Here is a 57,671-nt window from a genome sequence, read left to right as displayed (position 1 = left end):
TACCAAGTACATCGACACGGTAAAACTTCCCAAAACAGGAAAGCGTCTCCTCTTCCGTTAACTTGTGAAGCAAACCAAAGGCAAAAATTTTACATGAACCATTATTTTCTCCAGCTTCATTTCTTAAGTCACCGTTAGTAAATGAAGTAGGAACAAAGTCATAATTTGCATCAATGACATCCATGACCTGCTCAAATTTTATTTCCTTAGGACTATTTAATAAATCAAACAAAAAACCTTTTACTTCCATAATATATCCATATCCTCATGTACTTAATGTTAAATTTTATGCCAAATATGTGAAGAAACAAAGCACCATGAAATGCAACAACAACTATTTTGGTCATATAATGTAAATAGACAAAATACCATACTAAGGACGCCAATGAGCCATCGTGATACATGCTTATCAAATTCAGATCAAAAAATTATCGATCTTCAAAAATGGCAGCATACGGTTGATCTCATGTCTGAACTGTTTGGGGCTACCTGTGGGACCATCGTTCAATTGAGAGAAAATGAGTTCAATGTTGTGGTCGCGAGCCACAACAAAGAAAATTTCTTAAAAACAGACGTTTCTTGGCCGTGGGAAATGAAAAGTTTCTGTCGCACGATTATGGAAACCAAGCAGAACCTGTATGTAAATAATGCAAAGCAAGATGATTATTGGAAAGATGCTCCTCCGGTTACACACGGCCCCGTAGAATCCTACTGTGGGCTTCCTATCTATTGGCCAAATGGCGAACTATTTGGAACCATTTGTGTTATAGATACGAAACCAACCTCCTACCCGACAAAACTACTCAACTTACTTGAGCAATTCAGTAATTTGATCATGTCTGACTTAAAAGTTTATTGTCACTATCAAGAGCTACAAGATCTTGCCCTGACGGATGAATTAACAGGCCTGAACAATCGCAGAGGTTTGCATTTACTTGGTGAACAGCGAGTTAAAGATGCTAAACGGGCAAGACAAACCATTGGTGTAATTTACTTAGATATCGATAAGCTAAAACAAGTCAACGACCAACATGGACATTGTGTTGGTGACGAATGCATTAAAACTGTGGCAAAAGTATTATCCGAAAACTGCCGGGAAAGTGACATTGTGGTGCGAATGGGGGGAGATGAATTTGTCATTATGAGCTTATTTAACGATGAAGATGGATTCAATCATGATGAGCAACTTGAAGCACTCTGCCAACGTTTAATTAAAAACTACCACGTCCAAATCGAAGCTCAACCACAATTCGATATGACATCTCTTAGCTACGGTCAAAAAACGTTCAATCACAACAGAGAACTTACAATCGAAGAGATGATCGAGCAAACGGATCACCTGATGTATCAAAATAAAAACAAAAAATGAGCCACAATAATAAGTAGAATAATCAAGGGATGATAATGAGCCGCACTCCACAGTTCGAGAACAGCAAGCAAAGCCCTATATCGAGCCATATCGGACGACGAATCATCCTAATCTTAATTCTGATAAGCAGTGCGGTAACCCTAATTACAACGCTGATACAAACCTATTGGGATTATAATCGTGAGTTGAGTGCCGTAGAAAGCCGCCACTATGAAATTGAGAAAATTCATATCGATTTACTCGCCCCATCACTATGGCGGTTTGACTTAGAGCTTTTACAACAACGAATAGAAGGTCTCGTCAATTTACCTAAAGTCGATTACCTAGAAGTCGAAGCCGATAACTACATATTTAGAGCTGGAACCCCAGTAGAAAAGCAAATCATTTCTAGCCGCTATCCTATCAAATTTTCAATTTCAGAAAACGAGCCAAAAGAGGTCATTGGTAGCTTGTATGTAGAGTCTGACGCCAACACTATCTACAGCTATCTCTTAAAGCAATTCCTTATCACTCTTGGAATTAACGCGCTTAAAACCGCTATTGTCTGCTATCTGATTTTAATGATATTTCACCAGAGCGTTAACCGACGACTGTTCTCCATCGCGCAATATTTGCGAAAATTCAACCCTCGCAACCCAAGTAAACCACTTACACTCCAATACACGCCTTGGATTATGGAAAAAGAAGACGAACTCAAATGGCTTGGAGATGAAACCAATAAAATCACGTCGAGTGTGTCCTCTCTTTATCGCGATATTAAATATCAACAAGAGCGTTTTGCTGACTTTGCCGATGTCTCTTCTGATTGGCTATGGGAGACTAATGAATCAGGGGTATTAATTTATGCTTCAGATGAAATGGTAAAAAATTTAAACCTCAACGGCTGCGAATCAGTTCCCCTATTTAACATCCCAACATTCAACAAGACTCACTCTTTACTCGCCCATATTAACGCAAAATTAAATTTCTCATTATGTGAAGAAAAATTGATAATCGAGGGCCAAGAGCGATTTTTACTCTTTCAAGGAACAGCAAAATATCAAGATGATACCTTTACTGGGTTTCGTGGGACGGCATTGGATATCTCAGCCTTAACTCAAGCTAAGGTAAAGCTAGAGGAGCTCAACCATACTCTTGAGAATAAAGTAAAAGAACGAACTCAAGAACTAGAAAATAATATGGTCACTCTACAAAAGACCCAAGATCAGTTGGTCGAATCTGAAAAGTTAGCCGCATTAGGTGGGCTCGTTGCTGGAGTCGCTCATGAAGTAAACACACCATTAGGAATATCCGTGACCGCCGCGTCTATCATCAAAGAAATCACACAAGAACTTAACCAAGCATTTGCTGATCAGACATTATCCAGCGTTCAGTTTGCAGACTTGATGGAGCGCATGAGTGAGAGCACAATTATGCTGGAGGATAACTTAAATCGAGGTTCTAAACTGATACGTGACTTTAAACAAACTGCCGTCAACCAAGTGTCAGAATGCCGGAGCAATTTTGTTATCCATCAAGTATTAGATGCATTAATTACCAGCTTGCACCCTGAGACTCGCAAAATCCCCGTGACCCCAATCATTTCAGGCAGCGACACTCTTTCAATGAGCAGTTTACCTGGAGTACTCACGCAAGTGATCACCAATCTCATTATGAATAGTATCAATCATGCCTTTGCGGATTCATCTGAACCCGCAAAAATTAGCATTTCTTTCTATGAACAAAACAACGAGATTATCTTCGAATATATCGATAATGGTTCTGGAATTGAAGAAGCATTGCATCAAAAGATATTTGAACCTTTTTACACCAGTAAACGCGGAAATGGCGGCTCGGGACTTGGGCTCAACTTAGTGTTCAACCTTATACACCAGAAGCTAGCGGGAAGCTTAAATTTTGAGTCATCCATTAATCAAGGCGTCCATTTTACATTCAGAACGCCGAAAGAGTTGCCGATATCACCAGAACAAAGCTCATAGCATTGTTCACCCTTCACAATTTATTGAGTATTAGTCAGGAAATCTGTCACGGATCTCAGTAAACGTATCCCAGTTATCCAGCATTAAATCGACTAACACGGGTTCAAAATGCTTTCCTTTCTGAGACAAGATTTCCTTTCTAATCTTCTCATCAGGCCACGGTTTCTTATAACTTCGCTTAGCGCCAAGGGCATCAAACACATCTGCAATTGCCGTAATTCGCCCACTGATTGGAATATCTTCACCGCTCAATTGATTGGGGTACCCTGTACCATCCCATTTCTCATGGTGGTAAGCCGCGATCTCTTTGGCGACTAAAATCAATTTTCGCTTTGAACGACTTAAAATATCAACACCATATTCAACATGCTTTTGCATAATATACCACTCATCTTCAGTGAGCTTTCCAGGTTTATGTAATATGCTGTCTGGGATCGCCACCTTACCCACATCATGCAAAGGCGACGCTTGTTTAATCATAAAAGTATCATATTCCGAAAGACCATATAAAATCGCTAGCTGTTCCGATACCAGAGACACGCGTTGCACGTGCGCCCCCGTCTCTTTGCTCCTTGCTTCCACTGCGTTGGCTAAATTATAAACCAACTCTTTTGAGGTCTCTTTTAAATCCACAAGCAGACTAAGGTTCTCAAACGTCAACCCTATGTTATGCATATAGATTTCAAGTAACTGCTTATCTAACTCTGAAAGTGCAGTATTAATATTGATATAAAGCAGGTTGTTCACGCCACGCTCATCAGCCATAAAAAATACGTAGGCATCCTCGTAGCTCTGACTTTGCTTTTTCTTGGCCGCGTCATGGCAACGTTTAGAGACAATATCCGGCAAACGGTCATATGCACATTCAGAGTAGGCATTCACATCCCCTCCCGTAGCCGCGAGTGTTAATGCGCTCGACTCCTCCCCTTCAGGCGTAGGCTGAACAACGCCATAAAAAGCAGAAACGTCCAATTTCAATAATGACGTCGCCTGCAACAAAGACGCCGCGGCATAAGCTTTCATCGTCGTGGTATTTTGCACATTAGCAGATGCTTGAATGACTAACCTCAGACCTTCTCTTTGCTTATCAATGGTACAAAGGTCTCGATATGCTCTTAGCATTGAATACAGCAATGTTCGTAGCTTCTGGGTAGTTAACTCGGTTTTTTCCTTGTAATCATCAATTTCGTACTCTTGAATAACGATATCTTCAGGTGCCTGTCCTGCTTGTCCCGTTCGAAGTACCAAACGAATAAGCTTGTTATTTAATCCTCCGCGAATATGCCGAACCAGATCCAAGCCAGCATGTTCCGTTTCCATCACGACATCAACAAGAGCAATAGCAATATCATCGGCTGAATCTAAGATCTGCTTCGCTTCTTCACCCGACAGCGCTGAAATCAGCTCTAATTTACGATCCTGAAATGTAAATCCACTCAAGGCTAATTTTGTGATTTGATGAACCTGATCATCATCATCTACAATTAATACGCGCCACGGTTTCAGAAGTTTATGGACTTTACTGGCTGATGGTTCAGTTTGTATTTCATTCCGATAATCAGAAAATAACTCCATCAGTAACCTCAATATTTACACAGACTCTTATAGGTTTAGCACACCAACGCCTATCTTGATCACTAATCAATTAATAAAAGGCTCAAGAATGCAATTCAACACTAAACTACGCCATCAGCATGTTGCGATAATGTTAACAAAACAGTAAGATAGGAATTTAAACGATTGTTTGATTTTTGAGGCCATGTGTGGAAAACCTACTAAAAGAGTACTCTGTTATTACTGAAATTCCTGTCGCCTGGGGAGAGATGGACGCACTCAATCACGTCAACAACGCGGTCTATTTTCGTTATTTTGAAACCGCTCGCATTGCCCATTTTAATAAAGTGGAATTGATGGAAGAGATGGCCATGACCAAAGTTGGGCCAGTACTTGGAGAAACTCAGTGTCGCTACAAACTCCCAGTTACCTACCCTGACACGCTTTTGATTGGCTCCAAAGTCACCGATATACAATCGGATAGGTTCACGATGCAATATGAAATTGTGAGCAAAAAACTTGGAAAAATCACAACGATTGGCAGCGCAACGATTGTTATGTTCGATTTCAAAACCAATCAAAAGGCTGAGTTATCGGAACGCCTTACTCTCGCCATTAAAGCGCTGGATAAAGAGCTAGCGTAAGCAGGTATGCTGTCACTTCACTCAATGTTAAGATAAATATCAATTCCACACTCTGACACTGATGGTAGTTAATGACTCGTTACGAACAGCTTGCTCAAGATATTAAGCGGCAGATTAGCCAAAAGGTTTGGCGATCTGGTGAAAAGATCCCTTCGGTACGAGTAAGCTGTAAAAGTACGGGTTATAGCATCGCCACCGTTTTACAAGCATATCAGTTACTTGAGAGCCAAGGTTGGGTCACTGCAAAACCGCAATCAGGCTATTTCGTCGCACCACAGATTGAAAACCTACTTAGCCCTCAAGCATCATCAAGCCCTACGAAGCCAAAACAGATTAATATCAACGATCAACTGTTTGATGTGTTACAGCGCAATAAACAACAAGACATGGTGCCCTTAGGCTCTGCCTTTCCCGATCCATCCCTCTTTCCCCAACAAGCACTTGCTCGAAACTTGGCTAGCGCGAGTCGCAAAATGCCTGAAAATAGCGCCATAATAAATATGCCTCCAGGGAGTGAAAGCCTACGCCGCAATATTGCCCAACGCTACGCTCAGCAAGGTTTATCAGTCTCACCCGATGATATAGTGATCACCTCTGGGGCAATGGAAGCGCTAAGTTTAAGTTTGCAAGCCGTAACAAAGCCTGGAGACTTGGTGGTGATTGAAAGCCCAACATTCTATGGCGCTTTACAGACGATTGAACGGCTTAATTTGCGAGCCGTCGAGATCCCAACCCACCCTCTTGAAGGGATTGATTTAATCGCGCTTGAAAAGGCATTAACTGAACTCCCAATCAAAGCATGCTGGCTAATGACTAACTTCCAAAACCCACTTGGATTTTGCATGTCAGATCACGCTAAGCAGTCTCTTGTTGATCTACTTCATCACCATCAAACGCCTCTGATCGAAGACGATGTTTATGCCGAGCTGTTTTTTAGCCCAGATAAACCCAAACCAGCGAAAGCATTTGATCAACACGACGACGTTTTGCTCTGTGGTTCATTTTCAAAATGTTTATCTCCGGGTTTTCGTATTGGCTGGGTTGTCGCCGGACAGCGAAGCGAAACAATCCAGCGTTTCCAATTGATGTCGACTCTTTCAAGTAGCGTTCCAATTCAACTAGGGATCAGCCACTATCTTCAATTTGGCTCATTTGATGCACATTTAAGAAAGCTAAGACGCAAACTTGAACAGCATAAACACCAAATGCTTGCAGCAATACGAACTTACTTCCCTGACTCCATCAGCGTCACGGACCCAAGTGGTGGCTATTTCATTTGGATTGAATTCGGCGGTCACTTCGACTGTTCCCACTTCTATGAACAAGCACTCCAGTCTCAAATAGCCGTGGCTCCTGGAACACTCTTTAGTAGTGATAACCAAGGTTCTAAGCACATTCGGATCAACTACTCCTACCCATGCGAAGGCAGGATCTTAAACGCCATCATAGAGTTAGGTAGGCTCGCGCATTTAACCCTCAATAAACCCGAGTGATGTCACTAAACCAACTGTTCTATGTTTTTTCATTATAGCTGTTCTATCTCTAACAGTTAGCATCGTGGTTCAATGTCTGTTCACATACCTACCTTGAGTCAATAGTATGAAAACGACGGCCACAAAACATGAAATTAGATTGATCATCGTCGCCATTATCGGTGCACTTTTATTAATTTTCGGCCATTTAATTTTAGCGAAAAGTTTCTCTCATTTCCCTTGGGCTGAAATCACGGCAGCGCTGATCCCATTTCTTATGTTTGCCTTATGTGTCGGCTCCATTCATTACGCCGTGAATGCCGATGACAGCGACCACGGCAATAATAGCAACAGCAACAGCAACAGCAACAGCAACGATGATGAATGATTGTGACGCTCGGTTGTCTACACCTACGAAAAAAGCACTTAAGCCACGAGAGGGAGCGACTTAAGTGCTTGGTATATCTATTTTGAATGGCCTTTAAACCGTAGCAAAATTAGTCATATTTGAATTGAGCCATCTCCTTATTTAGCTCTTGAGCTTGATCAGTCAATGCTCCTAGCACCTCATCCACATCATTTACTTGGGTAGAAACAGAAGATGAAGCATCGGCAATCGAGGTGATGCTGCCACTGATTTCATCGGTCACAGCTTTCTGCTCTTCAGTCGCGGCGGCAATTTGAATATTCATATCATTAATTTCAGTGAGCATTGAGACGATTTGCTCAAGCATTTCTGTATTTCGTTCACAACTTTCAACGCCTTTTATCACGGATGTATTCGCCTCCTCAATTCCGGTAGACACCGACGCGGTCTCTTTCTGAAGGGATTCAATTTTGGATCGTATCTCTTCCGTCGAAGCTTGTGTACGACTGGCAAGAGAGCGTACTTCATCTGCAACGACAGCAAAACCTCGTCCCTGCTCTCCTGCCCTTGCGGCTTCTATCGCTGCATTTAACGCAAGTAAATTAGTCTGCTCTGCAATGCCTTGAATGACATCCAACACTTCTGCTATCGAGTTGCTTTCACTGTGCAAACGACCAATCGCTTCCACTGCCGTGCGCATTTGAGCATTCAGTTCCGTCATTTCATTGCCTAAGACTAACCCGACTTGAACACTCTCACTTCCCGTATCATTAGCATTTTTTACAAAATCGGCGGCTCGGTTCGCAAACTGTGCCACTTCAGCAATCGACGCGCTCATTTCATTAACAGCGGTAGCTACAGACTCTGTTCGATGCGACTGCTCATTCACAGCTTCTCTTGTACTGCTCATATTCCCAGACATCGTTCGCGTGTTTCTATCGAGCTCATTAGTGGCGCTCGCAAACTCTTTGATCATATTTTGAAGTTGAGAGAAAAGTTTATTCAGCGATACTGCGAGATCAGACATTTCATCTTTACCACGTTCATCCAACCGCTCTGTCAGGTCATTCCCTTTGCTGATTTTTTGAATTTGTAGTGAAGCAATCCTGATTGGGCGAGATATACCGTTTCCGACAAGATAAGAGATCCCAATTGAGATCAGTACAATCACGACAATACTGATGATCACCGTAGTTTGCACCGCTGAATTAAGGGCAGTAACATCCTTAAACGCTTCCGATTCATCTATCTCGGTTAATATCCCCCAAGAAAGTCCAGCGGCATTGATAGGAGCGTACGCAGAGAGAACCGAGATACCACGATAATCTTGCACTAACTCATACCCACTCTGTCCGCTTAATGCTCGCTTTGCCGTCTCAGATTCAACAGGTTGCAGCCCGATTGCTGAGTTTTTACCTTTAATATTTTTGACTACACTGGCAGAAACGCCAGCCATTGAAAGAGCCGATAAATACTGACTTGGGTCTTCAATTAGAAAGCGAGGTTGGCTTCGTAGTAGCCCATCTTGCCCAATTAAATAGGTTTCTCCGCTCGCTCCTAACCCTGCCGCACTCCAGTTTTGATTAAACGTCATGATTGAATTAATGGCATCAACAGGCATTTGAAAAATGAGGGCTCCGATCCGTTGACCACCTGAAAAAACGGGCGTGCCTATAAATGATGCAGCAGACTCATAAGAGGGATAATAAGGAGAGAAGTCTTCAATATAGAAGTATCTATTGGATGCATTTTTTACCTGATTGTATGTTTTGGCTAGACCAGACTGGCGGTAAGGACCAGTAAGTAGATTGGTGGCAAAATCCAGCTCTTTATAAACGGAATACACCACGTTACCTTGGTTGTCGACCATAAAAATATCGTAATAGCCAAATGAGGTGAGAAAATGACGCAGCGAATCATGATACCGCTCGTGAACTTGATCATATCCTGTGTTTAATGGATCGGAATCTAATAAATGCTTTTCACCTACTTGATTAGAGTTTACACCGATGTATCGAGCTTGCAGTGCTTGCCCCGCAACGGACAGTTGGCTCAGGCGGCTTAATTCATTCGCTGATTTTTGATCATTTTTATCACGATATAGAGCACCAAATTGAGAGGTATAGTAATTGCGCAAGGCTGAGTAATCTAGCTCTGATACTTGCTCAATGGGATAACGTTCAAACTCTCGACTAAATGCAGTCAATGCATCTTGAATCGCCACATCGCTGGCTAACGTCTCTAGTTGGAAATGAATTTGATCGAAATATCGCTCAATTTCACCCTTTTTGATCTCTCTTACCGACAGTAGTTGACTTGATGCTCGCTCATGCAGTGCTTGTTTCGATAAAGAGGACGCTTTCCAGCCTACAAATCCCCCACTGACCACAACCCCAATCGCACAAAGTACAGTACAAGCTAAAATAATTTTAGTTGCAATTCTCATCCCAAAACCTCACAGCTAGATTGCTGAAATAATTCATGTATATCCCGAATCGATGTCGAGATCAGACGCACCTAGCCGTAGGTAAGTACCAACTTTATAATATGAATTTGTCTTGATACTCAGACGAAAGTTTAGATGTGAAAATCGGTTTTATCGAATTTATTAATAGTTTTATTACTAACCCAGAAAGATTCATTGCTAATCACTATCAAAGGGGAAGATAGCCTGATGACTCACCGAGAAGGGGATGGTGAGCCACCAAGCTAAATGGTGGTTAATTGTGGTTATCGCCGCTTAAGTTCATTTCACCGGCATGATCTTAACCAGCATTCAATAGGTCACATTTGGATGCACAGATAAAATCATTTCTATGTAAACCTTTAATTGAGTGACTCCACCATGTCACCGTCACCTTGCCCCACTCTAGCAATGTTGCTGGGTGATGAAATTCTTCTTCTGCGAGTTGCGCGATTTTATTGGAAAACGCCCAAGCTAATTTATAGTTTTTAAAAGTATAGACTTTCTCAAGCTGGGGGATCTCATCTCGTTCCACAATTGCCCAGCCATTAAGTTCAGCTAAAAGCTCTTGCTGTTCAAATTTCGTTAGTGATACAGAATCAATGCTGCAAGCTTCGCAGCGTAGTTCGTTAAGCATGGTTCATTTCCTTAGATTTTGCTTTCGGTTCAAACAAAGGCGATAACATTTCTGCTTTCATCGCTTTGTGTACTTGGTCCATCAAGTCCTGCTGACTCAAACGATATAACGCCGCAATATCATCCAGTTCGTAATACAACGGCTGCATAATATCAATTCGATAGGGTGTATTCAGTACAGTTTGGATATCAAATGGTTGACGTTTCGCTTCAGTACTATCCAGCGAATACACCGTTTCACCTGGGGAAGACAAAATTCCGCCACCATAGATTTTGCTTTTCCCGTTCTCTTTCACCAAGCCAAACTCGACGGTAAACCAGTACAATCGGGCAAGATAAACGCGCTCTGCTGGGGTTGCCGCTTTTCCAAGCACACCATAGGCATGGGTAAATGCAGCAAAATCTTGATGCGTTAACATTGCACAATGGCCAAAGATTTCATGGAAAAAATCTGGTTCTTGTAAATAGTCAAAGTCCTCTCTGGTTCGAAGAAACGTTGCCACCGGAAATTTGCGTTCTGCTAACAGCGAAAAGAACCGATCAAAATTAATTAATGCCGCAACAGGCTCGACTTGCCAACCCGTTTCTTGCAGTAAAATTTTATTGATATCATTTAATTGTGGAACACGATCGTGTGTTAATTGAAGCATGTCTAGTCCATCTAGATATGGACGACATGCCCTATCACCTATGACGCTTTGCTGACGAGTAACAAGTTCCGACCATATTTGATCTTCTTCTGCACTCCACTCAACTTTCCCTGCACCGTTTACCGGCTTGGAATGATATTGCACCATCACCCCTCTCCTTTACATTGTGGTTACATAAAGCCTATCTCTCGACGCCGTTCATCGCCAACCCTCTTTCAAAATCAACCAGTTAATCGATGTAACATATTGTTTACAACTTTGTGTTTTTTTCTTATTTTTCATACTTATATTTCTTGTGGGAATGTTTGACTTTGGCTCAATTGAAGTCAAAACTTGTTCGATAATTGATCAAAAATCGACAATGAGGGAACAATGTCAGATTCAGAACCGGTATGGATACCAACTCAACAGCGAGTAAGCTCTTCACTTCTGCATGGATTTATTGAACGTCTTAATGCGCAAGGCATGGATCTTGATGGCTATCAACCACTCCACCAATGGTCGATAACAGAACCAAGATCGTTTTGGAAAGAAGCCTGGGAGTATTGCGGTGTCATCGGCTCTCAAGGAGAATGCATCATTGATACAGGAAGAGCCAAATGGGGCGATTATAGCCCCCCTAGAGATTCCATTTGGTTCCCACAAGCTCAGTTAAACTATGCAGAAAACCTTTTATGTTACGCCCACAAAAACCCAAATGAGATTGCGGTTTGGTTTAAAAACGAACGAGGGCATCAGCACAAGGTTTCTTGGCTGGAGTTATATGAACAAGTATCCGTTACTCAACAATGGCTGAAAAATAATGGCGTAGGCAAGGGAGATGTCGTCGCTGGTTACCTCCCATATTTACCTCAAACTCTCGTGGCAATGCTTGCGACCACAAGCTTAGGCGCTATTTGGACATCGACTTCACCCGATTTCGGTGCAAGCAGCGTTATTGAGCGTTTTGAACAAGTTAAACCGAAAGTTTTATTCTGTTGTAATGGTTATACCTTTAATGGCAAGACTCATCTTATGGGCGAGAAAAACAACGCCATCTCCAATGCCATATCGAGTATTACCCATGTTTGTGAAATTGAATATCTAGCACCCTCCGCAGGTTTTCCTTCTAATCAATCAGAGAACTCAGCATTGACACATTGGGATGATTTACTCTCATGCTTCTCTACGTGTGAAGTGCAATTCGAGCGTGTTGCTTTTAATGATCCCCTCTTCGTTCTTTATTCCTCAGGCACAACGGGAAAACCCAAATGCATCACTCATTCTGTTGGGGGAACAACGCTCAATCACTTGAAAGAACATCAGCTGCACTGCGATATTAATCCTAGCGACCGCGTTTTTTACTACACAACTTGCGGCTGGATGATGTGGAACTGGCATGTTTCGACATTAGCAAGTGGAGCTACCTTAGTGATTTATGACGGCAGTCCAATGTACCCAACAGCAGAGACGTTATGGGAACTCGCGGAGCATGCTGAAGTCAGTCTTTTTGGTACTTCAGCGAAGTATCTGGAAGCGTTACAAAAACAGAATATCAGCCCCCAATCGACTTATAATTTACACGCATTACGAACTCTCTGCTCAACAGGATCCGCCTTGTATCCTGAACAATTTGATTTCGTTTATTCTCATATCAAACAGGATATTCATTTAGCCTCCATTTCGGGAGGAACGGATATTTGTGGCTGCTTTGTATTAGGTAACCCAATATCTCCTGTTTATCGTGGAGAATGCCAAAATTCAGCGCTTGGCATGGACGTAAGAGTGTTTTCAGATACTGGATTAGGCATTGAACAACAACGCGGTGAATTAGTGTGTTTGAACAGTTTCCCAAATCAGCCGATTGGCTTTTGGGGAGATGACGGTGAGCGCTACCACCAAGCGTATTGGGATAAATTTCCAAATATCTGGCACCATGGTGACGATGTAGTGCAAACCTCGACGCATGGCATGATTTTCTATGGGCGCAGTGACACTACCTTAAATCCAGGAGGCGTGAGAATTGGCAGTGCTGAAATATATCAACAGGTCAATCAGCTTGATGCAATAGAGGATTCCATTGCCATTGGAGAACAGTTTCAAGGCGATGAGCGAATCGTACTTTTTGTAAAACTGTGTGATGGATTCAGTCTGAATGATGATTTAAAACAGTTAATCGCTCAAACATTAAGAACCAAATGCTCCCCGCGCCATGTTCCTGCTATCGTTCACTCGATCAGCGACATTCCTAAAACCAAATCTGGGAAGCTGGTGGAATCAGCAGTTAAAAATATTGTGCATGGCATTCAGGTTAAAAATCTCAGCGCCATCGCCAACCCTGACGTTCTCGATGAAATTGCGGAACTGTATCCATCCACTTAACTCTTTCGCTGTATCGCTATAGCCGTATCGCTATAAATAACGTCATTATCTTGAGATTCATTTTATGATGCTCAATGATGACGTTATACTCCCCGAGTTCCCCCCTCTCCTATGAGAAAAATTGATGGATTACGTACACCTATCTCGGATTAGCTTGAAACACTTAACGGCATTACACATTATGCTCAATAGCCATAGTGTAACTCTCACTGCAGAACAACTATGTGTCAGCCCATCAAGCATCAGTAAAACACTTTCTCAGCTACGAACACTCCTCAACGACGAGCTTTTCTATCGAGATGGGACTCAATTGATCCCAACACCGTTTGCTTTAAAAATTGGTCCTACCGTACATTCTATCTTAGCGAGCATGAACGGTTTGCTTCACCAAGAGCAGTTCAACCCCGCGACGTATAATGGTTCGTTTTGCCTCTCGATGCGTGAGAGCGCTTTCGAAATTTTCGCTCCGACGCTTGCTCAAATTGCAGCCAAAGATGCACCTCTTGCCCGTTTCAATATCCATTCGAAAGAGCACTTGGGGTTTGATGCATTACTCAGTGGGCAAGTTGATTTTATTATTCTTCCGCATGATATTAGTCAACCTCCGACCAATGATAAAGATCTGGTGTGGGAAAGAATATTGGATGATGAGATGGTTTGCATCATGCACCCAAACCACCCGCTGAGTGACCAAACGCTCACGATTGAGTCCTATCTTGCGAATAAGCATATTGGGATTTTAGATAAGGAACTCTCGATTCCCTACTTTGAGCAAAACCTTACACAGCAACATCACTCAAGAGAGATTGCAATATCGGTGGCTGATTTTGGCTCAGCAGCCGTACTGTGCCACCACACTGATTTCCTATTTACCAGTTCAAAGTGTTGGGCTGAAAAGGCATTACAAGCCCGAGGTCTAGTGCAAAAATCATTGCCGTTTGATTACGGAAAAGTAGCTTATAGCTTGGTCTGGAATAAGCCCAACATGAACGATCAAGCCATGACTTGGCTGCGCACGCAATTACGTCAGTTTGCGGTGTGAGTATAAAAAAGCGCGACCTTGATGGCCGCGCTTTAACTGTATTTAAGCTATATTTGAACTAGATTTAGCTGTATTTAAACTGCATTTATCTACATTTAACTTACGTTTACAACGATGACATTATGCCTCAGCTAACTCGTTTTCTTCTTTATTTACCGTAGGTTCAACCGGAGCTTCAACTTCTTGTAGTCGAGCAGTGAAGTGGCGCAGAACCGCAGGCTCATAAATAAAATCTAACCCTTTTACATTCTTCGCATTCGCTTTCACTTTCTCAAACGCTTCAATAACAAAGTCCATGTGGGTTTGAGTGTATGTCGCACGAGGAATGGTCAAACGTAACAATTCAGCAGGACACGGATGCTGCTTACCTGTCGCAGGATCACGACCCAATAGCAACGACCCAATCTCAACGGCGCGAATACCAGCCACTTTGTATAACTCACACGCAAGGGCATGGGCAGGGAATTGCTCAGCAGGAATATGAGGTAGAAGTTTACCCGCATCCACAAATGCAGCGTGACCACCAGCTTGCTGACACACAATGCCTAGCGCTTCTAACCCATCGACCAAATATTGCACCTGACCAATGCGGTACTCTAACCAATCTTGGCGCATACCGTCATAAAGACCAACTGCAAGACGCTCCATAGCTCCGCCTTCAAGTCCACCGTATGTTGGGAAACCTTCTTGAACCACACATAGAGTTCGACATTCAGTGTACACATCCATCAATGATTCATCTTTAAAGCAAAGCAAACCACCCATTTGAACCATAGCGTCTTTCTTCGCTGACATCGCAAGACCATCAGCATATTTGTATGATTCACGAGTGATCTGTTCGATCGTCCAATCTTGATAACCCTCTTCGCGCTGCTGGATGAAGAACGCATTTTCTGCGTATCGAGCGGAGTCCATGATCACGGGAATATCGTATTTTTGCGCAATCTCGTAGACCGCTTTCAGGTTGGCAATTGAAACAGGCTGACCACCCGCCGAGTTACAAGTGATAGTACTTACAATGTATGGAACATTCGCTGCACCCGCTTCGATGATCGCCTCTTCTAGTTTGATCAGGTCGAAGTTTCCTTTAAAGTCTGCGCTCACTGCGGTGTCGAATGCATCGTCAAGATAGACGTTTTTCGCCATGCAGCAGTTAATTTGTGTATGTCCTTGAGTGGTATCGAAGAAGTAGTTAGACAGAGCCACCATTTTACTGCGATCTAAGCCCTTTTCCATCTCGCGTTTTTTAATCAACACTGGAATATAGATTTGCTCAGCACCACGACCTTGATGAGTTGGAATGGTCATTTCGTAGCCGAAAATATCTTTCACAGCATTCGACAGAGCGTAGTAACTACGGCTGCCACTGTACGCTTCATCACCCATCAACATTGCCGCTTGCATACGCTGAGTGATGGATCCTGTACCGCTATCGGTTAACAGATCAATAAACACATCATCGCTATCAAGTAAAAACGGATTCATTCCTGCTTTAATAATAGCTTGCTCACGGTATTCACGAGTCGTACGTTTTACAGGCTCAACAACACGGATACGAAATGGTTCTGGTAAGTGCTTAAAGTTTTCCATAATAATGCCTTTTCATTCACTTGATGCTGACACACCAAATTAGTTCATCTATTAATTTCTCTATATAGAGAATTGCGTTCCGACTATTACACGAGCATATTTTGTCTAATTTAAATGAATGACTCGTTTAATAATTCAAGAGAAAATGAGTAGAAACACAATATTTAAAGAGGGTTTCGTTTTACCGAAACGAATAACCAACATCACCACAGATCAATTCAATATAGATCAATCATACGAAAATAGTTTCAAGAAAGTGGTACAAATTGATGAGGTTATACTGCGCACATTGCGCTATATGGCGAGAGACGCCAATGAACACACTCTATTCAGAAGAAAGGTGGAATGAAAGCTGATGATCCAGAGTATACCAAGCTAACATGGTTAGCCATGAGGTAGATTGCCACTTAAGGTACATATTCACTTGATGTTCCTATGTTGAAATCCAGAATGAAACGTTACACTCACTATATTGTAAGCCATGATTTGAGTATGCACACAAATAAAATAACTGTGAACTCTATAACCAATATTTAAGCCTTAAGAATAAAACTTGCCGACACGTTCACAAATACACGACAACACTATGAAACTAATATCTATCAACTATTTTTAATGTCTAAAAATATTCTAATAATTTTTATATGAAGAACAACCACTTGATGAGTAATAAGATAAACTTGATTTTATAAATAGCGGAACACTTAAGAATAGTGCTTACATATAGACAGATGGAAGTTGAATGTCGCGCTTAACATACTGAATCAGCTCTTGATGGAACGTCATCATATCCTCCTCTCCACACTTTTCCCACTGTAAAGCCTCACCGATTACACCATGGTGCTGAAAGGCATTAAGACGCACTTTCACGCTTTCCGGCAGGCGATTTAAATAGTGACCAACACTTTCCACTTCACTTTGCAGATCCGTCTTTCCGGGAATGTACAGCAAGCGGACTTCATAGAGTTTTTCAACTTCTGCAAGGTAAGTCATCGACTGAAACACTCGATGATTATCTCTCCCAACAAGCCATTGGTGAGTCTCATTCTGCCACGCTTTTAAATCGATCATCGCGCCATCTAAGTATGGCTCAACCTTTTTCCATCCAGATAATGAAAGCGAACCATTACTATCAATAAAACAGCTTAAATGGTTTAACTCTGCATCCTGCTTTATCGCTTTAAATAGATCGACAATAAAGCCTATTTGCAAGGTTGCTTCCCCACCAGAAACCGTAATACCACTTAAGAACACATGGTTTTTGCGGATCAACTCAATCATCTGGCTCACTGAGAAGTGTTGTATTTTGGGGTTGGACTTGTGCTGGCAAACATCAATGCATTTATCACATTGCGTGCATTTTGATGGGTCCCACTTCACTTTTAGATCAGCATCTAAAGATAGTGCATCGGATGGGCAGTGAGAAACGCAATCACCGCAATGGTTACAGTGATTAATGGTATGAGGGTTATGACACGATATACAATCGAAATTACACCCTTGCAAAAAAATGACAAGCCGGTTTCCCGGCCCATCGACACAAGAGAAGGTCAGCACACGGCTGACCTTCGCTTGTTTTTCTGTAGTACTTTTTATATTAACCCTAGCCATGAGTTGTTAGTATTTTTACAGAATTATTCGAAGCTTGGCGACATTTCGAAGCTCGCCACTCTTGGTTTACGTTCTAGAATCCCCGTATTTTTCGCCGCTTCCGCCCCTAAGAATGTCGTATTCGTTCTTGAGCCTTGCTCTGAGAATTTGGCGATGTCAGAAAGCTTAACCATATAGCCCGTTACGCGGATCAAATCATTCGATTCAACGTTAGCGGTAAACTCGCGATAGCCAAGCTGTAGCGCCCCTTTACAAAGGTTAAACATCGCTTCTGGGTTAGATTTCACCGTCTGATCAATCGTTAAAATATCGCTGATTCCAGAAGTATAGTACTGATGGTGTTCTGCCGTCGCGCGTACATAACTCACAGGATCCGGTTCCGTTCCATATGGAATACGAACACCCGGAGTCACGCCATCATCTAAACTGATACCGCCTTGAGCGTGCAATAAAGCTTTTCCTTCCAAGCCATATTTAACCGTAGTCGACTCAACGATCTCCGCCAGTTTTTTAGAAGTTCTATGACCAAGTTGATTCGCTTCTTCATCTTGACCATATTGAGCTGTAATTCCCTCTTTCTCCACTAGGATATTGACCGCTTCAGCCATGCCATAAATGCCAAACATTGGCGCGAAGCGAGATTCATCAATTAAACCTTCTGTGGTTAAGAAGCCTTGAAAGAAGTTCGACTCTTCATGTAAAAAGCGACTACGCTCATCAATCAGATCGAACATCACTTTACAGAAGGAAGGCAACACTTGGTTTAAGAAATCCACACGATCATTCGATTTAAGTGCCACTTCTTTTAAATTCATACGAACCAGTGTGTTCGACCCACCCGCCAGTGGCAGTGAGTTATAACAACTTACGATACCGAACTTTTTATCACCGTACACATTCGCGTGGATTGGATAGTTAGCGATATGAGGCTTACTGCATTCACAGATGTTACTTGCCGCTTGGCGTAATAGTGAATCAGGCGTCACCGCTGGGTCGTACATGAAAGTCAGGTTCGGAGCGATCTGTTTTAGCTCTGCATCCACACGTAAGATAGTACGGCAAATGATGTTATCACTTGGGCCAATATTCACATGCATAAACGCATCTGGCAGAGTGCGATCCAGCATGATCCAAAACAGTTTCAGTTTTTGGTAAATCTGCGCTTCAGTTAAATCACCAACATAAGGCAGCAACACATCATCGAGTTGACCAAGGTAAACAGGGATAGAAGTCACCGAAGGAACATGATGGTAAAGGATCGTGAGCAAATTCAGCGCTTCATCAAAATTGCTTGCCGCTTCAAGTTCTAAATGCTCAGAGCCTTGACGTAAGAATTTTGCGTAATCAGGTAACACGTAACGAGGTTTATAAGGAGCATGCCCTTCAAACATGTCACACAGAACACCGCTATCTAACGCTTCTTTTGCTGCATCTGAAATTGGCATATACGGTAAGCTCGCTTCCGCTTCTAAAGCAAGATATTGAGACTTTTGCTTTGGCGAAAGGTGTGCATCCGTAATGATCTCTTGGAATCTCTGTTGTGTGGCGTTAAATGCTTGCTGGCTCATGCTTAAATCCTATCGACTTAAAACCCTATGTTTAATATGGGAACACTGTAAGTCAGATAGTGAATTTCCACAAATGAAACATATAGAATTATCAATTTCCAAACTGGAAACAGCGACCCCTTTATTTAAGCCTTATATTGAATTCTATAAACACAAAGGCAGACGAAATGATTGTTGATACATCCCCTTCGTCTGCACTGTGCTCAAAGCGCTGTGGTGCAGCATCAAAATTGATTTAATAATTTTAACTCCGATCCCTAGTGAACCACTCTCAGAATCATCTTCTGTTTGATTAATCAATGTGATGTAAAGTGAAGCATCCTTCTTAGCCACATCAACGTTAAGTTCAATAGCTGAACCTTCCGGACTGTGGCGGATAGCATTTTCAAATAAATTTTCAAATAACCTTGAAAGCAATAATTTATCCCCTTCAATCGTTGGGTAAGATTTATCGTCAAACACCAATGTTAAGTGCTTTTTCGTTAACTCAATCTTTGTAGCTTCTACGACGTCTTCCACCAGTGAGCCTAGATTAATTGGCTCTTGATGATAACTCGGCATGAGGCGTTCTTGCTTTGCCATATTGAGTTGAGTTTGCAACTGTTCTGACAATTTAAGAGCATTTTTATAAGCCACATCGATCATAGGATCTGGCTGTTGCTGCTGAAGCCTCCAAGTCTCTAAATAACCTAACACGCTCGATAGCGGAGTTTTCAGGTCATGACTTATTTGCATGAGTTGAGAGTGCTGCGCCGACGATTGAAATTCTAATTGTAAGAACTGCTGCTGAATGCGTTTTGCCGCCAATTGATAATGTTGAGCAATCGGTTTTAGCTCTGGGACTTGGTTGATAAAGTTAGGGCTTAAACGGAAATCTTTGTCTGCTTGTTGTTCTAAATCTTTTGTTACGACCTCAATAGGCTTGAGCAGGCTCATTTTCACTAACCAATAAGCGACAATACTGAACCCGACAATCGTGACAAAACCGAGCATTAACGCCCAAAAAAGTGGGGTTCTGGTTTCAGAGTTAATAAGACTGGTATGCTGCTCACTGCCAATAACCACATAGAGATAACCCACCGTTGAACCGAACTCTTTGATTGGAGCCACTGAAAACACTTTGTTTCCGCTCGGATTTCGAGGGTCATCCCCCAAAATCGGGTAAGGCTCCCCCGCAATAAACGCTTTGATGGGTTCAATAGAGATTTGCTTGCTCACGAATGCATCTTTAGGCGCAGCATGGCTGGTTACGTTTCCTGACGCATCAAGAAAATAGATCTCAAAATCAGGTCCAATTAGCATGAGGGTATGGAAAATAGATTTCAGTGCGACAGGGTTATAATCCGTTCCAATCATCAAAGGATTATCGTCTCGCATATGAGCAGCCAGATCTTTATGCAAACTCTGCTTGGTACGTAGCTCCACTTTTATCTGCTGATTTTGATACATCACAGTCATCGCAACGGACGATGCAAAAAACCAAATAAAGGTAAGCAACAGTAGACGGATTTTAAAACTCATGGCTCACCTTATCTTACTGGCCGTAAGCGGCACTGTTATCTTTTGAATAGTACAAACCGTTAATCCATACCATTTTGGAATTTGTACCCCACACCCCAAACCGTATGAATAAATCGCTGGTTGTTTGAGTGAGTTTCTAATTTGCTACGTAAGCGGTTCACGGTGCTACAAACCGTATGTTGATAGCCTTCATATTGAGTGTTCCAAACATGATCTAAAAGTTCGTCCTTGCTATAGACCCGCCCCGGTCGCTTCGCCAAAAAGTGCAGCAGTGAAAATTCAGTTGCCGTCAACGCCACGGTACGTTCAGCCAGTTTGACATGATGCTGTTCAGGACAAATAAACAACTGACCAAACTGGAGTTGCGCCGACGGTGGTAGGTTTGCAGCATCCCTTTTTTCATTCAAAGAGGCGTTATTTGTTGGGTGGGGATCTATCGCAGAGTGGTCTACCAAACGGGTATCTGCTGAGGATTGATCTTCCAAAGTATTATCTATCGGAACATCACCTATGGGCATTTGGTTGGTGAGTTGTCTATCGGAAGTGGCTTCGAGTTTTTGTTGTGATCGTTGACTCATCAGCTCTTGCCTGCGAAGAATGGTTCTCACTCTGGCTTGAAATTCTAGAACACTAAATGGCTTGGTCAGGTAATCATCTGCACCAGACTCTAACCCTTCCACTTTATCCACCTCAGAATCTCGCGCCGTCAGCATTAAGATAGGAATATGGTTTCCCTTTTGCCGCAACTCATAACTCAGCAACAAACCATCACCATCGGGTAAACCTCTATCCAAGATCATCAAAGAAAAAGAGTCCGATTTCATTAATTCTTTGGCTTTAGATAACTGATTAACACGAGTAACGCTGTGCCCTTGAAAACCTAAGTGCATGTGAATCAGCCCAGCTAAATCATCATCATCTTCGACAATTAAGATGTTCACTGGCGTAATCATTTCAGAATTTAGCATTCCCTTCCCTCATTCCTGCAACCCATCAACATGACCGGAATGAAGGAGGAAATATTTCACAAAATGATAATTAAGGTTACTTAACTCGGGTAATGATCAGTTTTGCCCCCGGATTTAAGAAGCGATGTGTCGCATTCAGTGCAGATGCAGCCAACCCATCATCTTGGCTTATAACGCCTGAATGAAAGGTAACGATGTCGTTATCATCTCTTGCGCTGTTAAAGCCTTCCCCACCGCCTGCGGGGCCCGGAACAGTCGCCGCAGTTTCGGAATTCGCTTCCGTTCCCGAATCCCAAACATCCATAGACATGGTGTAACTTTGACCAACACTAAACCCTGTTGTTTTAAGATCGGTTTCCCCGACAAAAGCATCATTGGTATTCACCAACATACTCGCTAAAGAGAGATGCGACGATTGATAAGGGTTAAGCGTGATCGACACAGTGTCTGATGCTCCCGGAAGAATTAAACCCGCCCCCGCCTTAGCTTGATACACATCACTGTTGGTATTGACTCTATCAAGCAGCATGCTGTTATCACCGGACTCAGCCAACATCTCCAACGCAACAGAAGAGGCTTGCCCAATATTAAATAAGTGATAATCACTGTTATGCCCAAGAACAACCAAAGGCGACATTGGCTGATTGGCCGTTTGGTTCTCAACCGTGATGGTAAATGTTTGGATTAGGTCTTTATCGGAGTCATCAGGACACCCTGCTAATAGTCCCACCGAAGCCGCAAGTATTAATACACGATATTTCATAGCGAGCTCCTTAGTTAACCGTAATTGTCAGAGTCGCCACAGGATTTAACCAACGATGACTTCTTGAATCTAGGTCGCTCTTACCACCCGTTGCATCGCTGTCCCCAAGGTTCCCAGGGTGAATATGAACTTTACTATTAGTCACCGCTGTTTCAACTCCCGTTCCGTTTGCACCAAAAGTGATAAATGGAGGGTTTGGCATACTTGCCGCTAATTCATCATTCGCTTCAGTACCAGCATCATAGCCATTTAAGGAGACTTTATAAGTGCCCGGTTCTGTCGGAATTTTCCAGCTATCTAAACCAACAAAACCATCGTTCGTTGGTAGCAGCATCGCGCCTAATGAAAGATATTGATGAGAGCCAGTATCAATTGAAACAGAAGCAGAGACGCCCGGATTCAAGATCCCTGATGCTGGATTTTCTTCCACAACCCCACCAGCGTTCGTCACAGCAGATGACAACCCTGAAATATCACCACCCTCTGCCATCGCCTCTAACTCAGCACTTGCCGATTCACCTGTTTTAAATAGCGAAATAGTTGAGTCATGCGCGGCAACAAGAATTGGTGTGAAGTAAATACCTTTAGTGGCATTAGTCAGCGTAATGTCCAAATCTGCGGCTTGTGTGCTAACACTTGAAAGCATACCGACAACGGCTAAAGATGCGGTCATCATTGGGGTGAGTTTTTTAGTATTTTCCATGTTCTGTCCATCCTATGTTTCGAAATAAATTGTTTTCGACACAATGATGATGGTTGTGAGATCTAGCAGCACCCTCACATAAATCTCATAAATTTCTCACAAGCGTTATTTTATAGAAGAAAATCCATTCTCAGCACGAATAACTTTACAAATATAACCATAAAACAATTAGTTATAGAAAATTGAATAATAGAAAAACTGAAGACTGAAGACTGAAGATAAATTGCCGCAGTCACTTTTAAAAAGCAACTGCGAAACAATTCAATTATAAGGGAAGTATTTTCTTAGGTATTTAGAGCGACGATACTCAACTCGACGATATTGAAATCAAGGTTACTGAAACGCACCTCTTCGACCGACACCCATGACCACTTTCTGTGCCCCTTTGCCTGCATCAATTTCAAACGGAACTGACACTTGTACATCATCAAAACCAGCGGCTGATAAGACATTTTCAATTTTTTGTACGCTGAGACCATAGTTAACATTTTCATCTTCAACTAACCAATCCCAGTGAACAAACAGACCATCATCTTCCAAGAGAGTATAAATTAAGCTCACACTATCTTGGAAATTTGGGAGAAAACCACATACTGATGACGCCACAACCAAATCAAATTGACGTCTAAACGCAGGGTGCTGCGCAGCTAAACCTCGTGACAGCAGGTCCACAACAGGTTCAACATTAGGTAACTCTTTTTTGTCCAACTCTTCTACCATGGCTTCAGACCCGTCTATCGCGACAATGTCTTTAACTAGTGGAGAGAGTTTTTGGCTTAATAAGCCCGTGCCACAACCAAAATCTAATACACGAACATCTTCAAGGTTTATGAGCTTTTCTAGCTCATTGAATACAGACTGCGAAAACTGCCCCGTAGCTTGATCTTTTTCCCAGTTAACTGCGTATTCATCCCATTCGTTTGCCATCATGGCCTCCATCGTAACTTCTTGTATTCGGGAACTGCCGATAGAGTAAACCAAAATGATTCCAAGTTCATAGCGTTATTGCCCAATCTTTTGCACAAATCTGTCGTATGCAACATAACGATAATTAAGTATTCTAGGTGAGTCGTATTTATCTAGGTATATTCATGAATCTTTCTCAAGTTCAAGCATTCTGCACCGTTGCCGATCTTGGTTCCGTTTCGGAAGCCGCTCGCCAACTTGAATGCAATCGTACTAAGCTCAGCATGGCGATTAAAGCGTTTGAGAAAGAACTCAATACTCAACTTTTCACTCGTAGTGGCAACAATTTAACTTTATCTGAAGCCGGTAAAGCCATTTATAAAGACTGTGAAGATTTGTTGGTCACTGCGGCAAGAATCAAACAGACTTGTTCTCACGTTTCAGGGGAGTTTAATGCGGAGATTTGGATTGCACGCGATGACTCTTTGCCTGATGAAATGTGGCAAGAGCTGTCGCTGGATCTCAACAAGCGTTACCCCTCAACTTCATTTAATATTGTTTTGGCATCGAGTGGTGATCTCGCCAATTTAGTTGAGACCCAACAGGTAGACTTTGCCTTCGGTGTCGATTACGAACGAAACAATGATCCAAGGATCAGCTATCACCCATTAGGTAAAATTCGCATGATGTCGGTGTGTCGAGCCAGCCACCCTCTCAGTAAAATGCGCCGGGTCTCCGATGCTAACTTACGTAATGCGATGCAAGTCTCTATGAGCTATCTCAACGAAAAAGATAACCCTGAACTTCAACCTTTTTCTCTGCGTTACCTTGGTTTTTCGAGTTTTGATTACATGCTCAATACCATTTTAGCAGAGGATGCATGGGGGGTATTACCTGAGCCACTCATTCGCCATCATCTCCGCCAGCAAGATATTGCGGTCATTAAACACACCTATGGTCTAACGCAAGAGGATTACTGCATGTTAACCGCCGCAGGTATGGCAGAGCACCCAGGGATGACTTGGCTAGCCGATAAATTGAGCGATTATCTCTTCGACTTCTAACTAACGCGGTATAACCATCAGTCAGCGTCAATTTTAATGACAGCCAAAATTCCACCTAACCATCTGTTTATTAATGGTTAATTAGTTATCTCTTTCAATCCTCTATGATATCAGCCAGATACCAATTGTATATTTAGCCTAAGATGCGAACAATGAAGGCGTGTTCCCAATTAGGATTATTTGTATGTGTGCTAGGACAAACCAAAACGAAAATCGAGTTCTTATCTTTTCAGCCCTTTTAGCATCAGGCTTTGCTATTGGTGGTTTAGTTCTTGGTCTATTGGTTGGCTCCTTAGTAATCGTATTTGACGGTGTTTATTCTCTCGTCAGTTTACTGTTAACATTATTGTCACTCGCCGCATCCAAATACATTCAAAAACCGTCTGACGCCTCTTTCCCACATGGCCGTGCCGTTATTGAGCCCATCGTTATTGCGATCAAAGGAGCGGTAATATTAACAGTCGTTGGCTTTTCTCTTTATTCGGCAATTATTGCGCTCTTTAATGGTGGACGCGAAGTCGATGCGTCGATTGCGACTCTGTTTGGCGTAATCAATGTGATCGGTTGTGGTTATGCGTGGTGGTATATCGCTCGTAAGAGTCGTACTTTCTCATCTGGATTAATTGAAGCGGAATCTAAACAGTGGCAAATGGACACGCTACTCAGTGTTGCGGTTACAGCAGGCTTTGTGGCAGCATGGTTAGTGACATTGTCACCTTTCTCAGCTTACTCTGTTTATGCTGATCCCATGATGATGGTGTTGATGTCGTTCTACTTTATCAAGGTACCTTTTGATATGTTGAAAGGTGCGGTCCGTGAATTGCTCAACATGGCACCAAATAGAGAGATTTGCGATAAAGTTGATGAAGAAATTAACGCCGTGAATAGCGACAGCGAAGCTAATGCAAAATTGGAGTTAGCAGGCGTCACTAAAGTGGGACAAGAATTAAGAGTGACGGTTGATGTCCACTCTTGTGCGAGTAATAGCATTGCTGCAACCGAGATTGCACGTACTCGAAAAAATTTGCATCGCCGTTTATCTACTCTTCCTTTTGAGCTTCAGCTAAACCTAAATATTGCGAGCTAATAGATTTCACCGTCTCGCAATGACTCGGCACGCCAACAAGCCAATATCTAATGAAGAGCAGTATCTAATAACGAACAATCTCTAGTGAAAAACATACTATAAAAACATAAGCCTCACCTTAGGCTTATGCTTTTATTAAATTTAATGAGTTACGCTTTTATTGACTTATCTTTTGTTACCCAATAGCACACCAGAGATCCCACCGTCACCATTACGACACCTTGCCAGAAGGTAGAGCTTAAAGAGACACCTAAAATCAGCGAAGACAAGAATGTTGAAAATATAGGGGTAAAGTAGGACATGGTTGCCAATAGCATCATATTTCCACCAATTATGGCGATATTCCAAAGCGCGTAACCACTTCCCATAACCAAACCAGCCAACAAGAGATCTACCCCTGCACCTAAGCTAAATGTCATGCCTGCCTCGTCACTCAGCCCATATTGGATCCATAAGACGATTGCCGTTGCCGAGAAAAAAAGAGTAATGGCATTTTGACCATTAGCTAAACGTTTAGTTAAGTTGCAATAGATCGCCCATATGATCGCCCCAAAAAACGCCATAGCATAAGTGGCGGGGTTCGTCGCGACGTTAGCTACGATCTTACTGATCGTCAGTCCATCGTCTCCACTAATGCTCCACGCTACGCCAAAAAAAGCCAATATAATGCTAGGGTAAACAAGCCAACTGGTTTTTTTAGGGCTAGTAAGCACAGCAAATAACACCGTGAATGCGGGCCATAAATAATTGATCACCGCCATTTCCATTGCTTGTAAACGATCATTTGCCATACCAAGCGCTAAGGTTAGGAAAATCTCATAAACAACAAACAAGCCTCCTCCAACTAAAACATAAGAGGCTGATAATCCTTTAAGTTTCGGAGGCCCCATGACCAGTAATAAAAAAATAGCACTGACGGTATATAAGCAAGCAGCACCTCCTACAGGACCTAACTGTTCAGTGACATTACGCGATAGAGCCGTTAAACAGCTCCAAAAGAGAATGGCTGCACAGCCAAAGAGTGTAAAACGATATTTAACAAACAAAAGCATTCCCTTTAAATTATTTCAAACAAACAGTACACATAAGCGTAATGCTTACTGTATGACCTTATAAATAAGGTGGTTACTTGGATAAATGCTGAAAAGTAATCATCAACATAACGGCTTCTGCATCAAAATATTAACATTTATCGCTTTATTATATTGATCACACTGCATACAATCGTCTGGATCTAGAGAGGACTCTTAAAATGCTCGTGTCATACAACTTTAAACTTTATCTCAATAACAGCTTACAAACTATTATTGATGCACCTTCTTGTCAAAATGCAAAAGAGATATATCAACAAGTTGAGCAATACGCAAAAGCCAATAATGTTGTCATTCCGACCGCTTATGAGCTGTTCTTTTCTGGCTACATTCTTTATCGTCAGGGGCTTTTTAACCGAGCACTTAAAACGCACATTCATGCTCTCGATCTCGCACAGCAATATCGCTATGTCACATTAGAAAACTCTCTACACTTTATTATTGGTTTAGCCCTGTACCGTATCGGTGATAGCAGTAAAGCCATTGCATCACTTTCGAATGCCATCAAATGCAAAGAGCATAACCAGTCCAATCTAGCGTCTCGGGTCTACAATACATTTGGCATGCTCTTTCTAGACGCGGCTGACTACGATCAAGCATGCTCTTATTTCGCTCTTGCGTATCGAGAAATAGAGCATCAGGAATGCATTAGCTATACACCCATTGTGACGAATTTAGCTTACCTCCATGCCATTCTTGGTAACACAGAGAAAAGCGCTCAATTATTTTCACAATTTAAGCAGAACCTTGAAACCTACCCCAATCAATTAGGGCAGCTATTTTATTACAGTGCTTACGCATCCTATTTGGAGATCAAACAGGACTACTCCAGTGCTCTAATCTATTTTTTCAAAACCATAAAATGTGCAGAAGAGATAAATGACGATGTTCAAATGCTAAACGCGATTGAAGAATATTGTCTGTGCTTGCTCCATCATTTTCCAGATAGAGCACTTGAACCCTATTTATCACATGGCATTAGACTTGCGAAACAGTTAGGAAGCACCGCAACCATTCAAAGCTTTTCCAATATCATATTTAGGCAAAGTGAAATGATTGGTTCTGAACATTACAAATACCAATTGATTAAGCGGGCCTACGAGTTACAAACGCTCTCCATTGAATTGCATACGAAAAAAGACAAAAGCTACCTTTCACAGCTTTATCAATTAAACTCAGATCGAGTTAAGCTTGAGAGTGCGCAATCTATTGAGTCTAACCTTGAGCTAATTGCCTCTATTGGTGAGTACATCGCCTCACATAAATCGATGGATGATCTCATCATGAGGTTATACGACGACTTAAGTTTAGTGATGCCAATCAGCTCGCTTGCGTTAGCCACTTATCATGCCGATTTACATATCTTGGATTATTCCCATTGCGTGGTAAATGGGCGCTTATTAGACGCCTTCACCATCAATTGCAACAAGACACAAACACTAAGCACTTATTGTATCGAAACTCGACACTCGTTTACTCATGGGCAATTTAATGACCGTGTTTTTGAACAATTGACTGGAAAGCAACCTGAATCTATCGCTTATGTAGATGACAAAATTGAGGATGAAGAAAGTAAGTTTCCATCCATCATTATGTTGCCTCTAATACTTGATGGTCAGATCCTTGGTGTTATGTCGGTACAGAGTCAAAAAGAGTTGGCTTATCGAGATTACCACCTCTCCTTATTCAAACATTTATGCTCATACCTGACGGTTGGATTGCAGAATAAAGCGCAGCAACGACTTCTGATACAGCAGCAAGGAGAGCTTGAAAAGCTGGTGTTGATCGACCCTCTCAGTGGTTTGTTCAATCGTAAATCTCTGGTTGAGTCGATCATTGAGCAAACAGAGGCGGTTAAAGGAACACAGAAACTTGGTATCTTGTTAATCGATATCGATTACTACAAGCAATACAATGATCGATACGGACACTTACAAGGGGATAACGTACTTGTCACCTTAGCCAAGTTACTTAGTTCGCATTTCGACAAACCAAATCACAAAGTATTCCGCTATGGGGGAGATGAGTTCTTGGTGCTACTGCCTGCAGATAGCAGTGAAACTATTATTGAATTGACGACCTCACTACAAGAAAAAACAGAGCAACTTAATATTGCTCATGCAAACTCTTATTGTAGCGATCGAATAAGTTTTTCGATCGGTGGCGCTATTTTTGATGTCAATACACTGAAAAACAGCAACGCACACTTATTGATTCAAACCGCTGATGATGCGCTATACAAAGTAAAAGCACATGGACGAGCACACATGCATATCGAAGATACAACCGATATTGAAGACACAACCGACATAGAAAGTTTTGCTGTTGTGCCATAAGCGGCACAACAGTGAGTTACCCTAGCAAGATGCCTTGCAATTCCGACAAGGATCGAACCTGGTAATTAGGGTTGATATGTTCAGGTTTCATCGCTTCAGCTGTATTCAGCCAACATGTCTCAATTCCAAAGTTTAACCCACCAAGCACATCTGAATGCGGGTTATCGCCGACCATCAACACTCTCTGCTTTTCTGGTCGACCGATCAGATTATGGGTATGTTCAAAAATACCAATATCAGGCTTAGCGATGCCCACCTCTTCTGAAATAACCACATGAGAGAAGTAATCACTCATCCCTGTTCGTTCCAAACGAATGGCTTGCAGTTCAGTAAAGCCGTTCGTGATGATGCCCATCTTCACTTTTCCATTTAGGGCTTCCATCAACTCTTTTGCTCCGGGCAATAGTGTACAAATATCGGCCATCGCTTCTAAGAATGCACTATTCAATGCTGCCGTTGTTGTTTCTAATTGGTCGGCCCAACTCTGAAAACGAGTGTGCTTGAGCTCGCTTGCTGTGATGACACCATTTTGGTAATCAACCCATAATGGCTGGTTCACTTCTTGGTAGACCGCAAAATCTTGCGCATTGAAATCAACGCCCAATCGAGAAAACATAAGCTGCATTCCATTAAAAGCATCAAAGTGGAACAGCGTTTCATCCGCATCAAATAAAATCCAATCGTACTTCATGTCGTTTCCCTTATTTTTATTGCGCTGTAGTGTAGTTGTTTTTTACTGAATGTTCTTCTCTTCAATGATTTTCACGACCTTAAAAACTGTGAGCAAAGATCAAAAACATTAAACCTAATTGAAAAGCGCAATAAGAAATGATGCAACGCAACTTATGCAACTGACTTAGCCTCTATAACGTAAACTAAATTCAGCTGTTATTGGAGTCCAATATGAAGCATTTTTTACCATCATCCGTAATGTTAACGCCTTTTGTTGTAAAGTATTATGATTCGGAATTAGATGACCAAGAAGATGAAGAGCAAGAAAATGACAGTGTCTGCACCAGTGGTGAAGTGCCATCGGATATGAATAACCCGACATAACTTGCTCAATAAAAAGCCATAATTTGTTTTAAATAAAGAGTCGCATATTTTATGTGGCTCTTTTTTGTGACTCCTATAACACTATGATAGCAAAGGGTAATATCACTTTCTGTTGGTTAACCGATTGCGTCTTATCAATGTCAATTTTCATTTTTGTACCACGTAAAAAAACCAACCGATTGCTTAGTGAGGGGGCTCACACTCTATTACTCTAAAGTGGTAGTACCTTTTGTAAATTGTCTCAGATCAAAAATGAAAAGTCCCCCTATGTGACAAGCTAAACCCAATTCAACAACTATACAAAATTCAATATTTACTAACGGAGTTATCCAATGGCTAGTGCATTTTTCATTCCAGCAATTAACTTAATGGGCGCAGGCTGCCTAACTGATGCAGCTGACAGCATCAAATCTCAAGGCTTCAAAAAAGGCCTAATCGTTACTGATAAAGTGCTAAACCAAATTGGTGTTGTGAAACAAGTTCAAGATCTTCTTAACGAACGTGAAGTTGCTACTGTTATATTTGACGGAACTCAACCAAACCCAACAACTGGTAACGTAAAAGCGGGTCTTGAACTGCTTTCTGCAAATGAGTGTGATTTTGTAATCTCTCTTGGTGGCGGTTCTCCACACGATTGTGCTAAAGGCGTAGCTCTTGTTGCGGCTAACGGCGGTCAAATCGGCGATTACGAAGGCGTAGATCAATCAGCAAAACCAATGCTGCCACTTATCGCAATCAACACGACTGCAGGTACGGCTTCTGAAATGACTCGCTTCTGCATCATCACTGATGAAGCTCGTCACATCAAAATGGCTATCGTAGATAAGCACACGACTCCACTTATCTCTGTAAATGACCCAATGCTAATGCTTGCTAAGCCTGCTTCTCTAACAGCAGCAACAGGTATGGACGCACTGACTCACGCAATCGAAGCTTACGTTTCTATCGCGGCAACGCCAATCACTGACGCGGTAGCGATTAAAGCGATTGAACTAATCCAAGCGCACCTACGTACAGCAGTTGCAAACGGTGACGATCTTGAAGCTCGCGACCAAATGGCTTACGCACAGTTCATGGCAGGTATGGCATTTAACAACGCTTCACTTGGCTACGTACACGCAATGGCACACCAACTAGGTGGTTTCTACGACCTTCCACACGGTGTATGTAACGCAGTACTTCTTCCTCACGTACAACGCTACAACGCACAAGTATGTCCTGAGCGCCTACGTGATGTTGCAAAAGCAATGGGTGTTGATGTTGAAGGTATGAGTGCTGAAGACGGTGCTAACGCTGCTCTTGAAGCAATCAACGTACTTTCTAAAGATGTTGGTATCCCTGCTGGTCTTAAAGACCTTGGCGCGAAACTAGAAGACATCTCTGTTCTTGCTGATAACGCACTTAAAGATGCTTGTGGTTTCACTAACCCTAAACAAGCAACGCACGAAGAAATTTCTGCAATCTTTGAAGCTGCTATGTAACGTTTAGTTACCCTTGCCCTAATCAAAGCCCTGAATTCTGTTCAGGGCTTTTTCATTTCATGTCTATATTCGCGTCCGATTTCATCTCTACTTTGCATTGCTAATGCTGCCAATTAACAATAAAACTGTGCTTGATTACAAATAATTGCGCTCAAGAACTAACCAACTCTAATTCCTTTGTTATTGTTAATTGAAATAAAGCATAGCAAGGACATCGAATGCCGACTCAAATACAGCTTTTTGGATACAAAAGTTACATGAAAGCGCTCAAAGTAGCGGCGAAAGTGATTCCTATGCCTAAGCCCACACTATTTACGGGCGTGGGATCATCGATAGAGTTGTGTGAAGCGATATCACTCATTGGGATAAAAAAGCTACTGCTTGTCACAGATGAAAGCATTGTGCGATTAGGCTTACTCAAACCGATCCAACAGGCACTTCAAGACAGTGGTGTGGAAATGGCCATTTTTAGCCAAGTCCAACCCGACCCTACCTATTTACAAGTGGAAGCAGGGCTAAGAATTTACTTGCGCTGTGAGTGTGATGGTATTCTTGCGGTTGGAGGTGGCTCGCCCATAGATACCGCCAAAGTCATCGCGGCAAAAGTTCATAACCCAAAACCGATTCATAAACTTGCCGGATTGTTTCGAGTATGGAAAACCCCTGCCCCTCTATTTGCAATTCCAACAACCGCTGGAACTGGATCTGAAGTGACGATTGCCGCCGTGGTGTCAGATCCGGACTCTCATCAGAAAACGCCTTTAATTGATCCCAAACTTGTTCCCATGATGGCCGCTCTCGATCCTAGCATCATGGCAGGTCTTCCCCGCCCAATCACGGCGGCGACCGGGATGGATGCGCTCACTCATGCGATTGAATCTTACCTATCTATGAACGCAACAAATGAGACCAACGGTTATGCGCTAGCAGCGGTCAAACTCGTCATGACAAACCTACCCCTAGCCTATGAAAATGGTGAAAACTTAGTGGCCAGACAAAACATGGCTATAGCGTCTTACTACGCTGGCCTTGCCTTTACGAAAGCGAGCTTGGGTTACGTACATGCTATATCCCATAATCTCGGTGCGTTATACGGTGTGCCTCACGGGCTTGCAAACGCTATTGTTCTACCCTACGTTTTAGACTTTTCCCAACATGCAGCACAGCCTCAATTGGCTGAACTATTTCGCGCCACCAGCAACTCAAATGAAGAGATGTCAGAATCAGAACAAGCGCAAGCTTTCATTCAACTTGTCCGACAATTGCAGCTACAATTAAAAATCCCAGCAACGCTAGATATGTTGGTTGAAAATGATATATCACATTTGGCGAAACTTGCTCTCAAAGAAGCTCACCATAACTACCCTGTCCCTGTTTATATGGGCAAAAAGCAGTGCGAACAACTTTTAAGATCCATGATGACTCCAGCCACTGTCATGGATGAAGCCCTGCCAGAGCCAAAATAGTAACTTGGCAATATAGTGACCTAACAATATCGTGACCTATCTAAAGTGAAGAGTTAAACTTGGCGCCTCACATTGCAGGTGCCTTGTTTCACCATTGCCAATTATCACTACTCGCTCAAAAAGATAGAAAACCATGCACAGCTCAACAGACTGCTTTACCCCTTTCAATCAATCCATTGAAACCTATACTTTTCCTGAGCGTTTTACGTTTCCATTTTACTATCAACCACATCCCTTGTGCATTCTGGCTGCTGAACAACTTCAACAGCATTTGCTCTCTCAAACAGAATGGCAACATAATTTCGGTGTAGCCGAAGATGCGCAAGATCCAGCAGCACCCGCAATAGGAAAAATGTTCGGTGTGTTGGTTGTCGAGAATCCTCAAGGCGAGATCGGCTTCCTTTCTGCTTTTTCTGGAAAAATTGCAGACCGCAACTTACTGCCTCATTTTGTGCCACCTGTGTTTGATATGTTGGCTGAAGATGGCTTTTTCAGAAACGAACTCGATGAAGTAACCCAAGTAAGCAAGAGGTTGAAAGAGCTACAAGCAGATCTCAAAATTGATGAATACGAACGACACCTTGCATCAGAAACAGCCAATTCATTAGCGGAAATTGAAGCTCATCGCAACTTGATGATTGAGGGTAGAAAATCGAGAAAGGAACGACGAGCTCAAGATGAAACGAATTTAACCGATGACGACTTTACCGCTCTCAGTATTCAACTGAGCAGAGAGAGTGTCGCAGAAAAAAATCAGCTCAAAGCCCTTAAATCACACTGGCAAGAGAGAATTGATCTCGCGCAGCAGCAATTACTGAGCGTCACGGATCCAATAATTGAACTAAAACAGACCCGTAAGCAACTTTCCAATGCTTTACAAAACAAGCTGTTCGATCAATATCGATTCTTAAAGATCGATGGCGAAGAAAAAAGCTTAGGGGCGATTTTCAAGCAGATGCCAAACCACGTTCCACCCGCAGGTGCTGGCGAATGTGCGGCACCAAAACTGCTGCAATTTGCTTTTAAACATAAGATGAAGCCTATCGCAATGGCTGAATTTTGGTGGGGCAGCGCACCTAAATCGGAAATACGTCAACATAAAAAATTCTACGCAGCATGTATGGGGAAATGCCACCCCATATTAGGTCACATGCTTGAGGGAATGGAGATTGATGATAATCCACTACTGAATAACCCTGCCGAAGGAAAAACTGTCGAGATTATTTATCAAGATGACGACATCGCAGTTGTAAACAAACCCGCCGAATTCCTTTCTGTTCCAGGGAAAACCATCGAAGATTCTGTTTATCTACGCATGAAACAACAATTTCCCGATGCAACAGGGCCGCTCATTGTGCACCGTTTAGACATGTCGACATCTGGATTAATGGTGATTGTTCTTTCAAAACGAGCAAACAAAAGCTTACAAAAACAGTTTATCAGCCGTAGTGTCAAAAAACGCTATGTCGCACTTATTGATGGTGAATTAGAGCAAGATGAAGGCGTGATTACACTACCAATGCGCGGTGATCTCTACGACCGACCAAGGCAGTTAGTATGCTTTGAACATGGAAAACCCGCCGAGACCAAGTGGCAAGTGGTGGAACGTCAATCTGGTAAAACCAAAGTTCATCTGTATCCAAAAACAGGTAGAACCCATCAACTGCGTGTCCATTGTGCCCATCATTTAGGTTTAAACATGCCAATTGTTGGGGATGATTTGTATGGTTTAAAAGCAGATCGTCTTCATCTGCATGCTGAAACTCTAGAGCTTGAACACCCGATCACAAAAGAAATTATGCAATTTCAAGCTGACGCTGACTTTTAAAATGAAGAAAGGGGGGAGAAATGTGGTCACTCCCCCCACTTATTTCAGCCGTGCGTTACTTACGCCATTTCATGTACTAGCCAATCTAAAATACTTTTCAGCTCTCTATCAGACATTGCTAATAGGCGATCCCCCACATACCACTCTATCATTGACTGATCTGGCAATGCCGTAATTTGCGGGTAACCGAGCCAAATACCTTTCTCTTCAGCGAGTCGGTTACGCAGAACCAGAGCATTCTCATAGCTAACGGGCAGATAGAAATGCAGCATATTTGCCTGCGGTTGTGATGGGTTTAAAGTGAATAAAGGATATTCAGAGAATAACTGATAGATCTGTTGCGTGCGTTCATATAGAGCAGGCATCTGTGTAAGTCTTTCATCAAACTGCATCGCCGCAGAGGCAATATAGGGACTGCGATGATAAACATTTCCCCCTTGCCTTTTCATCCACATCGACGCTTTTTCAATAAACGCTTTATCTCCTAATAACAGCGAGCCCCCCAAACCATTAATGCCCTTATACAACGAGACATAAGCGGTATTAAAGCCTTGAGCAATTTCTTGGTAGCTCTTCTGGTAGTACGCCGCACACTCCCACAAACGAGCGCCATCCATGTGTAAATGGATCCCTTGCTGCAAACAGTGATCTTTGACGGCTTGTAACTCATCCCACTTAGGTAACTGACCACCAATTTCACGCATCGGCAACTCGTATAAAACAGCTGCGATATCATCAGGCCAATGAGTAAGATCACTCACTCCCCATGTTCTAAATGGATCGCCAATGGGAAGAATATTAAACCGATTTTGAAGTTGATAACCTTGCCGTTCATGGCAATAGATATGGCTTGAAGGGTGCATCGCGACTAAATTATTGTTCTTCTCTTGGCAAACAAGTTGAAGAGCGGTTGGTTGAGTCATTGTGCCTGTCACAACAAAAACCGCAGATTCAAAACCAAGTAAATCCGCGACTTTTTGTTCAAAACCTTGTATTAATTCCCCTTCCCCATAAATGTCATGTTCAACATTATTCGCTTCACACCACTGAGCCATTTTCTGAAATAGTAATGCAGGCGAAAGCTCCTCATTCCCTGAAACCACCACATTGCACTGAGCACGTAAATCCTTCGCCATTTCTCTGTCCTTATTTATTCAATTCAACAGCAGCAGATTACCATGATCAGATGGAATCAAACATAAAACGTCTTTCAAAAACAGAGGTTAGCCAATGCCATTATTCATCGTTCCAAACAACAAAGCCCTCATTACCATTAATCGATGATGAGGGCTTATTGAGTCGAACAATAAATGACTATCTAAACGTGAGTATAAAGAGCAAATCGTTCACTCTAGAAGAAACCCAGTGGATTAACATCATAGCTAATCAACAAGTTCTTGGTATTTTGATAGTGATCTAGCATCATTTTATGAGTTTCACGTCCAATACCTGACTTTTTGTAACCACCAAATGCAGCATGTGCTGGATAGGCATGATAGCAATTTACCCAAATACGACCTGCTTCTATGTTCCTTCCCATTCGATAAGCTAAGTTCGCGTCACGAGTCCATACACCCGCACCAAGGCCATATTCGGTATCATTAGCTATTTCCAACGCTTCTGCTTCATCTTTGAAGGTCGTAATTGCAATCACTGGCCCAAATATCTCTTCTTGGAAAACTCGCATTTTATTGTGGCCTGCAAGCATAGTCGGCTGGATATAGTAACCTTTGTTTAGTCCTTCTTCTTGCTGGGCGATCTCACCGCCTATCAAGACTTCCGCACCTTCTTGCTTACCAATTTCTAGGTAGCTCAAGATCTTATCAAACTGCTCTTGTGATGCTTGTGCTCCAACCTGACAGTCAGTGTCCAGTGGGTTTCCTTGCTTGATCGTTTGAGCTCGCGCCACCACTTTGGCAATGAATTTGTCATAAACAGATTCATGGATCAGCACACGAGATGGACACGTACATACCTCCCCTTGATTGAAAAAGGCGAGTAGCATCCCTTCGATACATTTATCTAGATAGGCATCTTCGTGATCAAAAATATCTGGGAAGTAGATATTTGGCGATTTGCCTCCTAACTCAACAGTGGATGGAATCAGACTCTCTGCTGCACATTTCAAAATATGGTGCCCAACATCGGTGGAGCCTGTAAATGCAAGCTTGGCAACACGGTTACTGGTTGCAAGAGCCTGCCCCGCTTCGGCACCGTAACCATTCACGATATTCACCACACCAGCAGGAAGAAGATCGCCTATTTTTTCCATCAGAACAAGAATCGAGGTGGGTGTTTGTTCTGCTGGTTTCAAAACCACACAACAGCCTGCCGCAAGAGCCGGAGCTAATTTCCAAGCCGCCATCAGCATTGGGAAATTCCATGGAATGATCTGCCCAACCACGCCGACAGGTTCAGGGAAATGATAAGTCGCGGTGTTTGAATCTAATTCAGCCGCAGAACCTTCTTGTGCTCGAATGCACCCAGCAAAATAGCGAAAATGATCAACCACCAATGGTAAATCCGCCGCAAGCGTTTCACGAACCGGTTTGCCATTTTCCCAAGTTTCTGCCACTGCTAGCTCTTCAAGGTGTTGCTCAACGCGGTCAGCAATTTTCAGTAAAATATTTGAACGTTCAGTAACACTCGTTGCTCCCCAAGAAGCCCTAACCGCATGCGCAGCATCCAGTGCCAAATTAATATCCGCTTCTCCTGAGCGCGCCACTTGGCAATAGACTTCACCATTAACGGGCGATTTATTTCCAAAGTATTCACCGCCAACAGGTTTGACCCACTCACCGCCAATGTAGTTGTCATAATGAGACTTAAAGCCAACAACAGCATTTTCAGTTCCAGGTTGAGCATAAATCATAGTGAGATCCCTCTTTTTATGTGTTCACAATGTGTCAGTTTGATTAATTTGTCTTTCGATTTAGTGTTTTAAACGGACTTCAATTTTGCGCTTGTTCATTTTCTATAACGCAATTCACAGACCAAGTTTGCGCCTCTTGTTGTTAATTAATTGTAAAGCTATGATTACCAAACGATAACAAACGACAGTTATAATGGTTGAACACCAGTTCTAAAGCGCAGCTCACTGTTCAAGTGTCCCAAAATGGCACACCCTCACTGTCTCAACTTGGAACAGTCATGGATCTAAATTCAACTCAGCAGATAGATTGGCTAACCTCCTCTTGGAATAGGAGTTCTGAAGCGGGATTAAAACAGCGCCGTCTACCAGAAGATATTCGACTCGCGAAATCTCAAGTTTCCGAACGTAGAGAGATCGTATCGGCACTGATTAGCGCCGTTAAAGAGCATGCTTTACCGCTGTTTAATCAAATGTTTGCTCGAACAGACAGCCGTTTGATCCTCACTGATATTGAGGGCGTGATTATTGGATCGTGGGGGCAAGAGCGCTTTAAAGAGAAACTAACCTCAATTGCACTGGAGACAGGCGTCTATTGGCGTGAAAACCTCAAAGGGACCAATGCGATTGGAACGGCAATTGTCGAAGCAAAACCCGTCTCGATTATTGGCGATCAACATTTCATTCATCAGCACCGCTTTATTAGCTGTTCAGCCAGTCCTGTTTTCGATTTCCAAGGGAACATGCTAGGCATTTTAGACATCACAAGTGAACAGCAAATCCATAATGCATCCACTCAACTGTTGGTTCAAAATATGGTTCAACTCGTCGAAAATAATTTGTTGTGCAAAGTGCCGAACGGCTCAGTACGCATGGATCTTGCTCTTGACCAATCGTTACTAACCAGTGGATGGCAAGGGATTGTGATTGCTAATGAAGATGGAAAAATTGTCGCACATAATAGCGTTGCATCTCAGCTACTCAACAATCACGTGATCTTAGGACAGCCTTTAGATTCTGTTGTTCAAACCTATCAAGAGAATCAACCACTCACACATCAGCAAGAAAAGTCTGATCTGGTGTATGCGGTTCATTCGCTTAAATCCGCCCCCAAAAGCGTCAAATTGGCCACTTACTCCCCTTCTTGCCCACTTCATGATGGTGATGACAATATTGAACACGCGTGGCAGCAAGCGAATAAAGTCATCAATAAAAATATTAGTTTGCTCATCCTAGGGGAAACAGGTGTGGGTAAAGGTGAATTTGTAAAACATCTCCACCAGCAAAGTGATAGAAAACGGTCTCCACTCATCACGGTCAACTGCGGCGCACTTCCAAAGGAACTCATTGAATCTGAATTATTTGGGTATGCCCCGGGAGCTTTCACTGGAGCTAGCCCAAAAGGTTATCAGGGAAAAATCCGCCAAGCCGATAAAGGTATTCTATTTCTCGATGAAATTGCTGACATGCCATTAGAAGCACAGTGCCGCTTATTACATGTATTACAAGAAAAAGAGGTGGTTCCCATTGGCTCTAACCACTCAACAAAAGTAGACATTCAAATTATTGCAGCAACTCATAAAAACCTTGAAAAACTGGTGTCTACAGGAGAATTTCGACAAGATCTCTTTTATCGACTCAATGGGCTGATGTTCACTCTTCCAGCACTTCGCGAACGACAAGATAAATCTGGACTGATTGATAAAATCCATGCCAAGTACAGCTCCGCAGAGCAAACCATTTGTCCTCATTTGATGCAACTTTTGCAGAACCACTCATGGCCCGGAAATATCAGGGAACTCGATAACCTAATTAAAGTGTCTGCTCTCCTTTCTGAAAGTGACACTCTCGTTTTAGATGACCTCCCGAGTCACCCAAAGCAACTATTAATGACGGCATCAGCGCCACACCAACCCTCATCAGAAATAAAAGCAGACGATCTAAAAACGACAGTTGAAGAAAAACTCGTACAAACCTTTCAAGCAAATCAAGGCAATATTAGTAAAACATCTCGAATGCTGGGCATTAGCCGTAATACACTTTATCGAAAGCTAAAAAATCTTGGTTATTCAACTAAATAGAACTCTAGATTTGGTGATGTCCCTGTTCTTAATTTCGAATCATGCCCCTTAGCGGTATATATTAAAAATCATATAATTTACACTGTTCATACTTTCTAGAGTTAGACACGACTCATTGCTTACTAATGAGTAAAGAAACCTGACGGGAATGACAAGTAATTATGACAAACAAAAAAGTATTGATTCTATTCGCACACCCTTCCCAACACCGTTCTGAGGTCAACACTCCAATATTCAATGCCGCCAAAAATATTGAAGGGGTCACCACCGTCGATCTCTATCATGAATACCCGACTTTCAATATCAATATTGATAAAGAACAGCGTCGCTTACTTGAACATGATGTGATCATTTTTCAATTCCCACTCTATTGGTATTCAACTCCTGCTATTTTAAAAGAGTGGCAAGACTTAGTATTAGAGTATGGCTTTGCTTATGGAGCCGAGGGAAAAGCATTGAAAGGAAAAACCCTATTCTGCTCCCTGACCGCAGGTGGTAAAGCCGATGCTTATCAAACCGACGGCTACAACCATTTTACGATTCGTGAATTGCTTTACCCAATTGAGCAGATGAGCGCGATGACCAGTATGACTTATTTGGCTCCCTTAGCGCTATTCGGGGCGCGTACCGCAGCAGAAGAGAGTCGACTTGATCAACATATTAATCAGTGGACTCAGTTGCTCACCGCTTTAGTTAACGACAAAGTTGATATGGAAAAAGCAAGCCAAGTCGAAAAATTAAATCATCACCTTAACGACATCATTCATAAGGACTAACCGATGACAGGCTATTTTCTACAAGCGTTCATTTACTTAGTTGCTGCGGTCATTGCCGTTCCTATTGCTAAGCGTTTAGGGCTCGGCTCTGTATTAGGCTATCTCATTGCTGGTGTCGTTATCGGCCCTATTATTGGCTTAGTGGGTGAAGAGACAACCACCATTCAACATTTTGCGGAATTTGGAGTGGTCATGATGCTATTTTTGGTGGGCTTAGAGCTTGAACCAAAAATGCTATGGGCGATGCGCAACCGCTTAATGGGATTGGGTGGGCTTCAAGTTGGCGGTACCACCATTGTCGTGATGGGGATTGCACTCTACTTTGGTCAACCTTGGACTATCGCACTCACCATAGGTTTAGTTTTCGCTCTCTCATCCACCGCGATTGTATTACAAACCTTTAATGAGAAAGGATTAAGTAAAACGGAAGGCGGTCAAAATGCGTTCTCTGTACTGCTTTTCCAAGATATTGCCGTCATTCCAATGTTGGCTTTCATACCATTACTCGCTCTGCCAGAATTAATCGAACAAGCTCAAAGCGTCGCCGCCAATGCTGCTGAGCATCACGAAGAACTAAGCCTTGTTGCAGGGCTCCCAGGGTGGGCATACGGACTTGTGATTACGGTTTCTATTGCTAGCGTCGTTGTTGGCGGACACTTTTTAAGTCGTCCACTTTTCCGCTTTGTTGCGAGCTCAGGGCTACGAGAGATTTTTACTGCCACGGCATTAATGTTGGTCATTGGCATCGCGGCTTTAATGAGCTTGGTTGGGCTATCCCCTGCTTTAGGTACTTTCCTGGCGGGCGTTGTGCTGGCAAACAGTGAGTTTAGACATGAATTAGAATCCAATATTGACCCATTTAAAGGACTGCTTTTAGGCTTGTTCTTTATTACGGTTGGCGCTGGCATTGACTTTGGGATCCTGCTCGATGAGTTTGGACTCATCATCGGCCTCACCGTCGGAGTGATGGCATTGAAAGCCTTGGTTCTCTACCTGCTTGCTTTCACTTTTCGAATCAAAAACAGTGACCGCTGGTTGTTCACCCTCAGCCTTGCTCAAGCCGGGGAATTTGGCTTCGTTCTGTTGAGTTTCACAGTACAAAATCATGTCCTACCTGTGGATATTGCTCAGACACTGTCTCTTGTAGTCGCGCTGTCGATGTTTTTAACTCCAGGGTTATTTATTCTTTTCGATAAGGCTATTTTGCCACGTTTTCAACAGCAATCGAATCAACGAGAAGCCGATAGCATTGAAGAGAAAGGCACTGTGATCATCGCTGGCATTGGTCGATTTGGTCAAATAATCAATCGAATGTTAGTTTCAAATGGGGTAAAAACGGTTGTTCTTGATCACCAAGCGGATCAAGTTGATCTCATGCGCCAAATTAAAACCAAAGCGTATTTTGGTGATGCGACTCGTCCCGATCTACTGCATACTGCTGGCATTGAAGAGGCCGCGATGATTGTGGTTGCCATTGATAATCAAGAGAGCAACCTTGAGTTGGTGAAATACGTTAAGCACACCTATCCAAAAGTAAAAATATTGGCACGTGCATTTGACCGTGGTCATGGCTACTTATTACGCCAAGCGGGAGCGGATTATATTGAATCTGAAACCTATCACTCAGCACTCGAAATTGGTGCAGAAGCAATGCGCTCACTCGGCCATCATCCCTTCTTTGTAGAGCAACAAAAATCGACCTATAAAAATACGGAAGAAAAACAGTCCGATATTTTATATCAAGCGTGGGCGGATGATTCTGAAGGTGATCGCTTTGATAACAACTACCGTAAATTATTTATGGAGCTTGAAGACAATATCAAACATGCGATGACCAAAGATCGCTCAGACAAACATACACGCAATGAGCGAGGTTGGACGCCACCACCAAAAGGTTACGCCGACGACCTTTCTGAAGACTAACGCTATTAGCGCACAAATAGATAAACACTAATAAGCGGGTTTTAAACGTTAATTTCGAATTACTTTTTAAACTCGCTGATACCGAGTCATCCAATTTTCATTCAAGATATCGTTACAAGCATCTTCTATCTAATTTTAGATTCAACCAAAAATATAAGAGTATTATGAGTTCCATCGCAACGAATAAATCAGATTCATCCCTTGCATACCAACTATTTAAAATGACTTGGCCAATGATGTTTGGGGTTCTATCTTTAATGAGTTTTCAGCTCGTGGATAGTGCATTCATTGGGCAACTCGGGGTTTTGCCTCTTGCTGCTCAAGGTTTCACTCTCCCAGTGCAAATGGTTATTATCGGGATTCAAGTAGGCTTAGGGATTGCCACGACAGCGGTCATTTCCAGAGCAATTGGGGCGCAGCAAACTCGTTATGCTAAGCAACTTGGTGGTTTGATCCTAATGATTGGCGGAATCGGTGTTGCGCTGATCTCTGGGATATTGTGGTTGATTAGAGAGCCTCTTTTGAGCTTGCTCAGCGCACCGGATTCCGTTTACCCGATCATTGATAGCTATTGGCCGGTATGGTTAGCCAGTGCGTGGGTCGGGGCTTTCCTATACTTCTTTTATAGTATTTGCAGAGCGAACGGAAACACAATGCTCCCTGGAACCATGATGATGGTCACGAGTGCAATCAACCTGGCGCTTGATCCCCTTTTCATTTTTACCTTCGACCTTGGTATCAATGGTGCCGCTTTGGCAACTGTGGCTGCTTTTGGTATTGGTCTATTGATCGTTGCCCCTCAAGTCACTCGCAAACATTGGGTGAGTTTTGATTGGAGTGATCTCAACATTGCTTCTAGCATTCGCTCGATTACGAACATTATGGGGCCAGCAATGACAAGCCAATTGTTGCCACCTCTCTCTTCAATGCTCGCCACAAAGCTCCTTGCGAGTTACGGCACCGCCGCCGTTGCTGCTTGGGCGCTTGGATCTCGATATGAATTTTTTGCGATCGTCTCTGTATTAGCGTTAACCATGTCAATGCCTCCGATGATCGGGCGTTTACTTGGAGCCAATAAAATTGCCGAAATTCGTCAGCTTGTCAGTATTGCTTGTCGCTTTGTTATTGGATTTCAATTTGTTATTGCGCTGATCACCTTTTTCATCTCAAGCCAACTTGCCGGGCTAATGACCAGCGATGCAAGTGTTGAAGCAATCCTAAATTCTCACCTGATGATTGTTCCCCTCAGTTTAGGTCCATTGGGGATCTGCATGTTGATGGTGTCGGTCTCTAACGCCCTTGCGAAGTCATACACTGCCCTTACGATTTCAGCACTACGCTTATTCGCGTTCTTCTTACCTTGTTTATGGTTAGGGGCTCTCGTGGCTGATATACAAGGGCTATTTGTAGGTGCATTAGTGGGGAATATTCTTGCAGGCGTAACCGCTTGGGTCATGTATCAAAAGATCATAACCAAAATAGAGAAAGCAGCGGTAAGTCACTAGATTTAGAAACAGTAAACGAAAAAGGAGCGAACTCGCTCCTTTTTTATTCCTTGATAAGAATCATGATTGGAATTGTTTAATCAAGCGTTGCAGTGCTTCTATGTCGTCCACTAAGCGGCTTGTACGGGCAATGGAACTCTCAGATGTTGCGGATGTTTCATCTGCCAGTTCTTTAATATTCGCCACATTGTGATTGATCTCATTGGTCACTGTTGCTTGTTCTTCAACCGCAGCAGCAATTTGATGGCTACTATCAGAGACTTTGAATAACTTCTCGGATATTTGATTCAACACTTCGCCTGTATCATCTGCACGCATTTTGCATTGTTCAGACAACACTTCACCACGCTCCATTGCGCTTACGGCTTCCGTTGCAGTCTGTTGAAGCTGAGTAATCATCTCTTGAATCTCATTGGTTGAATCGCCCGTTTTCGATGCTAGATTTCGAACTTCATCAGCAACAACGGCAAATCCACGCCCTGCTTCACCTGCTCTGGCCGCTTCAATTGCAGCATTCAAAGCCAGTAAATTCGTTTGATCAGAAATACTACTGATCACTTCAAGAATACTTTCTATTTTCTGACTATTTAATGAAAGTTGATGTATGACCTTTCTTGAATTATCTAGCTCACTTGCAAGTTCATTCACCGAACTAATCGTCGCGGATATACACTCTAAACCTTTGGCTGACTCTTCATTGGCTTCTTCAGTAAGCCTTGAAGCAGCGGCTGCGCTACTTGCCACTTCATGGATTGAATGCGTTAACTCTTCAACGGCGGTGGCTACCTGCTCCGTTTCTTGGCATTGCTGATTTAAACTTTGCCCCATTGACTGAATCGTTCCAAACTCATCTTCAGCAGAGATCAAAATCTTTCCAGCAGTATCCGTCGCACGCCCCGAAACCGCTCGCAACTCAGATTTTTTCATCAATAAAGCAAGCTCGATTTCAGAGTAATCATCAAAGCAACCAGTGTAAGGTTTTTCCATTAACGGATTGGAATATGAGTCTTGAGCTATTTTTCTAAGCACTTTAAAACGCTTATTCTGAAGCGCTGTAACGCCCCCAAGAGCACACGTTAATACAAGCCCAATAGCACCGAATAGTATTTGTTGTTGCGAAGCAATCAACCCAACAAATAACGCCAAAAATGCAGCAAAGAAGACATACTGAATAAAATGATAAGAAATGCGCTTACCAATATTCATCTTCCCTTTGTTCATATTGGCATAAAGTTGACTCGCGCGTTCAGTTTGAGCTTCTGTTGGTCTCGATCTTACTGATTGATACTCAACAGTTTCGCCATCTTCACCTTTAATCGGAGTAACAAAAGCGGATACCCAATAATGCTTATCACCTTGGCATTGATTTTTTACCAATCCCATCCAGCTCTTTCCTGCTTTCAAGTATTGCCACATTTGTGCAAAGGCTTGCTTGGGCATATCACTATGGCGCACTACATTGTGAGGCTTACCGATCAACTCATCCATTTCATACTCAGCTACGTGACAAAAATCATGGTTAGCATAAGTAATTAAACTTGAAGGATCGGTAGTAGAGATTAAATTTGCATCTTTTGCATATTCTTTATTGAAGTCATTTCTCATATGTGACTTATTCCTACTAAATAATCCTTTATTGATGATTTTGTACATATAACATGTAAAAAAATCACCAATAATGATTACTATCAATATAAGCCATAAATTTATAAATATTCTCAATATTAAGATTTATTGCATCTATTTATTTTTAAATACCCACTTAAATCAAACAAATTACTCTCAATTCATCGACTCTATTTGTCAGCAGGAAACACAACGCCCGTTTGAGATCTAATTTCAGTCAGTACTTTTGCCACAAGTAAAGAACGATCTCTCGCTTGAGTATTTACAGTATTGGCCCTGACCTGCTCAGCAAAAATATTTGCTTCATAGAACATGCGATTTTCTTGTTGCTCTACGCTTAAATCCGTTTTCAAACCACCGCGCTCAATCTTGATTACATCATTGCAAATTGAGATCATATTAACGTGTAAGCAAGCTTGTTCACCTTGGATCTCACTTGGAAGAAACGAGTCACTGGTTTTTGAATGGAGTATGGTTGCATCGAACCCATCATAACCAAGAATTACACTTCCATTTCCATCCACGCCTGAATCCAGTAAGTGTGCAGTGGCTTGAATCGATCTCGGCTCACCAAACAACTCTAATGTAGCACCTAAGCAGTAATAACCAATGTCCATGATTGAACCATTAGAGAAGTCAGGATTAAACGTATTTGGATTTTCACCGTTCAGATATTTTGGATAGCGCGATGAATACTGGCAATAACTGATGAGCGCTTTGCGGATTGGGCCAATCTGTTGGAGGTTTTGCTTAAGAACCTGAAAGTTAGGTATAAACGGGGTCATGAATGCTTCAAAAAGAACCACATTGTTCTCTTCTGCTGTTTTGTACATCTCTTGCGCGAGTGCATAATTAGAGGCTAATGGTTTTTCACAAATTACGTGCTTCCTTCCTTTTAACATTTGAATCGATTGCGGGCCGTGAAAGGAGTTCGGACTTGCAATATATACCGCATCAAAAGCATCAGAGATGGCGAATTCATCTAATTGGTCAAAACAATGGTTCACATCATATTTGGCGGCAAAGTTTTCTGCTTGGACGAGGGAGCGAGAGTAAACGGCTGTAAGTTCGAACTCTCCCGTTTGCAACGCGCCTTGGATAAATTGCTCTGTTATCCAGTTAGTTCCAATTACTGCAAGCCTAATCATAATCTATATCTTCTCAATAGGTGTTTGCCGTAATTATGCCTTGTATTGCTCTTTTCGTCAGTGGTTTATAGCATATACAAAAAAGCTCATGGCGACTTGGCACATGAGCTTTAGAATTACTTATCGAATCTTTGCTTTGAAGCGATCAGTTACGATAGCTTAAAGAACGACAGTTGTTGTTTTTGTTGCTCAGCAAGACGAGATAACTCATTACTTGCGCTTGCACTCTGGCTAATTCCTGTCACATTCTGATTCACAAGTTCAGACATGTTCACCACATTACGGTTAATATCTTGAGTCACTTGCGACTGCTGTTCTGCTGCTGTTGCCACTTGAGTGTTCATGTCGTTAATATCAGTCACAGACTCTGTGATACCGACTAATGCATCATTCGCTTGACCCGTTAACGCTTTATTGCGCTCTAGCATATCTAAGCTCGTGAGCATGCTCTCATTTGCTAGACCTGATTGATTTTGTAACTCTTCGATGATCGTTTGGATTTCTTGTGTAGAATCTTGCGTACGTGCCGCAAGTAAACGAACTTCGTCTGCTACAACAGCAAAACCACGGCCAGATTCACCAGCACGAGCGGCTTCAATGGCGGCATTCAGTGCTAATAAATTTGTCTGTTCAGATACACCACGAATCACTTCGATAACATCATTGATCTGCTCTGACTGCTCTTTTAATTTGCCTACAACTACTGCCGCATCACTTAATGCTGTGCCCATTTGTTCGCTAGCGTCAGCACTTTGAGCAAATACATCCAAACCAGCTTTCGCAAGTTCATCCGCTTGACGGGCCGTTGAATCTGCAGCCGTTGCGTTATCACTGACATTATCAGCCGTGCTCGACAGTTCATTAACCGCCGAAGCCACTTGTTCGATTTCACTTAGCTCTTGGTTTGCATTCGATTCTGCTTGGGTCATTACGGCCGCAAGCTCTGTTGATGCAGAAGCAACGTCTTCACTGATACGAGTCAAAGCCTCAACAGTGCTATGAAGTTGAGCGGCTGTCGTATTCACATCTCGGCTTAATTGAGCGATTTCATTGTCACCATCGCTATCAGCACACACTGTCAGGTTGCCCTGGGCTAATTCACGAATAACAACTTGTAGTTTTTGAATCGGCGATACAATCAAACCAGATAACCACCAAGCAACAACAAGAGAACCCGCTAATACAGAAAGCACCATCAAAATCGCGTTGATTTCAACTTGCTTATTATTCTCTTCACTCTCGCGCATCGCTTGGCTTGCCGCAGTATTGACTTGTTGCGACAGTTTATTGATTGACTCAACCATTGTTTGACCAACACTGCGGTAACCAGCAATGAAATCATCATTACTTTGGTTCACAGACAACCCTTGATCACGACGGTTGAAGTAAGTTACCGCTCTCTCTGAGTACGACACGTAATCTGAAATGGCTTTACGAACAACACTGACTTCACGGCTGAAGGTTTGTCGGTCATCAATTTTATCCAGTTCTGTATTGATTGCCCGCATACCACTTTTTAGCTCAGTTAAAAAGTTTTGGCGGCGAGATGGATCATAGATCGAATATACAGCACTGATTCTAAGGGGATAAACTCTATCATCGATTTTTGCCAATTCATCCTTGTAGAAAACAATAGAATCAACATTTTCACTAATGATCTGTTGCTCTGCATCTAAATTGGATTTAGTGACCCATAAGGAAATAAATAGTGATAGGGCTGTAAATAATACTGGTAGCAGTATTTGGAACCGGATAGATGTGTTTTTTAGCGATAGCTGCATTAGTACCTCGATCTGTTGATTTATCGTCCTTGCGCAGAAATTCCTTTAAATTCTGGGTGCAAATATAGATCTAAATCACACTTTTGTCTAGGTATAATTCCACTAGTTTCATACACTTATTGACGATTTTATACAGCCAAATTATTGGCTATGACAGTATCTCGACATTTTCTTCCACCCAAAGAAAAACCCACTAAGCTTTCACTTAGTGGGTTTCCTATTCTTACTCGCAGCAATCCAGCTACTAAAAGTGCTCCATGCATCGAATCCTTGATAGTGTGCTGTAATCCTTCAGCGCAATCCATTTCATCGCCATCCTAGCGGTGTCCTTGGCTATCCAGCCTGTTAACTATCCTAGTTAACGCTCTTCACTTATCCTTAAGTGGTGTCCTTTATCCATCATCCTGATGGTATTTTCCTCAATCCTAGAGGTGGTCCATTAACTTTCCATAGTGCAACCATCCAAGTCGCATAGCTTCCAGCTAATGTCCTTTGCTTTCCATGCCAATAATTCTTCCTGAATTATCGAATCTTCGTCCTGAAGATGACCTATCCTTGGGCCTTTCCTGTTCCGTGTCTGCATCCTGCTGACAACATTAAGATTACGCCAACTTGAGTTTTCGACAATGATAAAATGCAGATATTTATCCAAGCATCATATTTAAATATCAACAAATAACTTATAAAACAACACCTTAAAACCGACACAAGCTATCGTCGACGTAATATAGTGACTTATACTTACGAGCTTGTAAGAGATCTCTTACAAACGATAGGGTGCAACTCTTATATTAGTAAATTCTCAACTACAAAATAGAGAGATCATGATCACATTAATTTCTTATCCGAACGATTGTCCTGGCAATTCACTCTCAAAACCCATTCTTGTCACCAGCTTTACAATCCTCATGCCTACCTATAAGTAATCTAAGCAAAAACAACAATTCTGGGATTAAGTAAGTTACAATTTGCATTCACTAATGATCTGGGCTTTTTTTTGTGACCATCAATACCTCTGCTAATTCCGTCATCGTACTCGATTTTGAAACAACAGGACTCTCCCCCAACCAAGGTGACCGAGCCATTGAAATTGGCGCGGTACATATACAAAATGGGGAAATTGTTGATACTTTTCAGCAACTCATGAACCCTGGGTTCCGAGTGAGTGGATTTATTGAGGGTTATACCGGCATTACAAATAGGATGCTCCAATCCGCAGCGCCCTGCGATGAAGTCATGGATCAATTTTGTGATTTTATTGGAGATCACAATTTGGTGGCGCACAACGCTTCATTTGATCAACGATTTTTAGATGCTGAATTGAATTTGATCAATCGACAATATAGTGGGAAATTCGCCTGTTCAATGCTAATTGCACGACGACTTGTACATGAATCTCCAACTCATAAATTGGGCGATTTAGTGCGATTTCTACAATTAGAGAATGATGGCGTATTTCACAGAGCATTAGCCGATTCAGAAATGACCGTTAACTTATGGCTCTACATGATCAACAAACTTATGGATCAGCACAACATCACTGACCCAAGCTTCCAGTTCATGCAGAAGATATCGAAGACAAGTAAATCTAACATCGGAAAGTTGTTAGCTAAGAAGTAAAAACATAATTAGAACGTATGAAGTGTGCTGTGAGTGCTAAGTTCATAGGAGCTAAGTTTGTAGGAGCTAAGTTTGTAGGAGCTAAAGCTTCACAGCACACAAAACATTAGAAAACGTTCAGATTAGACTCAACAATCAATCCTAAGCCAACTCTAGTTTGCCTGTGGTTGTAATCAATCATCGACTCGCCATATCCTTCCCACACTTGGAAATACAAGCCAGCAAATTTTGACAGAGGATAAGTGTACCCAACCTCAACATGGCCTTTATCGGTGCTAAAGTTATAGGCTGTTTTTAATTTAAAGTAGCCCGCTTTACCATGGTATTTCATCCACACTTCATAAGGTGGAATAAAATCCTCGATGTCTTTATTGTCTTTAAGGTTCGTCGCGTACCACCCCTGAAGGCCGAAATCTAATTTGGTATTCACACGTTCAATCGCAATATACCCCATATCCCATGAGCGACTGGTAAGCGCTTCTTTACCATTTGATTGGTGCCTATAACCATATTCAATATTGTTGAAAATGCCGTACTTACCTTGATGCATCATGAACATCTGAGGTTTGTAGTTGGTTTCACGAAAAGGTGAACTGGCATCGGTATTACCAAGTTGCCAAAGCGATAGTTGAGTATATGAGGCCATTAATGTCCCATATTTCATTTGCACTAACGGAATGGCGAGCGAAAACTGATATTTAATCTCAGCTTTACTCATTTTATCCGCTTTGTTGTCATATGCTTCATCATAAACTTCTTGGTTAATGTCACTGGTGTAAGTTTGCATGAAATAGGTGTCATCGTAGATCGACAAGCTTTTATTAGATTTTGCATTTACGCTTACCGGTAGCGCTGCGCACAGAGCGATTATGACTATCGCTAATTCGTGCGTTCGGACAAATTGGATCATTTTTAACACCATAACTTAAGGGGCAGCTGCCTTTATTTGTAAATATTATCAACCTTTGCAGTGGATCTCTAGAGATCATACAAAGAAGATAAGTAAATACTCAACAAGCAATAGGTGTCACACGAGTTCGAGATCATTGAATAACTCAAACAGTTGGTGAGATTTGTAAGGTTTCGGTAAATACGCATCCATCCCTGCTTCAAAGCAATGCTGGATATCTTCGTCTAGCACGCTTGCCGTTAGCGCGATGATTGGCAACTTAGTGCTCCCCTGCTCTACTTCCCACTGACGAATGAGTTTTGTTGCTGTCAATCCATCCATTACAGGCATCATACAATCCATCAAAATCGCATCAAACTCTCCACCTTGAGTGATGGCATCGACGGCTTCTTGTCCATTACTGGTAATAAAATAGTCATACCCCCCCTTTTCTAGAAAGAAACTCGCAATTTTTTGATTCATTAAATTATCTTCAACAATCAAGACTCTCCGGTTCAACCCTCTTGTTTTTCCAACAGGAACCGTCTCTGCATTGATATCCGAATGATTGATTTTTGGTCCCCTATTCTCGACCAATGTATGCAGATGATTTCTAAAACGATTACCTAAAAATGGAAGCGTTATTTGTCCATGAGTACCTAAACCTGCCACAGGTTGTTTAAATAGATGATGCTGACAAACCAAAATCATGTTGCTAGGGTAACATTGCTGTAATTGTTGCAAGCACTTACTCAATGAGTGGTGAACAACATCGCAGTACAGCACCAAATCAACGTCATGTTTCACATCTAAGGCTTCTTCAGTGCTATGAACTTCAATGATATTAATCCCCAACAAATTGCATTCTGTTTTTATCTGAGACGTATATGTGAAGTGGTTATTGACTAATAAAGCACGTTTCAACTTGAGAGGTTCATTCCTGGCCTCACCTTTGAACGCCCCAACTGCAATTGAAAATTCAAAACAACTACCGACATTCTTGGTTGATCGTGCATGAATCGATCCCCCCATCAAGTTGACTAACTGTCGACAAATAGCAAGGCCTAATCCTGTCCCCCCAAACTGCCTAGTGATGCTGCCATCAGCTTGGGTAAACGGTTCGAAAATAGACTCCAATTTTTCGGCCTCAATGCCCATTCCGGTATCCGCTACAGAAAAATATAATTCCGCGCTTTCTGCACTGATTTCCTTATACTTCACTTCTGTTTTTATATGGCCGTTACGAGTGAATTTAATTGAATTAGACAGTAGGTTCATTAAAACCTGTCTGACACGGTGATCATCTGTGAATACCTGATCAGGAATCGCGGGATCAATGGAAATGAGTAGCTCTATATTTTGGCTGTTCGCTTTCGACAAGATTAAATTAACCGAGTCGTATACTGCTTCCTTAATATCAGAACCATGAGGATTTAATACCAAATTTCCGGACTCTATCTTGGATAAATCGAGGATGTCATTAAGCAGTACCAAAAGGGAGTGAGACGAAGAGTCTATATCATTAAGAACTTCCTTCTGATTAGAATTTAGCTGACTGTCAGATAAGATTTCGGTCATCCCGATAATGCCATTCAGAGGCGTTCTTATTTCATGTGACATATTGGCTAAAAACGCACTTTTCGCCTTATTCGCTAAAATAGCCGACTCTTTAGCCGCTAAAATCTGCAACTCATGCTCTTGCTGGAAAAGTATGATCTGATTAACTCTAAGGGCAAACTTAGTAAACTCATCATTTCCATCAATTTTTATTTGTTGAATTTCGCCCTTTCTCTCCTCAAGTGCCGACATCGTAGTTAATATTTTCGCTAACTTTCGATTAACTCGTAGAGAAGTGCTGGCTCCTAATATGCAAAGCATCACTATCACAAGCCCAACAAGTATAGAGAGTATTATCACTAAGCGCTGTTCGTACTCTATACGACTGGCTAGGTTCGACGATAACTGAGATGAAAATTGATTGATCGCTAACGACAATGACTCATAACGTTTTTCTAAAAGAGCAGCATGCAGTGTAAAGTCCGAGCCTTTTGTATCATTCGCTAACACTTTATTCCGAAAAGCTTGCCCACTCTGAAAGTCGGTTTGGGAAAATAACAGAAGCAATTTTTCGACCTGCTCCTTACTTGCTCCGGAAGATATAAACTGTTCAAGATACTGCTGCTGCCTTTCGATGGCTTGATATACAAGAGGTGAGTTATCGAGTAGATGATCAGGATTAATCGCTAAATCACTAATTAACCATGCCTCTTTCTGAAGCCAGTAAGATAGCCAGGACAGATCATCTAAAGCGCGATCTGAAATGTAAGTAAATTCAGATAATGGAATGAACAATGACTGACTGACTTGCTCCAATAGATCGCGAGTTAAATCAAAGATCCAATAGCCGGTATCCGTAACTTCAGTAACCTCTAAAATAGCGAGTTCATCGATAGCGTCTTTTAACTCATCAACATTGGATTTGTGCTCTTCAAGGATTTGATTATTAGCTGAACTTGTAAAATAAAACTGCACTTTCTCCAATTCAATATTAATCGGCTGTGACAATTCATTATTGCGAGAGTGAGTATTTAAGGCTTTACGTACTAAATTAGATACATTATCTACCGATTTCATCGCTTCTATTTTTTCAGATAAAATAGAGTACCGTTTCAATTTTTCTTTATTACTGAGAATCTTATCTACGGCAAACGCACTGATTATCAACGCTGAAATTGATGTAATAATAGTCAAACGAGCTTTTATTGATAATTTGGTTAATATTAGCATTATTCTCGTCCTTGAAAGTAACACACCCTAGCCTACAGTTAATAATAGACATAAAAACGATTCTTAATCATGAATTTTATATAATAATAGCGTTAAGGTTAGTTAATCACCGATGAAAACGTCTTGGCTGTCACTGATTTTTGTTACTTTAATCATTACTGTTGCATCCCCTGCAACAGCTTATCAGTACGTGATTTTTTCTTTAAATTCAGAGATAAAGCCACTATCCAAAAGCCAAACAAAAATGCTCTACCGCGGAAAAACAAATCATATCCAAGGTATTAATGTTCATTTAGTTGATTTACCAACATCTTCTAAACACAAAGAACAATTTTATCGCGCGTTATTAGGTAAAAACCCGAACCAAATGCAAATAATATGGGCTAGACAATCTTTTTCTGGCCGTGCAAAAGCACCATTTCAATTAAGAAAAAGTGATACTCGTTCCATTCTTTCTTGGCTAGAAAAGAATTCGACAGGTATTGCCTATTTACCGATAAAAGAAGTACCTCGCAACGTCAATATACTTTATATAACTAAAAAAGTGGATTAATTATGAAAATAACCACACTTATATTAATGGCTTTATTCACACCCATTGCATTTTCACAAGTGCAATTAAATGATTCATTACAACTTAGTGGATTTGGTAGTTTTAGCTTAGCGAGAACAAATCAAGACACTCCTATTTTCACTAAGAGAATGATTAATAACGATTGGTGTTTTGACTGCGATACGATATTAGGAGCCCAACTTGATTTGGATTTCTCGCCTCAATTACGAAGTTCCATTCAAGTAGTTAAAAGGCCCCAAGATGATTTTTCTGAGCCCGAACTGGAATGGGCGTTTATTTCTTATCAGTTTAATGATTTCAATATCAAATTGGGTCGCTTAAGACTCCCACTATTTATGATGTCGGAATACTACTATGTTTCCCATGCCTATCCTTGGATCCGACCTCCTCAAGATGTCTATGAAAGTATTTTAGGTATCACACACTATGATGGTCTTTCATTTGGCTGGGATCACTGGATGACGGATGACATGCAGCTGCATTTGTCTCCTTTTGTAACCGTCCCTCATGAACAGCACTACAACGCCTATGGCTTACAATTGTCGATTAAATCTCACTACACTTTCGGATTATCTGCTGATATCTACTACGACGATAACGCTATACGACTCGCTTACCTAAAAAGCTCATACACACAAACACTTAGCCAAGGTGAAAGAACCGATGAAGAGATCGATATGATCTCTTTAGGTTGGAACCAATATTTCCATGGTTTCAATCTACTCATTGAGACCGCTTTTACCAAAGAGCTGCACTCTAATTGGTACATCAGCGTGGATAAAACCTGGAACAACTGGACGCCATATTGTCAATACAGCCAACAAAGACGGATAGCCAGTAGCGAATCTCTGTTATGTGGTGTCAAATATTCGCTGCTAGCTAATTTGAGCATAAACATGGAATTTCAGCATATCTACGGACAAAAAAATGCTCTCAATGGACACTTTACTCAAATCCAAAAACCAGAGGACGGGATAGAGAATGAAGTTCAACTCTATACTTTAGGATTATCGTTTACTTTTTGAGTTGATAACCAGACCAGCATCTCATCAATAGCTAGGGTAAAGTACACAATTACATTACAAATGGTGTAATAAAACCATATCATCGAGAATTAAGTCTCGCTATATTTAAATGTCAATTCCCTATTAAGCAGAATGAATAAGCTTTTAAAGCCTAGAAATCAAAGGTTTTTCACTATAAATAGCTTCATTATTTTTACTAGCAGATTAAGACTTTTTCAATTACAATTCCGCCACATAAAAACAACAACATAAAAACACCCCCAATAACCCCTGAATGTTTAGATCCCCCTACAATCTAAATGATTCGAGAACGTGAAAGGTCCTGAGTAAAAATGAGTCCTGAGAAACATCTTCTAGACTGGCAAACTAGCCAAACGATTGCCGAAACCGTATCTCCCACTCTTGGTCAACTGTATAGAACAAAAGGTGTAGAGGTTATCCTTTTTGGGAAACCACTGGTCAATGCTACTACCATAGAATTTATCAAAGCCCACCGTGTTGCGCGACGCTACACAGGCACAACACTTTCACCTGAACAAACCCTCCCATTTATTCAACATTTATCATCCATGGATCTTTCCCCATGTAGAGTCGATGTAGGCCAACTTGCTCACCAATATTGGACGAATCATGACGATACGGATGCTCTAGCAGATTTTCTTCAAACCGCACTGATTGATGCATTAAATGGACGAAAATTAGAAGCACCTCGTGACGTTGTTTTATATGGGTTTGGTCGAATCGGCCGTTTGCTGACTCGCTTACTTGTTGAAAAAAGCGGCCCTGGTTACCCTTTGCGATTACGTGCAATTGTCGTTCGTGGCGGGAAAAAAGGTGATCTGGAAAAACGTGCGAGTTTGCTCCGCCGAGATTCCGTTCACGGTCCATTTAACGGCAGCATTATTGTCGATGAAGAACGTAAAGCCATTATTGCGAATGGCAACTACATCCAAGTTATTTATGCCAACAAGCCTGAAGATATTGATTACACCACTTATGGCATCAATAATGCTCTTGTTGTGGATAACACTGGTGTATGGCGTGACAGCGAAGGTTTAAGCCAACACGTAGCGTGCAATGGCGCAGAAAAGGTACTTCTCACCGCACCAGGGAAAGGCGATATCAAAAATGTCGTATTCGGTGTAAATGAGAAGGATATTCAAACTGAAGATACTATTATTTCAGCTGCAAGTTGCACCACAAATGCGATAACTCCCGTTCTTAAAGCCGTTAATGATAAATATGGCATCACTTCAGGTCATATTGAAACCGTTCACTCTTTCACTAATGACCAAAATTTGATCGACAATTTCCACTCTGGCGATCGTCGTGGGCGATCTGCATCATTGAACATGGTTTTGACATCAACTGGGGCAGCTAAAGCAGTAGCAAAAGCGCTACCTGAGTTAGCAGGAAAGCTAACGGGTAATGCGATTCGAGTACCAACACCAAATGTTTCGATGGCGGTGGCAAATCTCAACTTGAAATCT

44 protein-coding genes (2 of these 44 running past the window's edge) are annotated in these 57,671 nt (G+C 42.0%); 22 read left to right on the top strand and 22 right to left on the bottom strand.

From position 1 onward, the window contains the following. On the bottom strand, positions 1-250 hold the 5' portion of the coding sequence (locus F0249_RS03115) for a HopJ type III effector protein (protein WP_113799784.1). 107 nt of this gene lie to the left of the window's left edge; only the first 250 of its 357 coding nucleotides appear in the window; it begins with the start codon at positions 248-250; its stop codon lies beyond the left edge, outside the window. Between the two features lie 135 nt (positions 251-385). Here F0249_RS03115 and F0249_RS03110 point away from each other — a divergent pair, with 135 nt between their 5' ends. Together F0249_RS03110 and F0249_RS03105 are read left to right on the top strand one after the other, a co-directional pair. Next, positions 386-1,369 carry a sensor domain-containing diguanylate cyclase gene (locus F0249_RS03110; protein ID WP_171755833.1) on the top strand — a complete coding sequence of 328 codons (984 nt, stop codon included), beginning with the start codon at positions 386-388 and terminating at the stop codon, positions 1,367-1,369. Positions 1,370-1,404: 35 nt separating this feature from the next. Next, on the top strand, positions 1,405-3,348 hold the full coding sequence (locus F0249_RS03105) for an ATP-binding protein (protein WP_171755832.1): 1,944 nt from the start codon (positions 1,405-1,407) through the stop codon (positions 3,346-3,348). A 30-nt stretch (positions 3,349-3,378) separates the two neighbouring features. Here the strand turns inward: F0249_RS03105 and F0249_RS03100 are convergent, their stop codons facing one another. Further along, the gene (locus F0249_RS03100) at positions 3,379-4,923 is read right to left on the bottom strand and encodes an HD domain-containing phosphohydrolase (protein ID WP_136995263.1); all 1,545 of its coding nucleotides are present in this window, start codon (positions 4,921-4,923) and stop codon (positions 3,379-3,381) included. Positions 4,924-5,111: 188 nt separating this feature from the next. On the opposite strand from F0249_RS03100, the gene F0249_RS03095 reads away from it, so the two are divergent. The 3 genes from F0249_RS03095 (at position 5,112) to F0249_RS03085 (ending at position 7,406) form a co-directional block, all read left to right on the top strand. Beyond that, positions 5,112-5,546 carry a thioesterase family protein gene (locus F0249_RS03095; protein WP_171755831.1) on the top strand — a complete coding sequence of 145 codons (435 nt, stop codon included), beginning with the start codon at positions 5,112-5,114 and terminating at the stop codon, positions 5,544-5,546. Between the two features lie 71 nt (positions 5,547-5,617). Beyond that, entirely contained in the window at positions 5,618-7,039 is a 1,422-nt protein-coding gene (locus F0249_RS03090) for a PLP-dependent aminotransferase family protein (RefSeq protein ID WP_171755830.1), read from the top strand. Between the two features lie 106 nt (positions 7,040-7,145). Next, a complete protein-coding gene (locus tag F0249_RS03085; RefSeq protein ID WP_171755829.1) occupies positions 7,146-7,406 on the top strand; it encodes a hypothetical protein in 261 nt (86 codons plus the stop codon). Positions 7,407-7,515: 109 nt separating this feature from the next. Here F0249_RS03085 and F0249_RS03080 read toward each other — a convergent pair whose 3' ends face one another. The 3 genes from F0249_RS03080 to phhA form a co-directional block, all read right to left on the bottom strand. Next, a complete protein-coding gene (locus tag F0249_RS03080) occupies positions 7,516-9,831 on the bottom strand; it encodes a methyl-accepting chemotaxis protein (protein WP_171755828.1) in 2,316 nt (771 codons plus the stop codon). A 319-nt stretch (positions 9,832-10,150) separates the two neighbouring features. Next, entirely contained in the window at positions 10,151-10,486 is a 336-nt protein-coding gene (locus tag F0249_RS03075) for a 4a-hydroxytetrahydrobiopterin dehydratase (protein ID WP_171755827.1), read from the bottom strand. Then, positions 10,479-11,282: a phenylalanine 4-monooxygenase gene (phhA, locus tag F0249_RS03070; RefSeq protein ID WP_017052325.1), complete on the bottom strand. Its 804-nt coding sequence runs from the start codon at positions 11,280-11,282 to the stop codon at positions 10,479-10,481. The genes F0249_RS03075 and phhA overlap by 8 nt, the downstream gene beginning before the upstream one ends. Positions 11,283-11,507: 225 nt before the next feature. Between phhA and F0249_RS03065 the strand changes: the two genes are divergently transcribed. Then, positions 11,508-13,496, top strand: coding sequence for an acetoacetate--CoA ligase (locus tag F0249_RS03065; RefSeq protein ID WP_171755826.1), 1,989 nt, complete (start codon positions 11,508-11,510; stop codon positions 13,494-13,496). 124 nt (positions 13,497-13,620) lie between these two features. Then, the gene (locus tag F0249_RS03060; RefSeq protein ID WP_171755825.1) at positions 13,621-14,538 is read left to right on the top strand and encodes a LysR family transcriptional regulator; all 918 of its coding nucleotides are present in this window, start codon (positions 13,621-13,623) and stop codon (positions 14,536-14,538) included. A 120-nt stretch (positions 14,539-14,658) separates the two neighbouring features. Here the strand turns inward: F0249_RS03060 and tnaA are convergent, their stop codons facing one another. From tnaA to F0249_RS03015, 8 genes are all read right to left on the bottom strand, one after another. Beyond that, positions 14,659-16,128, bottom strand: a complete 1,470-nt coding sequence (tnaA, locus tag F0249_RS03055; protein WP_171755824.1) for a tryptophanase — start codon at positions 16,126-16,128, stop codon at positions 14,659-14,661. A 717-nt stretch (positions 16,129-16,845) separates the two neighbouring features. Next, positions 16,846-17,739: a YjjW family glycine radical enzyme activase gene (locus tag F0249_RS03050; protein ID WP_171755823.1), complete on the bottom strand. Its 894-nt coding sequence runs from the start codon at positions 17,737-17,739 to the stop codon at positions 16,846-16,848. A 23-nt stretch (positions 17,740-17,762) separates the two neighbouring features. Next, positions 17,763-19,307 (bottom strand): YjjI family glycine radical enzyme, encoded by a 1,545-nt coding sequence (locus F0249_RS03045; RefSeq protein WP_171755822.1) that lies wholly within the window; start codon positions 19,305-19,307, stop codon positions 17,763-17,765. 144 nt (positions 19,308-19,451) lie between these two features. Then, positions 19,452-20,828: a sensor histidine kinase KdpD gene (locus F0249_RS03040; protein ID WP_171755821.1), complete on the bottom strand. Its 1,377-nt coding sequence runs from the start codon at positions 20,826-20,828 to the stop codon at positions 19,452-19,454. A 59-nt stretch (positions 20,829-20,887) separates the two neighbouring features. After that, entirely contained in the window at positions 20,888-21,796 is a 909-nt protein-coding gene (locus F0249_RS20195; RefSeq protein ID WP_253825271.1) for a response regulator transcription factor, read from the bottom strand. A gap of 76 nt (positions 21,797-21,872) precedes the next feature. Next, positions 21,873-22,559, bottom strand: a complete 687-nt coding sequence (locus F0249_RS03025) for a spondin domain-containing protein (RefSeq protein WP_171755820.1) — start codon at positions 22,557-22,559, stop codon at positions 21,873-21,875. A gap of 10 nt (positions 22,560-22,569) precedes the next feature. After that, positions 22,570-23,262, bottom strand: coding sequence for a spondin domain-containing protein (locus F0249_RS03020; RefSeq protein ID WP_171755819.1), 693 nt, complete (start codon positions 23,260-23,262; stop codon positions 22,570-22,572). A gap of 333 nt (positions 23,263-23,595) precedes the next feature. Then, positions 23,596-24,189 (bottom strand): class I SAM-dependent methyltransferase, encoded by a 594-nt coding sequence (locus tag F0249_RS03015; RefSeq protein ID WP_171755818.1) that lies wholly within the window; start codon positions 24,187-24,189, stop codon positions 23,596-23,598. A 164-nt stretch (positions 24,190-24,353) separates the two neighbouring features. On the opposite strand from F0249_RS03015, the gene F0249_RS03010 reads away from it, so the two are divergent. Both F0249_RS03010 and F0249_RS03005 read left to right on the top strand, forming a co-directional pair. After that, on the top strand, positions 24,354-25,232 hold the full coding sequence (locus F0249_RS03010; RefSeq protein WP_171755817.1) for a LysR family transcriptional regulator: 879 nt from the start codon (positions 24,354-24,356) through the stop codon (positions 25,230-25,232). A gap of 184 nt (positions 25,233-25,416) precedes the next feature. Continuing rightward, on the top strand, positions 25,417-26,319 hold the full coding sequence (locus F0249_RS03005; RefSeq protein ID WP_171755816.1) for a cation diffusion facilitator family transporter: 903 nt from the start codon (positions 25,417-25,419) through the stop codon (positions 26,317-26,319). 149 nt (positions 26,320-26,468) lie between these two features. Here the strand turns inward: F0249_RS03005 and yddG are convergent, their stop codons facing one another. Next, a complete protein-coding gene (yddG, locus tag F0249_RS03000; protein ID WP_171755815.1) occupies positions 26,469-27,365 on the bottom strand; it encodes an aromatic amino acid DMT transporter YddG in 897 nt (298 codons plus the stop codon). A 206-nt stretch (positions 27,366-27,571) separates the two neighbouring features. Between yddG and F0249_RS02995 the strand changes: the two genes are divergently transcribed. After that, positions 27,572-29,746 (top strand): sensor domain-containing diguanylate cyclase, encoded by a 2,175-nt coding sequence (locus F0249_RS02995; RefSeq protein ID WP_171755814.1) that lies wholly within the window; start codon positions 27,572-27,574, stop codon positions 29,744-29,746. A gap of 16 nt (positions 29,747-29,762) precedes the next feature. Here F0249_RS02995 and yjjG read toward each other — a convergent pair whose 3' ends face one another. Next, a complete protein-coding gene (gene yjjG / locus F0249_RS02990; RefSeq protein WP_171755813.1) occupies positions 29,763-30,437 on the bottom strand; it encodes a pyrimidine 5'-nucleotidase in 675 nt (224 codons plus the stop codon). 212 nt (positions 30,438-30,649) lie between these two features. On the opposite strand from yjjG, the gene F0249_RS02985 reads away from it, so the two are divergent. The 4 genes from F0249_RS02985 (at position 30,650) to F0249_RS02970 (ending at position 35,577) form a co-directional block, all read left to right on the top strand. Further along, a complete protein-coding gene (locus tag F0249_RS02985; protein ID WP_171755812.1) occupies positions 30,650-30,802 on the top strand; it encodes a hypothetical protein in 153 nt (50 codons plus the stop codon). Positions 30,803-31,134: 332 nt separating this feature from the next. After that, positions 31,135-32,283 (top strand): L-threonine dehydrogenase, encoded by a 1,149-nt coding sequence (gene yiaY, locus F0249_RS02980; protein ID WP_171755811.1) that lies wholly within the window; start codon positions 31,135-31,137, stop codon positions 32,281-32,283. A gap of 218 nt (positions 32,284-32,501) precedes the next feature. Then, complete coding sequence (locus tag F0249_RS02975) at positions 32,502-33,749, top strand: iron-containing alcohol dehydrogenase (RefSeq protein WP_171755810.1); 1,248 nt, start codon at positions 32,502-32,504, stop codon at positions 33,747-33,749. A gap of 133 nt (positions 33,750-33,882) precedes the next feature. Then, complete coding sequence (locus F0249_RS02970) at positions 33,883-35,577, top strand: RluA family pseudouridine synthase (RefSeq protein WP_171755809.1); 1,695 nt, start codon at positions 33,883-33,885, stop codon at positions 35,575-35,577. A gap of 59 nt (positions 35,578-35,636) precedes the next feature. Here the strand turns inward: F0249_RS02970 and F0249_RS02965 are convergent, their stop codons facing one another. Beyond that, on the bottom strand, positions 35,637-36,713 hold the full coding sequence (locus F0249_RS02965) for a low specificity L-threonine aldolase (protein WP_017054614.1): 1,077 nt from the start codon (positions 36,711-36,713) through the stop codon (positions 35,637-35,639). Between the two features lie 215 nt (positions 36,714-36,928). Next, the gene (locus F0249_RS02960; protein WP_017054613.1) at positions 36,929-38,449 is read right to left on the bottom strand and encodes an aldehyde dehydrogenase family protein; all 1,521 of its coding nucleotides are present in this window, start codon (positions 38,447-38,449) and stop codon (positions 36,929-36,931) included. 278 nt (positions 38,450-38,727) lie between these two features. Here F0249_RS02960 and F0249_RS02955 point away from each other — a divergent pair, with 278 nt between their 5' ends. The 4 genes from F0249_RS02955 to F0249_RS02940 all read left to right on the top strand — a co-directional run bounded on the left by F0249_RS02955 (position 38,728) and on the right by F0249_RS02940 (position 44,731). Further along, a complete protein-coding gene (locus tag F0249_RS02955; RefSeq protein ID WP_171755808.1) occupies positions 38,728-40,527 on the top strand; it encodes a sigma-54-dependent Fis family transcriptional regulator in 1,800 nt (599 codons plus the stop codon). A gap of 161 nt (positions 40,528-40,688) precedes the next feature. Next, entirely contained in the window at positions 40,689-41,303 is a 615-nt protein-coding gene (locus F0249_RS02950) for an NAD(P)H-dependent oxidoreductase (RefSeq protein ID WP_113799828.1), read from the top strand. A gap of 3 nt (positions 41,304-41,306) precedes the next feature. Beyond that, positions 41,307-43,226 carry a monovalent cation:proton antiporter-2 (CPA2) family protein gene (locus tag F0249_RS02945; RefSeq protein WP_171755807.1) on the top strand — a complete coding sequence of 640 codons (1,920 nt, stop codon included), beginning with the start codon at positions 41,307-41,309 and terminating at the stop codon, positions 43,224-43,226. A 164-nt stretch (positions 43,227-43,390) separates the two neighbouring features. Further along, the gene (locus F0249_RS02940) at positions 43,391-44,731 is read left to right on the top strand and encodes an MATE family efflux transporter (RefSeq protein WP_171755806.1); all 1,341 of its coding nucleotides are present in this window, start codon (positions 43,391-43,393) and stop codon (positions 44,729-44,731) included. Positions 44,732-44,791: 60 nt separating this feature from the next. Here F0249_RS02940 and F0249_RS02935 read toward each other — a convergent pair whose 3' ends face one another. The 3 genes from F0249_RS02935 to F0249_RS02925 all read right to left on the bottom strand — a co-directional run bounded on the left by F0249_RS02935 (position 44,792) and on the right by F0249_RS02925 (position 49,286). After that, positions 44,792-46,336, bottom strand: a complete 1,545-nt coding sequence (locus F0249_RS02935) for a PAS domain-containing methyl-accepting chemotaxis protein (protein ID WP_171755805.1) — start codon at positions 46,334-46,336, stop codon at positions 44,792-44,794. A 191-nt stretch (positions 46,337-46,527) separates the two neighbouring features. After that, positions 46,528-47,505 carry a Gfo/Idh/MocA family protein gene (locus F0249_RS02930; protein WP_171755804.1) on the bottom strand — a complete coding sequence of 326 codons (978 nt, stop codon included), beginning with the start codon at positions 47,503-47,505 and terminating at the stop codon, positions 46,528-46,530. A 149-nt stretch (positions 47,506-47,654) separates the two neighbouring features. Then, positions 47,655-49,286, bottom strand: coding sequence for a methyl-accepting chemotaxis protein (locus F0249_RS02925; RefSeq protein ID WP_171755803.1), 1,632 nt, complete (start codon positions 49,284-49,286; stop codon positions 47,655-47,657). Positions 49,287-50,285: 999 nt separating this feature from the next. Here F0249_RS02925 and F0249_RS02920 point away from each other — a divergent pair. After that, entirely contained in the window at positions 50,286-50,906 is a 621-nt protein-coding gene (locus tag F0249_RS02920) for an exonuclease domain-containing protein (RefSeq protein WP_171755802.1), read from the top strand. 106 nt (positions 50,907-51,012) lie between these two features. On the opposite strand, the gene F0249_RS02915 is transcribed toward F0249_RS02920, so the two are convergent. Continuing rightward, the gene (locus F0249_RS02915) at positions 51,013-51,816 is read right to left on the bottom strand and encodes a phospholipase A (RefSeq protein ID WP_017054598.1); all 804 of its coding nucleotides are present in this window, start codon (positions 51,814-51,816) and stop codon (positions 51,013-51,015) included. Positions 51,817-51,933: 117 nt separating this feature from the next. Beyond that, entirely contained in the window at positions 51,934-54,582 is a 2,649-nt protein-coding gene (locus F0249_RS02910; RefSeq protein ID WP_171755801.1) for an ATP-binding protein, read from the bottom strand. A gap of 112 nt (positions 54,583-54,694) precedes the next feature. Between F0249_RS02910 and F0249_RS02905 the strand changes: the two genes are divergently transcribed. The 3 genes from F0249_RS02905 to F0249_RS02895 form a co-directional block, all read left to right on the top strand. Next, a complete protein-coding gene (locus F0249_RS02905; RefSeq protein WP_171755800.1) occupies positions 54,695-55,135 on the top strand; it encodes a hypothetical protein in 441 nt (146 codons plus the stop codon). 2 nt (positions 55,136-55,137) lie between these two features. Then, a complete protein-coding gene (locus F0249_RS02900; protein WP_171755799.1) occupies positions 55,138-56,181 on the top strand; it encodes a sulfate ABC transporter permease in 1,044 nt (347 codons plus the stop codon). Positions 56,182-56,513: 332 nt separating this feature from the next. Then, positions 56,514-57,671: the 5' portion of a glyceraldehyde-3-phosphate dehydrogenase gene (locus tag F0249_RS02895; RefSeq protein ID WP_171755798.1), read on the top strand. The gene runs 282 nt beyond the window's last position; the window shows 1,158 of its 1,440 coding nt (coding positions 1-1,158); it begins with the start codon at positions 56,514-56,516; its stop codon lies off the right edge, out of view.

The organism is Vibrio sp. 03-59-1 (assembly GCF_013114135.1).
Lineage (GTDB): Bacteria > Pseudomonadota > Gammaproteobacteria > Enterobacterales > Vibrionaceae > Vibrio > Vibrio cortegadensis.
The sequence above is the reverse complement of the archived record's forward strand: the minus strand, read 5'-3'. Positions and strand labels throughout refer to the sequence as shown.

What these genes read in the sequence shown, in the direction of transcription:
- F0249_RS03110 (WP_171755833.1), top strand. Translation starts at nt 386, where the DNA reads ATGAGCCATCGTGATACATGCTTATCAAATTCAGATCAAAAAATTATC.
- F0249_RS03105 (WP_171755832.1), top strand. Translation starts at nt 1,405, where the DNA reads ATGAGCCGCACTCCACAGTTCGAGAACAGCAAGCAAAGCCCTATATCG.
- F0249_RS03100 (WP_136995263.1), bottom strand. Translation starts at nt 4,923, where the DNA reads ATGGAGTTATTTTCTGATTATCGGAATGAAATACAAACTGAACCATCA.
- F0249_RS03090 (WP_171755830.1), top strand. Translation starts at nt 5,618, where the DNA reads ATGACTCGTTACGAACAGCTTGCTCAAGATATTAAGCGGCAGATTAGC.
- F0249_RS03085 (WP_171755829.1), top strand. Translation starts at nt 7,146, where the DNA reads ATGAAAACGACGGCCACAAAACATGAAATTAGATTGATCATCGTCGCC.
- F0249_RS03080 (WP_171755828.1), bottom strand. Translation starts at nt 9,831, where the DNA reads ATGAGAATTGCAACTAAAATTATTTTAGCTTGTACTGTACTTTGTGCG.
- F0249_RS03075 (WP_171755827.1), bottom strand. Translation starts at nt 10,486, where the DNA reads ATGCTTAACGAACTACGCTGCGAAGCTTGCAGCATTGATTCTGTATCA.
- phhA (WP_017052325.1), bottom strand. Translation starts at nt 11,282, where the DNA reads ATGGTGCAATATCATTCCAAGCCGGTAAACGGTGCAGGGAAAGTTGAG.
- F0249_RS03065 (WP_171755826.1), top strand. Translation starts at nt 11,508, where the DNA reads ATGTCAGATTCAGAACCGGTATGGATACCAACTCAACAGCGAGTAAGC.
- F0249_RS03060 (WP_171755825.1), top strand. Translation starts at nt 13,621, where the DNA reads ATGGATTACGTACACCTATCTCGGATTAGCTTGAAACACTTAACGGCA.
- tnaA (WP_171755824.1), bottom strand. Translation starts at nt 16,128, where the DNA reads ATGGAAAACTTTAAGCACTTACCAGAACCATTTCGTATCCGTGTTGTT.
- F0249_RS03050 (WP_171755823.1), bottom strand. Translation starts at nt 17,739, where the DNA reads ATGGCTAGGGTTAATATAAAAAGTACTACAGAAAAACAAGCGAAGGTC.
- F0249_RS03045 (WP_171755822.1), bottom strand. Translation starts at nt 19,307, where the DNA reads ATGAGCCAGCAAGCATTTAACGCCACACAACAGAGATTCCAAGAGATC.
- F0249_RS03040 (WP_171755821.1), bottom strand. Translation starts at nt 20,828, where the DNA reads ATGAGTTTTAAAATCCGTCTACTGTTGCTTACCTTTATTTGGTTTTTT.
- F0249_RS20195 (WP_253825271.1), bottom strand. Translation starts at nt 21,796, where the DNA reads ATGCTAAATTCTGAAATGATTACGCCAGTGAACATCTTAATTGTCGAA.
- F0249_RS03025 (WP_171755820.1), bottom strand. Translation starts at nt 22,559, where the DNA reads ATGAAATATCGTGTATTAATACTTGCGGCTTCGGTGGGACTATTAGCA.
- F0249_RS03020 (WP_171755819.1), bottom strand. Translation starts at nt 23,262, where the DNA reads ATGGAAAATACTAAAAAACTCACCCCAATGATGACCGCATCTTTAGCC.
- F0249_RS03015 (WP_171755818.1), bottom strand. Translation starts at nt 24,189, where the DNA reads ATGGCAAACGAATGGGATGAATACGCAGTTAACTGGGAAAAAGATCAA.
- F0249_RS03010 (WP_171755817.1), top strand. Translation starts at nt 24,354, where the DNA reads ATGAATCTTTCTCAAGTTCAAGCATTCTGCACCGTTGCCGATCTTGGT.
- F0249_RS03005 (WP_171755816.1), top strand. Translation starts at nt 25,417, where the DNA reads ATGTGTGCTAGGACAAACCAAAACGAAAATCGAGTTCTTATCTTTTCA.
- F0249_RS02995 (WP_171755814.1), top strand. Translation starts at nt 27,572, where the DNA reads ATGCTCGTGTCATACAACTTTAAACTTTATCTCAATAACAGCTTACAA.
- yjjG (WP_171755813.1), bottom strand. Translation starts at nt 30,437, where the DNA reads ATGAAGTACGATTGGATTTTATTTGATGCGGATGAAACGCTGTTCCAC.
- F0249_RS02985 (WP_171755812.1), top strand. Translation starts at nt 30,650, where the DNA reads ATGAAGCATTTTTTACCATCATCCGTAATGTTAACGCCTTTTGTTGTA.
- yiaY (WP_171755811.1), top strand. Translation starts at nt 31,135, where the DNA reads ATGGCTAGTGCATTTTTCATTCCAGCAATTAACTTAATGGGCGCAGGC.
- F0249_RS02975 (WP_171755810.1), top strand. Translation starts at nt 32,502, where the DNA reads ATGCCGACTCAAATACAGCTTTTTGGATACAAAAGTTACATGAAAGCG.
- F0249_RS02970 (WP_171755809.1), top strand. Translation starts at nt 33,883, where the DNA reads ATGCACAGCTCAACAGACTGCTTTACCCCTTTCAATCAATCCATTGAA.
- F0249_RS02965 (WP_017054614.1), bottom strand. Translation starts at nt 36,713, where the DNA reads ATGGCGAAGGATTTACGTGCTCAGTGCAATGTGGTGGTTTCAGGGAAT.
- F0249_RS02960 (WP_017054613.1), bottom strand. Translation starts at nt 38,449, where the DNA reads ATGATTTATGCTCAACCTGGAACTGAAAATGCTGTTGTTGGCTTTAAG.
- F0249_RS02955 (WP_171755808.1), top strand. Translation starts at nt 38,728, where the DNA reads ATGGATCTAAATTCAACTCAGCAGATAGATTGGCTAACCTCCTCTTGG.
- F0249_RS02950 (WP_113799828.1), top strand. Translation starts at nt 40,689, where the DNA reads ATGACAAACAAAAAAGTATTGATTCTATTCGCACACCCTTCCCAACAC.
- F0249_RS02945 (WP_171755807.1), top strand. Translation starts at nt 41,307, where the DNA reads ATGACAGGCTATTTTCTACAAGCGTTCATTTACTTAGTTGCTGCGGTC.
- F0249_RS02940 (WP_171755806.1), top strand. Translation starts at nt 43,391, where the DNA reads ATGAGTTCCATCGCAACGAATAAATCAGATTCATCCCTTGCATACCAA.
- F0249_RS02935 (WP_171755805.1), bottom strand. Translation starts at nt 46,336, where the DNA reads ATGAGAAATGACTTCAATAAAGAATATGCAAAAGATGCAAATTTAATC.
- F0249_RS02930 (WP_171755804.1), bottom strand. Translation starts at nt 47,505, where the DNA reads ATGATTAGGCTTGCAGTAATTGGAACTAACTGGATAACAGAGCAATTT.
- F0249_RS02925 (WP_171755803.1), bottom strand. Translation starts at nt 49,286, where the DNA reads ATGCAGCTATCGCTAAAAAACACATCTATCCGGTTCCAAATACTGCTA.
- F0249_RS02915 (WP_017054598.1), bottom strand. Translation starts at nt 51,816, where the DNA reads ATGATCCAATTTGTCCGAACGCACGAATTAGCGATAGTCATAATCGCT.
- F0249_RS02910 (WP_171755801.1), bottom strand. Translation starts at nt 54,582, where the DNA reads ATGCTAATATTAACCAAATTATCAATAAAAGCTCGTTTGACTATTATT.
- F0249_RS02905 (WP_171755800.1), top strand. Translation starts at nt 54,695, where the DNA reads ATGAAAACGTCTTGGCTGTCACTGATTTTTGTTACTTTAATCATTACT.
- F0249_RS02900 (WP_171755799.1), top strand. Translation starts at nt 55,138, where the DNA reads ATGAAAATAACCACACTTATATTAATGGCTTTATTCACACCCATTGCA.